This window comes from Methylobacterium sp. FW306-05-D (assembly GCF_058782155.1).
In genome coordinates this window covers 1-57388 of record NZ_JBYSXL010000016.1, presented here as the reverse complement: position 1 = coordinate 57388, position 57388 = coordinate 1, and the positions used below count along the sequence as shown (strand labels likewise).

Genomic DNA, 57388 nt, shown 5'->3' with positions numbered 1-57388 from the left:
AGTGCCCGCGCTGCTGCTCCTCTCGGTCGCCTCCGCCGCGGCGCAGGAGGCTCCGAGCGTGGCCGAACGCCACGCATCGTGGCGCGCCTGCCTCAACCGCAACTTCGCGCTCCAGGCCGCCCTGTCCAGCCGCGTCGTCGCGGCCGACGCGGCCCTGCGCACCTGCCGGCCGAGCGAGCAGGCCTACCTCACCGCCCTCTCGGCCTCGCCCCTCGTCGATGGCGACGACGTCGCCCGGGTCCGTCCGGCCCTGCTCCTGCGTGCCAGGGGATGGCTCCTCGAGGGCGGGCGCCAGCGGCCGCTCTGACGCGCCTCGTCTGAAGGGCCTCGTCCGTCCGGGATGTCCCTCGTTCGGCCCCGCGGGGCGGGCATCTCAGGCGAAGGATTTCCGCGGGTCGAAGGCGTCGCGCACGGCCTCGCCGGCGAAGACCAGCAGGCTCAGCATCACCGCCACCACGAAGAACCCGGTCAGCCCGAGCCAGGGGGCCTGGATGTTGTCCTTGCCCTGCGCCAGGAGTTCGCCCAGGGAGGCCGAGCCGGGCGGAAGCCCGAAGCCCAGGAAGTCCAGGGAGGTCAGCGTCCCGATCGACCCGTTGAGGATGAAGGGCAGGAAGGTCAGCGTCGCCACCATGGCGTTGGGCAGCAGGTGCCGGCTCATGATGCGGATGTTCGAGAGCCCCAGCGCCCGGGCGGCGCGCACGTATTCGAAGTTGCGGGCCCGCAGGAACTCCGCCCGCACGACCCCGACCAGGGACACCCACGAGAACAGCAGCAGGATGCCCAGCAGGACGAAGAAGCCCGGCTCGATGAAGGCCGAGATGATGATGATGAGGTAGAGGGTCGGGATGCCGCTCCAGACCTCGATGAAGCGCTGCAGGGCGAGATCGACCCAGCCGCCGAAATAGCCTTGCACGGCCCCCGCGATCACGCCGATCACCGAGGAGATCAGGGCGAGGATCAGCCCGAACAGCACCGAGATGCGAAAGCCGTAGATGATGCGCGCCAGCACGTCGCGGGTGGTGTTGTCGGTCCCGAGCCAGTGCGTCTCCAGCTCGGCGCAGGGCTTGCCCACGTTCTGGCACTGCGCCTCCGTCAGCAGCCAGGTCGGGGGCGAGGGGGAGGGCGTCGGCAGGCCGTCGATGATGGTGTCGTAGGAATAGGGGATCGGCGGCCAGATCGCCCAGCCGTTGTCGGCGATCTCCTTGCGCGTCTCCGCCGAGCGGTAGTTCGGCCGGGCGTAGAAGCCGCCGAACTTCTCGTCCGGGTAGTCGATGACCACCGGGAACAGGATCTCGCCCTTGTAGGAGACAACAAGGGGCCGGTCGTTGGCGATGAACTCGGCGAACAGGCTCGTGACGAACAGACCCGTGAAGATCAGGAACGACCAGTAGCCGAGCCGGTTGCGCCGGAAGTTGGCGAGCCGCCGCCGGTTGAGCGGCGACAGGCCGCGGTGCGGCGGGGGCAGGGCGACCACCTCGGCGGCGTCGGGACGCGCGACCTCGTTCATCGGGCGCCGCCCCCCGGTCCGCCGGATGTCAGCCGTCGATGCGCGTCGCCGTGCCCTCGATCTCGTTGGGGCGCAGGCCGCCGTGGCGCTCGAGATGGCGCCGCAGCAGACGGACGTTGCGGCGGTTGGCCTTGAAGGCCGCATCGAACAGGTCGCCCGCGAGGGGCACGGCACCGAGCGCCCCGTCGGCCGCGATGTTCAGGGCCATCCGGGCGATGAGCCAGCGCGGCGCCCCGAGTCGGCGCGCCTCCACCACGATGTAGGAGGCCAGCAGCATGCCGGCGACGTCGCCCACCACCGGCACGAGGCCGACCAGGGCGTCGAGACCCACCCGGCGGTTGATACCGGGGATCACGAAGGCCGAGTCCATCAGGTGCGCGAACGCCTCCAGGCGCAGCAGCGTCGCCTCGCGGTCGTCCGCCTTCGGCCGGAAGCGGGTCGTGGCACCGGCGGTCTGGGTGAAGTCCATGGTCGGGCTCCGGGTGATGCGCGGCGTGGTCATGCGCCAGGATGTGGCCCCGGCCCTGCGCCCCCACAAGCGCCGTCCGCGCGAACCCGCCCATCAGGCCGCCTGCCGGGCGACGGTGGAAAGCCGGTCGAGGGCCTGGTCGAGGACGTCGTCCGCCTTGGCGAAGCACAGCCGCACCAGATGGCGCACCGAGGCGTCGGGATAGAACGCGCTGATCGGGATCGCGGCCACGCCGTGCCGGCGCACTAGATCGTCGCAGAACGCGACATCGTCGTCGCAGCCGAGCGGCGCGAGATCGACGTTGAGGAAGTAGGTGCCGTAGGAGGGCAGCACCCGGAAGCCGCGATCCGCGAGGCCCGTCGCGAGGCGGTCGCGGGAGGCCGCGAAGCGTGCGCGCATGCCGGTGAAGTAGGCGTCCTCCTTGGCCAGGCCGTAGGCCACCGCCTCCTGCAGGGCGGGGGGCGTCGTGAAGGTGAGGAACTGGTGGGCATTGGCCACCACGCGCAGCAGGGCCGGCGCCGCCATCACGAAGCCGACCTTCCAGCCGGTGAGACCGAAGATCTTGCCGGCCGAGCCGATCTTCACGGTCCGGTCACGCATGCCGGGCAGCGCCATCAGCGGGCAGTGCCGGGCGCCGTCGAAGACGATGTGCTCCCAGACCTCGTCGCAGACCGCCACGACGTCGTGGCGCGTGCAGAACGAGGCCAGCAACGCCAGGTCCTCGCGCCCGAAGATCGTGGCGCTCGGATTGAGCGGATTGTTGAGGACGACGAGCTTCGTCCGGTCCGAGAAGGCTTCCGCGAGGGCGTCCGCGTCGAGGCGGAAATGCGGCGGCTGGAGCGGCACGATGCGGGCGACGCCGCCGGCCCGGCGCACCAGCGGCAGGTAGGCGTCGTAGAGGGGGGCGAACAGCACGACCTCGTCGCCCGGCGCGATCAGGGCGAACAAGGCGGCGGCGATGGCCTCGGTGGCACCCGAGGTCACCATCACCTCGCTCATCGGGTCGAGGTCCAGCCCCTGATGATGCGTGTAATGCGCCGCGATCGCCCGGCGCAGGTCGGGTAGGCCCATCATCGGCGGGTACTGGTTGTCGCCATGAAGCACGGCCTCGGCGGCCTTGCGCCGGACATCCTCCGGACCCGGATCGTCCGGGAAGCCCTGGCCGAGGTTGATCGCGCCGAGTTCGCGGGCGAGGCCCGACATCACCGTGAAGATGGTCGTCGGCAGATCGGCGAGAACGGGATTCATGCAGCAGGATTCTTGGAGCGGGAGTCACAAGGAACGGGGTTTCGCGGAAACGTCCGCGGGACCGGAAGAATGGCTTGCCGTGGCGTAGCACGCCGCTTCGTCCCGGTGAAATGTGCGTCCTCGCACGCGGCTTCGACACCTCTGTTTGCCATTGCCTGACGATTGTTGACTTTCATCATCCATCACGTAACTCTCCGCTCACGGCTGGAGCGGTGATTGCCAGCGCGGGACTTCGCCCCCTCGTTCCGTACACGTGTCGTCGCCGCTCCGGTCCGTCTCGAGAAAAGGTCGTCGCTCCCCCCAGCGACGGCCTTTTTCGTTTTGCCGCCTCGGACGAATTGGGCGGAATCCGCGTTCTGAACAGCGGCGTCCGGCATTCGGCATTGCAGCAATACGTCGGAAACGCGAAGGCCCCACTGGAGTCGCATTGGTTCCCTAGGACGTCTCGCATGCCGTGCCGCGACTGCCTTCGAGACCTGGGACAGGCCAGGGCCGCGACCCGATCCCGAGCCGCGCGATCCAGGGGGATCGGGCGTCGGTCAGGCGCTACCGGCGAGGCGGACGGGGTGCGACGTCGTTCGATCCTGTCCCGACGGGCCCGGGGAGCCTATCTCTCCTTGGTCGGCAGCCCGCGCCGGTCCGGTTCGGCGCAGACCCGGCGCGCGGCCCGGGATTGCGGCGCGTCCGGGACCGTTGGTCACGGGAAGGCTTTGCGGTTCGTCGCCTCGCATCGCCGACCGCAACACGCCATGATCGTCAGGCCATGAACGAAACCTCGCCCATCCGCACCGAGACAGCGCGTGAATATCCCGGAGCGCTCCCGGGCGAGGCATTGCCGCGCGAGACCCGGAGCGCGCCGCCCGTCCGCCGCCGCAGCCGGGCCCGGCTCTGGTTCGTCCTGCTCCTGATCCTCGCGGGTGCCGGCTATGCCGGATACCGTTTCTACCTCGCGCCGAAATCGGAGACCCAGGTCGCGGCCACGCCCGGACGCGGCAAGGGCGCGGGCGGACGCGGCGGCCATGGTGAGCCGCCTCAGGCGGTCGGCATCGCCACGGTGGCACCGGGCGACGTACCGATCGTGCTCGCCGGCCTCGGCACCGTGACGCCCCTCGCCACCGTGACGGTGCGCTCGCAGATCAGCGGCTACCTCACCGAGATCGGGTTCCGCGAGGGCCAGACGGTGAAGAAGGGCGATTTCCTCGCCCAGATCGATTCCCGGCCCTACGAGGCCCAGCTCGCCCAGTATCAGGGCCAGCTCATGCGCGACCAGGCGCTGCTGCAGAACTCGAAGCTCGACCTTGCCCGCTTCCAGCGGCTCTCCCAGCAGGATTCGATCTCGAAGCAGAACGTCGACACCCAGGGCGCCCTCGTGAAGCAGAACGAGGGCACGGTGGCGGCCGACCAGGCCCTCGTCGACCAGCAGAAGCTGAATATCACCTACACCCGCATCGTCTCACCGGTGGAGGGCCGCGTCGGCCTGCGCCAGATCGACCAGGGCAACTACATCACCGCCGCCTCCACCAGCATCGTGGTGGTCACGCAGCTGCATCCGATCTCGGTGGTCTTCACCCTGCCGGAGGACGACGTCGCGCGGGTGATGCGGCGCGTGCGCGCGGGCGCCAAACTCGCGGTGACGGCCTACGACCGGGGCGACACCAACGTCATCGCCACGGGCGTCCTCGACACCGTGGACAACCAGATCGACACCACCACCGGCACCGTGAAGCTGCGGGCGATCTTCGAGAACCAGGACGACGCCCTGTTCCCGAACCAGTTCGTCAACGCCAAGCTGACCGTCGACACCGTGCGCGACGCGCCCATCGTCCCGACGGCCGCGATCCTGCGGGGCACGCCGGGGACCTACGTCTACCTGATGCAGGGCGACGACAAGGTGGTGGTCCGGCCGGTCAAGCTCGGCGAGGCGGACGGCCCGCGGACGGTGGTCACCGAGGGGCTGACCAACGGTGACCGCGTGGTCGTGGACGGCACCGACCGCCTGCGCGACGGCGCGCCGGTGCGCGTCACCGAGGAGGGCGGCAAGCCCCGGAACGCCCCGCACCGGGACCATACGGGCAACGCCCAGGACAAGCCGTCCGGTGGTCCAGGCGCACCCGCGGATGCTCCGAGCACCCCGGCCGCCGCCCCTGTGACCGAGGGGGCCAAGCCCGACGCCGCCAAGGCCGATGCGGTCGCTCCCGAGGGCCAGAAGCGCGAGCGGCGCCGGCAGCGCCCGGCCGAGGCGCAATGACCCGATGAATCCGTCCCGCCTCTTCATCCTGCGGCCGGTCGCCACCACGCTGTTCATGCTGGCGATCCTCCTGGTCGGCATGGTGTCGTACCTGAACCTGCCGGTCTCGGCCCTGCCGTCGGTGGATTACCCGACGATCCAGATCCAGACCTTCTATCCGGGCGCCAGCCCCGAGGTGATGACCTCGGCGGTGACGGCACCGCTTGAGCGGCAGTTCGGACAGCTGGCCAACCTCAACCAGATGACCTCGCAGAGCTCGGCGGGAGCCTCCGTCATCACCCTGCAGTTCAGCCTGGATCTGCCCCTCGACATCGCCGAACAGCAGGTCCAGGCGGCGATCAACGCGGCCGGTAACCTCCTGCCCTCCGACCTGCCGGCACCGCCGATCTACGCGAAGGTCAACCCGGCCGACGCGCCGATCCTGACGCTGGCGCTGACCTCGAAGACCCTGCCGCTCACCGAGGTGCGCGATCTCGCCGAGACGCGGCTGGCGCAGAAGATCTCCCAGGTGGCCGGCGTCGGCCTCGTCAGCACCGGCGGCGGCCAGCGCCCCGCCGTGCGCATCCGCTTCAACGCCCGGGCGCTCGCGGCCTACGGCCTCAACATCGACGACCTTCGCACCACGGTCACCAACCTCAACGTCAACACGCCCAAGGGCACCATCGACGGCCCGACCCAGTCCTACGCCATCAACGCCAACGACCAGATCCGCGACCCGAAGGCCTATGACGACGCGATCATCGCCTACAAGAACGGCGCGCCGGTCCGGCTCTCGGACGTGGCCGACGTGGTCAACGGGCCCGAGAACACCAAGCTCGGCGCCTGGATGGACGAGACGCCCGCCGTCATCCTGAACATACAGCGCCAGCCGGGCGCCAACGTCATCGCCACCGTCGACAAGATCAAGGCGCTGCTGCCCCAGCTCCAGGCGACCCTGCCGGCCGCCATCGGCGTCACCGTGCTCACCGACCGCACCACCACCATCCGCGCCTCGGTGCACGACGTTCAGGTGGAGCTGGCGCTGGCCATCGGCCTCGTGGTCTTGGTGATCTTCCTGTTCCTGCGCAGCGTCTCCGCAACCCTGATCCCGAGCCTGTCGGTGCCCCTGTCGCTCATCGGCTCCTTGGCGATCATGGACCTCTATGGCTTCTCCCTCGACAACCTTTCGCTGATGGCGCTGACCATCGCGACGGGCTTCGTGGTCGACGACGCCATCGTGGTGATCGAGAACATCGCCCGCCACGTGGAGGAGGGCGACTCGCCCCTGGAAGCCGCGCTGAAGGGCAGCCGCGAGATCGGCTTCACCATCATCTCGCTCACGGTCTCGCTGATCGCGGTGCTGATCCCGCTCCTCTTCATGGGCGACGTGGTCGGGCGCCTCTTCCACGAATTCGCGATCACGCTGGCGGCCACCATCATCATCTCGGCGGTGGTCTCGCTCACCCTCGTGCCGATGCTGTGCGCCCGCCTGCTCAAGGCCCACGTGCCCGGGAAGGCTGAGGCTCGCGAGGGCTTCATCGCCCGCACCGCACGCCGCGGCATGGACGGCATCATCGCGGGCTACGGCCGCATGCTGCGGGTGGTGCTGCGCCACCAGACGCTGACCCTGGTCGTGACCCTCGGCACCATCGCGCTCACCGCATACCTGTTCGTTGTGATCCCGAAGGGGTTCTTTCCGGTGCAGGACACAGGTGTCATCCAGGGCGTGACCCAGGCCGACCAGACCGTTTCCTACGCCGCCATGGCGGAGCGCCAGCAGAAGCTCGCCGCTATCGTGCTGAAGGACCCGGACGTGCGGAGCCTGTCCTCCTTCATCGGGGTCGACGGCCAGAACGTCACCCTGAATTCCGGCCGCTTCCTCATCAACCTGAAGCCGCAGGACGAGCGCACGGCGCGCGCGCCCGCGATCATCGAGCGGCTGAAAGCGGCCACCACCGACGTGGCAGGCATCCGCCTCTACCTGCAATCGGTGCAGGACCTCACCATCGACACGGCGGTGGGCGCGACCCAGTACCAGGTCATCCTGGAGAACCCGAACCTCACGGAGTTCGAGACCTGGGTGCCGCGCTTCGTGCGGGCCCTGCAGGCCTCGCCGCTCCTGATGGATGTCGCGAGCGACCTGCAGGCGAGCGGGCTGGCCGCCTACATCACCATCGACCGGCCCACCGCCGGGCGCTACGGCATCACGCCGGCCACCGTCGACAACGCCCTCTACGACGCCTTCGGCCAGCGCATCATCTCGACGATCTTCACCCAGTCGAACCAGTACCGGGTCATCCTCGAGGCCGATCCCGACCTGCACAAGACCATCGAGAGCCTCGATCACATCTACCTGCCGTCCTCCACCGTCGCCTCGGGCCAGGTCCCGCTCTCGGCGGTGGCCCAGGTCAGCGAGCGGCGGGCGCCCCTGCTCATCAGCCATCTCGGGCAGTTCCCCGCCACCACCGTGTCGTTCAACCTCGCCCCCGGCGCGGCTCTGGGCGACGCCGTCTCGGCGGTGGAGGCGGCGCGCCGGTCGATCGACCTGCCGCCGAGCTTCCGCGTCGTGCCCCAGGGCTCGGTCTTCGCCTTCCAGTCGGCGCTCTCGAACCAGCTCTTCCTGGTGCTCGCCGCCATCGTCACGGTCTACATCGTGCTCGGCGTGCTCTACGAGAGCTTCATCCACCCGATCACCATCCTGTCGACCCTGCCCTCGGCCGGCATCGGGGCGCTGATCGGGCTGATGCTGTTCGGGCTCTCCCTCGACATCATCGCGATCATCGGCATCGTGCTTCTCATCGGCATCGTGAAGAAGAACGCGATCATGATGATCGACTTCGCGCTCCAGGCCGAGCGCGAGGAGGGGATGAGCCCCCGCGACGCGATCTACGAGGCCTGCATCCTGCGCTTCCGGCCGATCCTGATGACGACGCTGGCGGCCCTGTTCGCGGCGGTGCCGCTCATCGTCGGCACCGGCGTCGGCTCCGAGCTGCGCCAGCCGCTGGGCATCGTCATCGCCGGCGGCCTCATCGTCAGCCAAGTGCTGACGCTCTTCACCACCCCGGTGATCTATCTCGCCTTCGACCGCCTGGAACGCCGCCTCTCGGGCCGCCGCGAAGGCGGCGCCGGCAGCGTCGAGGCGCTGCCGTGAATGTCTCCGAGCCGTTCATCCGGCGGCCCGTCGCCACCACGCTGCTCACCATCGGCGTGCTTCTCGCCGGCATCTTCGCCTTCCTGAAGCTGCCGGTGGCCCCGCTGCCGCAGGTGGATTTTCCCGTCATCCTGGTCCAGGCGCAGATGGCCGGCGCCTCGCCGGAGACCATGGCGACCACCGTGGCAGCGCCCCTGGAGCGCCGCCTCGGCTCCATCGCCGACGTCACCGAGATGACCTCGACGAGTTCGCTCGGCTCGGTGCGCCTCGTGCTGATGTTCGGGCTCAACCGCGACATCGACGGCGCGGCCCGCGACGTCCAGGCGGCGATCAACGCGGCGCGGGCCGACCTGCCCACGGCTTTGCGCTCGAACCCGACCTACCGGAAGTTCAACCCGGCCGACGCGCCGATCCTGATCCTGGGCCTCACCTCCAACACCCTGTCTCCGGGTCAGCTCTACGATTCCGCCGCCACGGTGGTGCAGCAGAAGATGTCCCAGCTCCCCGGAGTGGGGAACGTCGACATCGGCGGCTCGTCGCTCCCGGCGGTGCGGGTGGAACTCGATCCGACCGCCCTGTTCAACTACGGCATCGGGCTCGAGGGGATCCGCGCGGCCCTGGCCTCGGCCAACGCCAATTCGCCGAAAGGCGCGATTGAGACCGACACGCGCCATTACCAGCTCTACGCCAACGACCAGGGCCGGGTGGCCGCCGACTATCGCGACCTCGTCGTCGCCTACCGGAACGGCGCCGCCGTGCGCCTCACGGATGTCGGCAAGATCGAGGATTCCGTCGAGGACCGGCGCAACCTCGGCCTCGTCAACGGCAAGCCGGGCGTGATCCTGTTCATCTACAAGCAGCCGGGCTCCAACGTCGTCGAGACGATCAAGGGGCTGAAGGCCGCGATCCCGCAGGTGACGGCGGCGCTTCCCGGCGACATCGACCTCACCGTCACGGGCGACCGCAGCGCCACCATCCGCGCCTCGCTGGCCGAGACCGAGGAGACGCTGATCATCGCGGTCGCCCTCGTGATCTTCGTGGTGTTCCTGTTCCTGCGCTCGGGCCGCGCCACGCTGATCCCCGCGGTCGCCGTTCCGATCTCCATCGTCGGCACCTTCTCGGCGATGTACCTGCTCGACTACAGCCTCGACATCCTGTCCCTGATGGCGCTGATCATCGCCACCGGCTTCGTCGTCGACGACGCGATCGTCGTTCTGGAGAACATCCAGCGCCACATCGAGCAGGGCAAGCCGCGGGTCGAGGCGGCGCTGCTCGGCTCCCGCGAGGTCGGCTTCACCGTCATCTCCATGAGCCTGTCCCTGGTGGCGGTGTTCCTGCCGATCCTGCTGATGGGCGGCATCGTCGGGCGGCTGTTCCAGGAATTCGCCGTCACCCTGTCGCTGGCGATCCTCATCTCCCTGGTGCTGTCGCTCACCACTACGCCGATGATGTGCGCGCTCTTCCTGCGGCCCGAGGCGGCGCACGGCGCTGTCCGCCCCAACGGGTTCGTGCGCGCCCTGGAGACCGGGTTCGATCGCATGTTGGCGGGCTACGAGCGGACCCTGCGGGTCGCCATGCGGCACCGGCGGCTCGTGGCCCTCTCGCTGCTGGCGACCGTGGGGCTCAACGTCTACCTCTACGTCATCGTCCCGAAAGGCTTCTTCCCCGAGCAGGATACGGGGCAGATGATGGGCGGCATCCAGGCCGACCAGCGCATCTCGTTCCAGTCGATGAAGCAGAAGCTGGAGCAGGCCACCGCCATCGTGCAGGCCGATCCGGCCGTCGACAGCGTCGTCGGCTTCACCGGCGGGCGCGGCACCAACTCGGCCAACGTCTTCGTCGGCCTGAAACCCCGGGGCGAGCGCGATTCGATCACCGCCGTGATGGCACGCCTGCGGCCGAAGCTGTCCCGCGTCGCCGGTGCCCGGCTCTACCTGTTCCCACGCCAGGACCTGCGCATGGGCGGCCGCCAGAGCTTCGCCCAGTACCAGTACACGCTCCAGGGCGACACGGCCGAGGAACTCTACCAGGCCGCGCCGAAGCTGGTGCAGGCCCTGCAGAAGAACCCGATCTTCGCCGACGTCACCTCGGACCAGCAGGAGGGCGGGCTCGAGAGCCGCCTCGTCATCGACCGCGCCAGCGCCTTCCGCTACGGCCTGACCCCGGACAAGATCGACAACACGCTCTACGACGCCTTCGGCCAGCGCCAGGTCTCGACGATCTACAACCCGCTGAACCAGTACCACGTCGTGATGGAGATCGCCCCGCGCTACCTCCAGAGCCCCGACACCCTGAAGATGCTCTACGTCTCGACCTCGGGCGGCAAGGCGCGGGGCTCGGCCACCACCAACGCGGTGGCCGGCACGGTGGCGGGGGCTCCGGCCGCAGCGGCCACCATCGGCGCCGTGGGCTCGACGGCGACGGCCGACGCCAGCGCCGCCTCCATCGCCACCGATTCGGCCCGCAACGCCGCCGCCAACGCCATCGCGGGCGGCAAGGGAGGCGCCTCCTCCAGCGCGCCGGTGTCGAGCGCGAAGGAGACGATGATCCCGCTCTCGGCCTTCGCCCGCCTGGAGACCGGCAACGCGCCCGTCCAGGTGAGCCACCAGGGCCTGTTCGTCGCCACCACGATCTCGTTCAACCTCGTGCCGGGCAAGAGCCTGTCGGACGCCACCGCCGCCATCGACGCGGCGATCACGGATCTGCGCCTGCCGGCCACCATCCACGGCGAATTCGCGGGCTCCGCCAAGAGCTTCCAGGAATCCTCCTCGCGCCAGCCGCTGCTGATCCTGGCCGCACTCCTGGCCGTCTACACGATTCTCGGTATTCTCTACGAAAGCTTCGTCCACCCCGTCACGATCCTGTCGACCCTGCCCTCGGCCGGCATCGGCGCCCTGCTGGCGCTCCTCGTCTCGGGCACCGAGTTCACGGTGATCGCGCTGATCGCGGTGTTCCTGCTCATCGGCATCGTGAAGAAGAACGCGATCATGATGATCGACTTCGCCCTCGATGCCGAGCGTACGCGGGGCGCGTCTCCGCAGGAGGCGATCTTCGAGGCCTGCCTCTTGCGCTTCCGCCCGATCATGATGACAACGCTCGCCGCGATGCTCGGCGCCCTGCCCCTCATCCTCGCCGGCGGGGAGGGCTCCGAGTTGCGCCGGCCCCTCGGCATCGCCATCGTCGGCGGCCTCATCGTGAGCCAGATCCTGACCCTCTACACCACCCCCGTCGTCTACCTGTACCTCGACCGGCTGCGCCGCCGCGCGCCGGCGGCCGGCGCCGCCCTGAGCCCCGCCGAATGAGGCTGCACCCCGGACTTTTCGCGATGGTGGGCCTGCCCGGGCTCGTCTCGGGCTGCATGGTCGGCCCCGACTATTCCCGCCCCTCGGTGGAGACGCCCCTGGCGTTCAAGCAGGGGGGGACGCGCGAGGACAGCGCCGCCTACGTGGCCAGCCGCAAGGGCTGGCGCCCGGCCGCGCCCAATGACGGCGCCGAGCGCGGCGATTGGTGGCGGGTGTTCCGCGATCCCACCCTCGATCGGCTGGTCCGCCTCGTCGACGTGGACAACCAGACCCTGCGGGTCCAGGTCGCTGCCTACGAGCAGGCGCGCGGCTTCGTCGCCCAGGCCCGCGCCGCCTTGTTCCCCACCGTCACGGGCGCCCCCAGCATCTCGCGGTCCCGCTCCCTCGGGATCGAGCGGACGAACGTCTCCCTGCAGGGTCAGGCGAGCTGGGAGCTCGACCTCTTCGGACGCATCCGCCGCAACATCGAGAGCGAGGTCGTCACCGCCCAGGCCAGCGCCGCGGAGCTCGCCCTGGTGCGCCTGACCATCCAGTCCGAGGTGGCAACCAACTACCTGACGCTGCGCTACCAGGATTCGCTCCAGCGCGTGCTCAACGAGAACATCGAGGGCTACAAGAAGAGCCTCGCGATCACCGAGAACCAGTACAATGCCGGCGTCGCCGCGCGCTCGGACGTGATCACGGCCCAGACCCAGCTCCAGACCACCCAGGCCCAGGCCATCGCCGTCGGCCTGCAGCGCGCCACCTTCGAGCACGCCATCGCGCTCCTGGTCGGCCGGCCGCCCTCCGAGCTGAGCCTGCCGGTGGCGCCCCTCGCCGCCCGTCCGCCCGCGGTCCCGGTCGGCATTCCCTCCTCCCTCCTCGAGCGGCGCCCCGACGTCGCGCAGGCCGAGCGCAACGTCCAGGCCCAGAGCGAGCAGATCGGCGTCGCCGTGGCGGCGTTCTATCCCACCGTGACCCTCTCGGCCTCCGGCGGCATCTCGGGCAGCCCGGCCAACGGCCTGTTCTCGGCCGTCAACCAGGTCTGGTCCGTGGCCGCCGCCGGTTCGGAGGTGTTCTACGATGGTGGCGCCCGCGCGGCGGCCCTGCGCATCACCCGCGCGGCCTACGACGCCAGCGTCGCCAACTACCGCCAGACCGTGCTCACCGCCTTCTCCGAAGTCGAGAACGGGCTGGCCGGCGTGCGCATCCTCGCCAGGCAGCAGGTGGCCCAGGACGAGGCGGTGGCTTCGGCGCGCCGCGCCGTGGAGATCACCTTGAACGAGTACCGGGCCGGCACCCAGAACTACACCACCGTGGTCACGGCGCAGGCCCTCGCCCTCAACAACGAGGTCATTGCCCTGCAGATCCGCCTCAACCGCTTCACCACCGCGGTCTCGCTGATCCGGGCCCTCGGCGGCGGCTGGGACGTGCGCAGCCTGCCGAGCGGGGACGAGTTGAAGGAAGCCCGGCTGCCGGTGGATTCCGGTCAGGCCGTCCGCACCGACGAATAGAAGCTCGCCCCACGTACCGATCGGGTCGGCCCGTGCGCTCCGGCACGACCTTGGCCGGAACGTCGCCGGACGCCGCCGGTTGACGAGCGGATTTTGCCGGCGCGCCGCGCCGCAGCCGTGAGTGGAGGCCGTGGGCCATGGACCAGACACCCCCCGCCAAGGCACCCGACCCGACACCCGATCAGGGAGCGGTTCCGGCGGCGCCCCCCTGCACCCTCGTGATCTTCGGGGCCGGCGGCGACCTCACCAAGCGGCTCCTGATGCCGGCCCTCTACAACCTCGCAGCCGGCGGCCTCCTCGATCCGGGCTTCCGCATCGTCGGCGTCGATCACAACGCCAACACCGACGAGGGCTGGCGCGACGACCTCTCGGAGACGATGCAGTCCTTCACCACGGACCGCACCTCGGAATTCCATCCCGATCACATCGATTCCAACGCCTGGGGCTTCGTCCGCGAGCGCCTGCAATTCCGGCAAGGCGATTTCACCGCCGCCGAGACCTTCTCGGGCCTCGCCCAGGCGCTGTCCGGCAACGTGATCTTCTACCTCGCGGTCTCGGCCCGTTTCTTCGGGCCGATCGTCGACGCCCTGGGTCAGGCGGGCCTGCTGAAGGAAGGGACGGACGCCTTCCGCCGGGTGGTCATCGAGAAGCCGTTCGGCAGCGACCTCGCCTCGGCGCGGGCGCTCAACGCGCGCATCCTCAAGCAGGGCACCGAGAGCCAGTTCTTCCGCATCGACCATTTCCTCGGCAAGGAGACGGTGCAGAGCATCCTGGCGATCCGCTTCGCCAACGGCCTGCTCGGCCCGGTCTGGCACCGCGACCACATCGACCATGTGGAGATCACCGCGGCGGAGACCATCGGCGTGGAGGCGCGCGGCGCCTTCTACGAGCCCACTGGAGCGCTGCGCGACATGGTGCCGAATCACCTGTTCCAGCTGCTCTGCATGGTGGCGATGGAGCCGCCCAGGACCCTCGACGCCGAGGATGTCCGCGACGCGAAGGCCCGCCTGATCCAGGCGGTTCGGCCGGTTCAGCCTGCCCAGGCGGTGCGCGGCCAGTACGGCGTCGGCCAGGAGCACGGGCATGCGGTGCCGGCCTATCGCGACGAGCCGAACGTCTCGAAGGAGTCCCGCACCGAGACCTACGTCGCCCTGAAGCTAGCCATCGACAATCCGCGCTGGAAGGACGTGCCGTTCTACCTGCGCACCGGCAAGCGGATGACCGACCGCGTCACCGAGATCGCGCTCCATTTCCGGCCGCCGGCGTCATCGCCCTTCGCGACCCCCGACGCGCCCGTGACGCCCGATGTCCTGCGGTTCCGCATCGATCCCGAGCAGGGCATGGACATCGTCATGAATGCCAAGCGACCCGGGCCGCGCCTGGATCTCGGCCGGGTCACCGCGGCCTTCGACTACGGCGACTTCTTCCGCGAGACGCCGAGCGTCGGCTACGAGACGCTGCTCTACGATTGCCTCACCGGCGACGCGACCCTGTTCCAGCGCGCCGACAGCATCGAGGCGGCCTGGGCGGTCGTCGATCCGCTGATCGAGGCCTGGGGCGACGCCCCCGTGGAGCCCTATGCCGCCGGCAGCGACGGGCCGGAGGGCGCCACCGCTCTGCTGGCCGCGCAGGGACATCGCTGGCTACCGCTCGGCAAGGGATGAGCGCGGCGGACGGGTCGGGCGCCGCCGGCCGCCCGTCGGGGGGGCGGCCGGCGGCCGCGGCTGCAACGCCGCCAGGGCGTCGTGATGCAGCAGCAGGACGCCGGTCGCGGCGGCGAGTTTGCGCGCCGCGGGCGTGAATCCCGCATTGGAGACCACCGCGGCCATGTCGCCCGACCAGTAGCGCATCGCCGCGGCGATCTCCTGGACGGCGCCGTTGCCCACCGGCCGGGCGTAGCGCTTGCACTGGACCACGAGGCGCGTCCCGGCCCGCTCGGCTACGATGTCGGCGCCCTGGTCGCCGCTGGCCTGGGTCGCGCGGGCGTTCCAGCCCGCCTCCCGCAGGCGCTCCGCGCAGTATCGCTCGTAGGCGATGCCCTCCTCGGGCGCCTCGCTCTCATCCGGAAGGCGCACGGCATCGGCCACCCGCTCGATGATGGCGAGGATGTCGTCCCAGGCCCCGTCGATCGCCTCGCCGTGACCGTGCGCCTCGAGTTGAGGCACCACGGTACGCTCGGCGAAATAGGCGCGCTCACGCTCCCAGCCGTCGTCGATCAGGTTGCCGTAGGCGTCGACGAAGCATTCCTGGCGTCGCCGCAGGGCCAGGGTCGCCGCATGCGGCCGCGCGATCCTGCGGATCAGGCGACGCAGGCGCCGGGGCCGGTCGAGATGGCGCAGGACGAGGCCGGCGAGCGCGAGGCCGGCGCCGATGGCGCCGGGTTGCCCGAACCACAGGGCGCAGCCGCCTCCGATCACGGAAGTCCAGAACAGGCGCGCCACGAGGCGCGATCGGCCCGACATACGGTGGTCCCAACCCGAGGGGTGCCGCGATCGTCCGACCGCCGGCACCGTCGGGCGCCACCGTGGCAGCGGCGGGTTGCGCGATCTCTAACGCGGGACGGCTTCGGGGCGGCCGCCGCCCGTCCCCCGGCCCGATCTTGCTGGGATCGAACGGGGCGGAACCTGGACGATCGGGGGGCTGTCGCTGCGAATACCGACCTAGTCTGCGGGCGCCACAGCATTCGTCGGAGGACGGACGGTCTGTGCAGGAGCCGTCGACAGCCTGTGGATAAGGCGGCTGAAAGGGCCCGGGCGCTCGGCCCCGGCCCAGTCAGTGATCCGACCGCGAACCGGTCCGGGCCTCAGGCCTGGGCGGCGGCGCGGGGGCGGCGTCCGCGCGGGGCCGATGCGGCCTTGGCCTCGGTCTCGGCGGTGGGGGCGGTCTCCTGCTTCCGGCGCTGCTGGCCGAGACCCATGTTCTTGGCCAGTTCCGAGCGGGCCGCAGCGTAGTTCGGGGCGACCATCGGATAGTCGCTCGGGAGGCTCCACTTGGTGCGGTACTGCTCGGGCGTCATCTCGTAGCGCGTGCGCAGGTGGCGCTTCAGCGACTTGAACTTTTTCCCGTCTTCCAAGCAGACGATGTAATCCGGCGTGATCGAGCGCTTGACGGATACGGCGGGGGTCAGCGGTTCCGCCTTCTCCTCGGTGCCGACCTGATTCAGCTTGCCGAGGGTGGCGTGAACCGATGCGATCAGCGCCGGCAGTTCTGCGATCGGAACCGAATTGTTGCTCACAAACGCGGATACGATGTCTGCCGCGAGTTCGATGTAGTCCGGCAGGATTCCGTTCTCAGCGCTCATCTCTCGACTCTCTCTTTGGGTTCTGGATACCGCCAACCCCGAGGCGACCCGCCGTTTGGGAGGTTTGGAAGGTGACGTCACTGTTATGACTTGCTGGTAGCTATGATGAAGACAAGAAAAACGCAAGAGTGCAAGCAGGTCTCGTATAGATCGCGTTCGGCTGATAGCTGTTGGACTGGAATAGACCAGCAGCGACTGCCATTCCGGAAATCCGGCCCGAATTTGCGAGATTTTCTCAATTCCTGCACAGTCGCGCAGTGCCGGTGGCGCTAAAGCCTGGCGGATCACGCGGGCCAATTGGAAAAATAATTTTACGCTCTCTATAAAATGATCTCACAGAGATCATTCGCTCGAAAACCCTAGAGCTGAAGAAGGTCTATTGAGAGGATATCCAGCAAGATTGCGCCAAGAGCTAAAATAGACCTTGAATACAAAATTCGTTCTGATTTATGCGCGCACAGACTGTGGATGCGACGTGTTCCCGCTCACATTCCCGCCCCGCTCCCGCGAAAATTTTTACGTAGATCGATCTCGAGTGGTCTCAAACGGCTGATCTCGGCACGGGCTCAAGTCGCTGGCGGCCAAATCTACCCATCCGTCCGATTGCGCGGACCGTAAGACTTGAATCGCTCCACCGTTCGCCAGATCTCCTCGTCCGGCAGCACGGCAGGCGTCCCGACCTGAAGCGCCACGGCGTATTGTCGGCACAGGGCTTCGACCTCGACCGCCAGCCAGAGAGCCTTCGGCAGGTCCGGTCCGATGGCGATCATCCCGTGATTCGCCAGGAGGCAGGCCGTTCGCCCGTCCAGGGCCGCGACGGCCGCTTCCGACAGGGCTTCGGTGCCGTAAGGGGCGTAGGGCGCGCAGCGCACGGTCGGTCCGCCGGCCGCCGCGATCATGTAATGCACCGCTGGGATGTCCTTCCCGCACATCGCGAAGGCCGTGCAGTGGGTCGGGTGCGCGTGGACGATTGCGTTGATCTCCGGTCGCGCCGCGAGGATGTCCCGGTGGAAGCGCCACTCGGAGGACGGGGCGAGGGGATGGGCGTGGCGGCCGTCGAATCCCATCGCCACGATGTCCGCCGGTTCCAGGGTCTCGGCCGGGATGCCCGACGGCGTGACGAGGAAGCCGTCGCCCGCCCGCACGGACACGTTGCCGGAGGTGCCCTGGCTCAGGCCGAGGGCGATGAGGTCGCGCATCGTGGCGACGATGCTGGCGCGCGCCGCCGCATCCGCGGATCCGGGAGGGGAGGGGGGCTTCGCCATGCGGGGTCTCCTGGGAGCGAACGCCCTACCGGTCGGGCGCAGGCGGTCTATAACACCGCTTGCCGGGCGCGCTCGCCGTCCGGACCGGTCTGCCGTGCCGTGGTCCCAGGCGCACGGACCGGTCGAGGGGCGGCTGCCCCGTCACCCGAGCAGAGGCGTTCGGCCGATGAGTACGTACCGCTTCGAGGCGCTGGTCGCCCCGCGCGTGATCGCCCTGGCCGGCCTCGGGTCGGGGCCGGACGGGCTGGCCGAGGCTGTCCTGGCCAATCTGCACCGCGGCGGCTTTTCCGGGCCGATCCACCGGCTCGGTCCGGACACGGCGGCCGGAATGCTCCCGGGCTTCGCCGATCTGCCGGAGGCGCCGGACCTCGTCGTCCTGGCGACACCCGCCGCGGAGATTCCCGACGGGATCGCGCAAGCCGGTGCGCGCGGCGCGGCCAGCGCCGTCATCCTGACGCCGGACGTCAGCGACGCCGTCTGCGAGGCGGCCCGGGCGGAGGCCCGCCGCCACGGCCTGCGCCTCCTCGGGCCCGGAAGCATCGGCCTGTCCGTTCCGGGCGCCCAGCTCGACGCGAGCCTCCTCGCCCGGGCGCCGAAGGCCGGTGACCTGGCCCTGGTCTCGCAATCGGGCACGGTCGCCGCCGGGATCGTCGAATGGGCGGCGCGCCGGGACGTCGGCTTCTCGGCGGTGCTCTCCCTCGGCATCGCCTGCGATATCGACGTGGCGGACTGCCTCGACCATTTCGCCGCCGATCTCCGGACCCGGGCGATCCTGCTCTCCCTCGACGCGGTGGTGGATGCGCGCAAGTTCATGTCGGCGGCGCGGGCCGCCGCGCGCGCCAAGCCGGTGGTGGTCCTGCGGGCGGGGCGGCACCGAGCGCCGACCCGGCACGCCGCGACCCATACGGGCGCGCTCGCCCGACCCGATACGGTCTACGAGGCCGCCTTCCGGCGCGCCGGCCTGCTCTCGGTCGAGAGCCTGGACGCGATGTTCTCCGCCGTGGAGACCCTCGGGCGCCAGCGTCCCTTCCCGGGGCATCGCCTCGCGATCCTCGGCAACGGGCGCGGCATCGGCGCCCTGGCGGCCGACCGGCTCGCCGATCGCGGCGGCACCCTGGCGGCGGCCGGCACGCTCGGAAACCCCGTGGATCTCGGGGTCGCCGCCGGACCGACGCACTATGCCGAGGCCCTCGCCCCACTGCTGGCGGACCCCGGCAACGACGCGGTCCTGGCCGTGCACGTGCCGACGGCGCGCTCGGACGGCACCGAGGTCGCCGCCGCGATCGCCGACACCGTCGCCCGGGTCCGCCGCACCGGCGCACGCAAGAAGCCGGTCTTCGCCGTCACGATCGGCGAGGAGGCCGAGGCCGTCGGCCGCCTGGCCGCCGCCGGCATCCCGCGCTTCTCCACCGACGACGCCGCCGTCGAGGGCTTCCTGCACCTCGTGCGCTACCGCGAGGCGCAGGACGACCTGATGCGCACGCCGGATTCGCTGCCGCGCGACTTCTCGCCGGATGTCGCGGCGGCCCGTGCCGTGGTCGCGCGGGCGGTGGCCGAGGGCCAGACCTGGCTCGACCCGGTGGCGGTGGCCGACCTCCTCGCCGCCTACCGCATCGACAGCGTACCCCTGACGCTCGCCCCCGACATCGATGCCGCCGCGACGGCCGCCTGGCCCGTCATCGCCCAGGGCGGTGCCGTGGCCCTCAAGGTCGTCTCGCCGGACATCGTGCACAAGTCGGATATCGGCGGCGTGCGCCTCGACCTCACCAGCGAGGCCGACGTGCGGGCCGCCGCCGCCGACATCCTGGCCCGCGCTCGCCGGCTGGCGCCGGAGGCGCGGATCACCGGCTTCGCGGTCCAGCCCATGATCCGGCGCGGCAAGCAGCGCGAGCTGATCGCGGGGCTCGCCGAGGACCCGACCTTCGGGCCCGTGGTGGTGTTCGGGCGCGGCGGCACCGCGGTGGAGGTCATCGACGACCGGGCCCTCGGCCTGCCGCCCCTCGACCTGCGCCTCGCCTCCGAGCTGATCGACCGCACCCGTGTCGCCCGGCGCCTCGCGGCCTACCGCGACGTTCCGGCGGTGAACCGGCACGCGGTCGCCCTGGTCCTCGTGAAGCTGGCGCAGCTGGCGGCCGACTGCCCCGAGGTGCGCGAGCTCGACATCAACCCGCTCCTCGCGGACGAGACCGGCGCGCTCGCCCTCGATGCCCGCGTGATGGTGGCGCCCGAAGCGGCGACCGGCCGGCGGGCCCGGGGCACCTACCATCCGCGCTTCGCGATCCGGCCCTATCCGGTGGAGTGGGAACGCACTCTCCATCTGCGGGGCGAGACCATCACGGTGCGCCCGGTGCGGCCGGAGGACGAGGCCCTGTTCCTCACCTTCTTCCAATCGGTCAGCGCCGAGGACCTGCGCCTGCGCTTCTTCGCACCGGTGCGGGACTTCAACCACGCCTTCCTCGCCAAGCTCACCCAGCTCGACTACGCCCGCGCCATCGCCTTCGTGGCCATCGATGCCGCCACCGGGACGATGCTCGGCGCCGTGCGGCTCCACGCCGATGCCAATCACGAGAGCGGCGAATACGCGATCCTGATCCACGGCGACCGCAAGGGCACCGGCCTCGGCCATGCCCTGATGAGTCTGATGATCGACTGGGCCCGCATCGAGGGCCTCTCCCGGGTGGAGGGGACGGTGCTGCGGGAGAACCGGCCCATGCTCGCGGTCTGCCGCCAGCTCGGCTTCACCGCCCGGCCGGACAAGGAGGATGGCGGCGTGATCAAGGTCTCGCTCGCCCTTTAGCGCCCCGGCTCGCCTCCGGCCTGCTCGGCGATCCGCCGGACTCCGCCGGGATCGGCGCTGGCGCTGAACTGCGAGGGAGTCATCCCGTAATGCTGCCGGAACAGGCGGCTGAGCTGGGCCGCGCTCCGGAACCCGAGGTCCTCGGCCAGCACCGCGATCGGGTGCGGCTGGGCCGGTGCGCTCAGGGCCGCTCGGATCCGCTCGAGCCGGACCGAGCGGATGAAGGACTCGACCCCGCCCACCGTCTGGAACATCGCGAACAGCTTCGAGCGCGAGGCGCCGATGCTGCGTGCCACCTCGGCCGCGCTCAGGTTCGGATTGCGGAGATTCGCCTCGATGTAGAGGCAGGCCTTCTGAAACAGCCGGGCCGGATCGCTGAGCGAGGTGCCGTGCCCGAGGGCGGTGGTGACGGCCTGGGCCATCAGCGTCGCGGTCTGGGCCACGGTCTCGGCATCGAGAGCGGACAGGTGCGGCAGGCGCTCGCGCATCCGCAGCAGGTGCGTCGTGTAGGAGACGGCGACGTCGGGTGGGATGACGAGGCCGTGGATGCGATCCAGCGGACCCAACCAGCGCCGGGCGAAGGCGCGCGGCATGCCGACGAAGTTCCGCCGCTGGCGCGGAATGCCCTGGGCGTCGCGGATGATCGTCGGGCGGGAGAAGTCGATGACGTAGACCGAGCCGGGTCCGGTCCGTACCTCCCGGCCGTCGAAATTGCCGATGATGTCGCCGGTCTCGACATGCTGCAGGACGATGCCGTCGAGGCCGTCGTAACCGAGCTTCTGCGCCGGCCGATGAAAGACGAACGGAACGCCGTCCATGAAATGAAACCGCAGGTGCTCGGACCAGAAGCTGGAGATCTCCACATGGAACGGCTCCACCAGGGGCGTCACCAGGGCCGAGCTGGCGAACATCAGCTGGTAGACCTGCGCAGCGTCTTCCTCGGGGTAGTCGCGACTGGAGAAATGCACCTGCCGCAGGGGGAACGTCCCGGCCGCAGGCTGTTGATCCGAGAGCGATGCGTGCAAGGCCGGGTTCACGACGATGGGGCGTGGGGTGGACATCATTAAGGAGATCGGCGTCGTCCGGTTCCACCGCGATCACGGGATCGATGCGCGAGGCACCGGCGCGGCCGCGGGCCGTGCGGCCGACGCTGCCCCGTCGGCGCGGCGGAAGATCGGGGGCGGGGCGCTGATGTCGCTCGCCTTTCAAGCATGATCACAGGCGGACATAACGATTCCGAACCCGTCGCCACAGCTGTTTTTTCCGTCAGACGTCGGAAATTACGGCGCCTGATTTGACTTTCGATTTGCTAATCGGCCCCTGAGCGCGTACAGATGAAATATCAACTCAACGGCAGAACCTCGGTGGCGCGGTTTCGTTATGAAATCGAGTGCCAGATTCTTACGTTTCGTGTTGATGACGGAGACGGCCGCGCATGATCGCGTGGACCTCCGGTAGATGAAGCCCGCAAGGGCAAAGGAATACGATGGCTGTCGGTACTGTTAAGTGGTTCAACGAGACTAAGGGTTTCGGTTTCATCCAGCCGGATAACGGCGGAAGCGACGTGTTCGTGCACATCTCGGCCGTCGAGCGCGCCGGCATGCGCGGCCTCGCGGAAGGCCAGAAGGTCTCCTACGAGATGGAAACCGACAAGCGCAGCGGCAAGCAGTCCGCCGGCAGCCTTCAGACCGTCTGATCATGGCGGGCTCCCCCGCGGGGCCCGACCTGTTTCGAGAGCCGCTTCCCGGATGGGAGGCGGCTCGCTTGTGTTCTGAGACCCGATTCCAGGGGAGCGCGCCGATGGCGGCCTCCCGCATGACAGGATCCTGTGTGAGCCAATTCAACCCGAACTCGATGACCGACCGCCTCAAGGCCGCGACCGAAGCCCGCGCCGCGGCGCTGGCCCGCTTCCGCGACCGCCCGGCGGCGGATGATCCGGCCGTGGTCGCCCGCAAGGCGGAGCGGGCCCAGATCGCCCGGGAGCGCGAGATCCGCGTGGCGGCCCGCGAGCAGGCCCGGCTCGAGGCCGAGGCCCAGCGTGCCGCCGAGGCCGAGGCCGATCGCGAGCGTCAGGCTGCCGAGGAAATCCGCGCCGCCGAGGAGAGGGTGGCCCAGGCCGCTGCCGCCCGCCTGGAGCAGAAAGCCCAGCGCGACGCCCGCTACGCCGCTCGCAAGGCCAAGGCCCGCCGCTGAGCGCCGCGCGCCCCTGACCGTGTCCGTCGCCGGCAGGCCGCGACGCCGCGGCGGGTCCGGTGCGCATCCGCGCGACGGCGCGTCCCACGGGACGGGCCCGCATCATCGGAACCGCCGTCACCGGCGGAACCAGCCTCGGCGCGACGTCCGTCCGCCGGACCTCCACCGAGGAGACAACCGCCATGTCCCACAAGTTCAAGATCGGCCAGCGCGTGCGCCGCGCCCAGATCGGCTACACCGCCCCGAAATCCGACATCACGGACGTGTTCGAGATCGTCCGCCTCGTTCCCGAGGACCAGACCGGCGAGCCGTTCTACCGCATCAAGTCCGGCAGCAGCGAGCGCGCCGTGCGTGAGGGCGAGATCACCGAGGCCTGAGCGGCGGCGCCTCCGCGCCCCCGGCGCGGCGCACACGCTCCACTGCCATTGGAAGGCCGCGGCCTCCCCCCTCGGGCAAGATGGGAGGAGGCCGTTCGCGTCAGCCCAGCACCACCACGCGGGACCCGATCTCGACGCGGCCGTAGAGGTCGATGACGTCTTGGTTGATCATCCGGATGCAGCCCGAGGAGACGCTCTTGCCGATCGACTCCGGCTCCAGCGTGCCGTGGATGCGGTAGAGGGTGTCCTTGTTGCCCTGCCACAGGTAATGCGCCCGCGCACCCAGGGGATTGTGCGCGCCGCCGGGCACGCCGAGGCCGCTCTGGAGCTGCGAGACGGAGCGCGCCAGCTTCGGCGTGCGCGCGATCATCTCCTTGGGTGGGTACCAGTCCGGCCACATCTGCTTCGAGTTCACCGTCGAGGCGCCGGACCACGAGAAGCCCTGCTTGCCGACGCCGACACCGTAACGCCGCGCCCGGCCGTTCGGCTGGACCAGGAACAGGTGGTGGGCGCGCGGGTCGATCACGATCGTGCCTGGGGTCTCCGAGCCCGTATAGGCGACCTCCTGGCGAAGGAAGGACGGGTTCGCCTTGCGCCAGTTGAAGGCATAGACCGGGAAGGGCTCGTCGGTGATCGCCGCGTAGGCGCGGTTGAAGTCGATGGGGCCGTTGTCGACGGGCTTGGCCGGAGCGGCCTGCTGGGCGGAGGCCGGCGGGACCTGCCGCGGAGCGTAGAGATCCGCATCCGGATCGTCCGCCACGGCGGCGCGGCCGCGCTGGCTCCGGACCGGGTCGAGATCACGCTCGGAGCCACGCTCGGAATAGGGCACGTACTGGCCGCCCCGGCGCCGGTAGAGCCGCCCGTTCTCGTCGCGATAGAGGCGCTCGTCGTCGTAGGGACCGTCGCCGTCGATGGCGCCCCCGAAGAGGCCGCGCCCCTGCGCGAGGGCGGACCCGACGGGGGTGAGGAGCGCGAGGCTCGTCGTCGCCCCGGAAAGAAGCGTGCGGCGGGTCGTCTGGGACATGGGACGGTGCTCGAGAAGTCGTCGGAGAAGGGTCGTTCGAGCCCGGGCCTAGCAAGTCGAAGCAGGTCCGTCACGCCATGTGGACGTAGGGCAGCCCTGCAGCGGTGCTAAAGTTGGCGGGCGATGCAGTCCGGGCACAATCACAGGCCCCAGAAACCATTCGGAAATGCTTCCGGAGGCGAACGCGAATACCGCGGCAGCGCGCTTTCACCATGTCGGCGAAAAAACGGCGGCCGGTGCCGCGATCCGGTTGCGGGCCCGTTGCAAAACGCCGGGCCGTGCCGACATAGGTTGGCACTCATAAAGCCCTCCACTCGAAATCATGGAACGCGACCCGTGCCGGTCCCTCCGCGTCCCCGTAACCGCGCGCCCCACCGGGCGCTCGCGGCGTTGCTGCTCGTCGCCCTGATGCCGACGGAGGGGCAGGCCGCCCGCAGCCGGACGGCACGCCCGTCCGAGCCCGCCGCTCCGGTGACGAGCTGGACGTCCACAGAGCCCGAGAACCCCGCCTGCCAGCGCACCCGGCGCAAGCTCTGGCAGGGCGACGAGGGCTGGGTCGTGCGCAGCGTCACGGTCTGCCGGTGAGGGCGCGGCCCGATTCAGGTCGCGCAAAACCGGATTGCGCGAAATTGATGATCGATCCGCGGTTGAACGTAGGACAATCGCGGGCGCAGGGGTAAAGCTGGTCGGGCCACACGGAGGTTCGTGGGTTGGGTTCATGGATCGGGTTCGTGATCGACGGCCTCGGCCGTCGGCGGGAGCGTGGCCGGAGGAACGATTGAGTAGGACCGGCGAAGCGCCCGAGACGGGACCGGAAGCCCTCGCGCGCTACGAGATCCTGGACACCGCGCCCGAGGACGCGTTCGAGGACATCGTCGCGCTGGCCTCCCGGCTGCTGGAGATGCCGGTCTGCCTGGTCTCGCTGGTGGATGCCGAGCGCCAGTGGTTCAAGGCCCGGATCGGGTTTCCGCGCTCCGAGACCACCCTCACGGAATCGATCTGTGCCCACGCGGTGGGGCAGGACGGGCTCTTCGTCATTCCCGACACCACCCGCGACCCGCGCACGGCCGCGAATCCCCTCGTCACCGGCGCGCCGCACGTGCGCTTCTACGCCGGTATGCCCCTGCGCACGCCGGAGGGGGTGGCCCTCGGAACCCTGTGCGTCCTCGACGTCAGACCGCGCGAACTGACCGAGGCGCAGGCCTTCATCCTGCGCACCCTGGCCGCGCGGGTGATGACCGAACTCGAGCTGCGCCGCGCCCTGAAGGAGCGCCGCGCCGCCGACCGGCACAACGCGGCGATCATTGGCAGCGCCATCGACTACGGCATCGTCGCCGTGGATCTCGCCGGCGTGGTGACGCGCTGGAACGGGGGGGCCGAATGCGTCCTCGGCTGGAGCGAGGCCGAGATGCTGGGCCGGTCCGCGGACGTCATCTTCACGGCCGAGGACCGGACCCGCGGCGTGCCCGAGCACGAGATGCGCCTCGCCCGCGAGCTCGGCCGGGCCAACGACGAGCGCTGGCACGTCCGCAAGGACGGTTCACGGTTCTGGGGCATGGGCGAGATGATGCCGCTGCGGGACGACGCGGACCGCCACATCGGCTACCTCAAGATCCTGCGCGACCGCACCGCCCAGCGCCAGGCCGACGAGGCCCTGCGCAAGCAGACGGCCCTGCTCCAGACCGTCACCGACCATCTCAGCGAGGCGGTGGTCCGCCTGACCGAGGACGACGTCGTCACCTTCGCCAACCCCGCCGCCGAGGCGATGCTGGGCTGGCCGCGCGGCAGCCTGATCGGCCGCAACCTCCACGACACGGCCCATCACCACCATCCCGACGGCCGGCCGTTCCCGCGCGAGGATTGCGAGGTCGTGCGCTCCCTGCGCAGCGGTGTCGCCCTGCGCGACCGCGAGGCGACGTTCTTCCGCCAGGACGGCTCGCGCATCGAGGTCATCACCAACAACGCGCCCATCGTGGAGGACGGCGTGGTGCAGGGCTCCGTTCTGACCCTCACCGACGTCACCGAGCGCAAGGCCGCCAACACCCGCCTGCGCCGGAGCGAGGAGCGCCTGAGTCTGGCGCTGAACGCCTCCGGCATGATCGGCACCTGGGACTGGGACCTGCGCGCGGACGTAGTCTACGCCGATCCGAACTTCGCGCGGATCTACACCGTCGATCCCGAGCGCGCCGCCCTCGGGGCGCCCCTGGCCGACTACATCCGCAACTTCCATCCCGACGACATGCCGCGGTTCCAGGAGGAGCTCGACCGCCTCTTCGCCGGCGCCAAGGAATTCGCCTGCGAGTACCGCATCCTCCAGCCGGACGGCTCCCATCGCTGGGTGATCGCCCGCGGCAGCCTGGTGCGTGGCGCCGACGGAACGCCCCTGCGCTTCCCGGGCGCCTCGGTGGACATCACCGAGCGCAAGCGCGCCGAGGAGCGCCAGGCGGCCCTGGTGGAACTCGGGGAGCGCCTGCGGGAGTTGCAGGACCCCGGCGAGATCGCCTTCGTGGCGGCCGAGATCGCGGGCCGCACCCTCGGGCTGACCCGCGCCGCCTACGGCGTCCTCGACGATACGGGGATCTATCTGGACATCGTCCGCGACTGGACCGTGGCCGGCGCGGCGACCCTCGTCGGCCGCCACCACTACGCGGATTATGGCTCCTACCTGCCGGAACTTCGGCAGGGACATGACGTCGTCATCGCGGACGTGGAGACCGACCCGCGCACCGCCGACCGGTCCGGGGCCTTCCGCGCCCTCGACGTCCGCACCGTGATCAATCTGCCGCTGATGGAGCGCGGGCAACTCGTCGCGGTGTTCTGCCTGCACGATTCGAAGCGGCGCGACTGGAGCCCGGACATCCTCGACTTCGTGCGCAACGTCGTCGACCGCACCCGCGCCGCCGTGGCCCGCCTCCGTGCCGAGGAGCAGCAGGAGCTGGTCAACCGCGAACTCAGCCACCGCATGAAGAACCTGCTGGCCATGGTGCAGTCGATCGCGACCCAGACCATGCGCACGGCCGTCGACGTCGACACCGCGAAGGAGGTGCTCGCCGGCCGCCTCATCGCCCTGGGCCAGGCCCATGACCTCCTGATGGGGGGCGCCCTCGGCAGCACCCTGATCGGTCCGGTGGTGCGCGGGGCCCTCAAGCTGCACGAGGACCGCGACGGCCGCTTTCGCCTCGACGGGCCCGAACTCGAGATCGGCGCCAAGCCGGCCCTCTCGCTGGCGCTGATGCTCCACGAACTCGCCACCAACGCCGCCAAGTACGGGGCGCTCTCCGACGATGACGGCCACGTGTCGATCCGCTGGGAGGTTCGCGACGAGACCGGCGAGCCCAGCCTCGCCTTCTCCTGGGCCGAGATCGGCGGGCCGCCGGTGACGCGGCCGGCGCGCAAGGGGTTCGGGTCGCGCTTCATCGAGCGCGGCCTCGCCGGACAGGTCGGCGGCACCATCGCCCTCGATTTCCCCGTCGACGGCGTCACCTGCGTCATCGCCGCCCCCCTGGCGGCCTTCCAGGCGGATGGCTGAGGGCCGGCGCCGGACCCGCGTCTTCAGCATCGTTTCTAGGCAGTGCCGCCTCGCGCGGCAGCCGGATGCCGTCGCCTTCGGCAGGCGGAGGCCTGCCTATCGGGTGGGCACGGCCGGGGCGCCGCGTTCCGAATCTCTGGCACGTTCGGTGCTTGGTCCGGTCCGTCGCCGGTCGGCGACACGCGGAGCAAAGGCGCCCCGCATGCGGACGGCGTGAGTCCGGATCCCTTGGCACGAACGGCCGCCCTACGGCCGTGAACCTCGAGACGCACTCCATGGCCAGCTTCAAGACCGTGATGAAATCCGGTCATCCCCCGACCCTGTTCGCCGCCTTCCTCTACTTCGACTTCTGCTTCGCGATCTGGGTGCTCAACGGCGCCATGGGCCCGTTCATCACCGAGACCTACAAGCTGACTCCCGCCCAGACCGGGTTCATGATCTCGCTGCCGATCCTGGCGGGCGCGATCATGCGCTTCCCGCTCGGCGTGCTGGCCCAGTATATCGGCCGGAAGAACGCCGCCATCACCGAGATGACGGTGATCATGCTCGCCATGGCCTTCGGCTTCTTCTACGTGAACACCTACGACGAGGTGCTCGCCATGGGCGTGCTCCTGGGCATCGCCGGCGCCTCCTTCGGCGTTGCCCTGTCTCTCGGCTCGGGCTGGTTCCCCAAGGAGCACAAGGGCCTCGCCATGGGCATCGCGGGCGCCGGCAATTCCGGCACCGTGCTCGCCGTGCTGTTCGCGCCGCCCCTGGCCCAGGCCTATGGCTGGCAGACCGTCTACGGCTTCGCCGGCTGCGTCATGGCGATTCCGTTGATCGTGATGATCGTCTTCGCCAAGGAGCCGCCGGACGCCGAGCACCAGTCCTTCCGGGAGCACGTCTCCTGCCTGTTCCAGAAGGACGGCTGGGCCTTCAACCTGATCTACATCATCACCTTCGGCGGCTTCATCGGCCTGTCGAACTTCCTGCCGACCTTCTTCTACGAGCAGTTCGCCGTGACCAAGGTCGAGGCCGGCCGTCTGACCATGCTGGCGGCCCTGATGGGCTCCGGCATCCGCGTCGTCGGCGGCTATTTCGCCGACCGGCTCGGCGGCATCCTGGTGCTGTCGGTGGTGCTCCTCGCCGCCGTGGGCTCGTTCCTGCTCCTCACGGCCTCGCCCTCGCTGGCGCTGACCACCGCCCTGTTCATGCTGTGCTTCGCCGCCCTCGGGGCCGGCAACGGCGCCCTGTTCCAGCTCGTGCCCCTGCGCTGGCCCGCCAACACGGCGGTGGCCGGCTCGATGATCGGCGAGGTGGGGGCCCTCGGCGGCGCGATCCTGCCCAACGTGATGGGCCTGTCGAAGCAGTATACCGGCTCCTTCGCCCTCGGCTTCGTCGGCTACGCCGTCTTCGCCGCCCTGGTGCTGGTCTGCCTGCTGGTGTGGCAGCGCAGATGGGTCGGCACCTGGGTCGGTCCGCGCGGCAAGGTGCTGACACCGGCCACGCCCGAACGTCCCGAGACGGGCCGCCTCGATCCCCTGACCGCCTGAGCCCAGGTCGCTCAGCCGATCTCCTCGGCCACCAGCGCGAAGGTCAGGACATCCACGGACGCCGCGCCGCCGCGCAGGAGCACCCGCGCGGCGGCGTTGGCCGTCGCGCCGGTGGTCATCACGTCGTCGATGAGGAGGAGGCGGCGGCCCTGCAGCCGGGGCCGCATCGCCTCCGGCACCCGGAAAGCGCCCTGGAGGTTCGTGGCCCGGGCGACCCGGCTCAGTCCGACCTGCGGGCGCGTCGCCTTCACGCGGGCGAGGTAGCCCGGCTCGGTGGGCCGCCCCGTGAGGCGGCCGACCCGCCGCGCCAGGAGCGCCGCCTGGTTGAAGCGGCGCCGCCACAACCGCCAGCGGTGCAGCGGCACCGGCACGAGGCAATCCGCCCGGGACAGGAGCTCCGCACCGGCGCCCGCCATCATGCCGGCGAGGACGTGTGCGAGGTCCAGGCGATCCTCGTATTTCAGGCGGTGAACGAGGTCGCGGGCGACGCCCTCGTAGAGCGCCACCGCCCGCGCCTGTCCGAAGACCGGCGGGTCCGCGATGGCCCGCGGGGAGAGCAGCGCGCCGGTGCCGTGGTCGACCGCGAAGGGCGTGCCGAACCGGGCGCAGCAGGGCTCCTCGATCAGGCGCAGGCTCGACCAGCAGCGGGCGCAGAGAGCGTGCGGATCGGCGATGGCGCCGCCGCAGCCCGGGCAGGTCGGCGGGTAGACCAGCGCGACGGCGCCGCGGAGCGCGGCACGGAGTCCGAGGGTGACGACGCGGGCGGCGGGGACCATGACAGCCACCTTACCACCCGCATCGCGGCAATACGATCTGAGATTGTGATCAGCGGGCCGGCTGCTGCGGCTGGGCCTGCTCGCGGTCGCGCTTGTTGGCCTGATGGCGGCCGACGGCGCAGCCCGCCGCGGCGCCCAACACGCCATGGCCCGCCACGTGGCCGGCGAGGCCGCCGACGAGAGCGCCCTTGATGCAACCCTTGGCCTCGGCCCCGGTGGTGGCAAGGCTGATCCCCGCGAGGGTGAGGGCCGCGCCGAACAGGATGGACTTCATGGCGTCTGATCTCCTCGATTCGTCGTCGAATCGCCGGGTCTCAACTGCGAGGGCCGGAATCACGTTCCGTCGCCGGTGCCGCTGGCGCGCGCGCTCGCGGCGCGCCATCTAAATTGTGATGACCGCGCCACCTTTGTTCGATACGGGCCTCGCCCGCCGCCGCCTCGCCCGTGCCCACCGGGCCGGCTATGCCGACTTTCTGCTGCGCCGGGTCGTCGACGATCTCGACGATCGCCTCGGGGCGGTGCTGCGGACGTTCTCCGAGGCCGTCGACCTCGGCACCCCGTCGCCCCTCGCGGCGCAGCGCCTGCGCGCTTCCGGCCGGGTCGGGCACCTCACCCGCCTCGCGCCCCGGGCGGAGGCCGGCACGGTGCTGGCCGACCCCGAGGCCCTGCCGCTGGCGCCGGGCCGGTTCGACCTCGCCGTCTCGCTCCTCGCCTTGCAGCACGTCAACGACCTGCCCGGCGCCCTCGCGCAGCTGCGCCGGACCCTGCGGCCCGACGGGCTGTTCATCGGCTGCCTCCTCGGCGGCCGGACCCTGACCGAACTGCGCCAGGTCTTCGGGCAGGCGGAGAGCGAGGTCGAGGGCGGCGTCAGCCCGCGGGTCGCCCCCTTCGCCGAGGTCCGCGAGATGGGCAGCCTGCTCCAGCGGGCCGGCTTCGCCCTGCCGGTCACCGATGTCGAGACCGTCACGGTGCGCTACCGCGACCCGTTCGCGCTGATGCACGACCTGCGCGCGATGGGGCTCACCAACGTCCTCGTCGACCGCCGCCGAACGCCCCTGCGCCGCGCCACGCTCCTGCGGGCCGCCGCCCTCTATGCCGAGCGCTTCGCCGATCCCGACGGGCGCCTGCGCGCCAGTTTCGAGATCCTGTGGCTCTCCGGCTGGGCCCCGCACGAGAGCCAGCAGAAGCCCTTGAAGCCCGGCAGCGCCCAGGCCAGCCTCGCCGAGGCCCTGGGCACCACCGAACGCAAGCCCGAAGGACAGGATTCATGAGACAGCCCGGCCCCGACCATCCGATCACCATCGTCCCCCATCCGGGCCGCCTGCGCGTCCGCCTCGCCGGCATGCTCCTGGCCGAGACCGAAGCCGCCCTCGTGCTCACCGAGGCGAACTACCCGCCGGTGTTCTACATCCCGCGGGCCGACGCCCGCTGGGCGCATTTCACCCCGAGCACCCGCCGCAGCCACTGCCCCTACAAGGGCGATGCCAGCTACTTCACCCTGACGACGCCGGAGGCGACCCGGCCGGACGCGGTCTGGAGCTACGAGACGCCCTATCCGGCGGTGGCCGCCATCGCCGGACACCTCGCCTTCTATCCGGACAAGATCGACCCGATCGAGCAGGGCTGAGGGCGCCCGTCCGTCAGTCCCGCACCTGGGACCAGAACGCGGCCTTGCGCCCGTGCAGCCGGCGCAGCGACGCGCGGTAGGCCTCCGGATCTTCCGTCAGGCCGTCGAGGGCGGACAGGTAGCGGGCGGCATGGCCGTAGGCGCCGCTGCGCCCGTGCTCCAGGATGGAATCGATGAGCAGGCGGTAGAGTTCGGCCGCGGCCTCGGGCTGCGTCCGCTCCAGGGCCTCGGCGGCGGGCGCCAGGACCTCGTAGCGGCTTCCGTCCCAGCTGCCGCCATGGGATGCCACCAGGCGGGCCGCACGGGCCGGGTTCGGCCAGTGAATCAGGAAGGCGAGCGCCCGGTAGCGGTCCGGATGCGCCTGCGCACGGTCGAAGGCGCGCTCCAGGGCGTCGTCGTCCTCGAAGTCGGGCAATTTGGCGAGGTAGGCCCGCAGCATCGCCGGATCGAGGCTGCGCCCGAAGGCCTCCCAGCGCAGGGCCTGCGCGGCCTCCGTCTGGCCGAGGCTGTCGAGGATGCGGATCTCGACGGCCTGGCGCGCCCGCTCCGGCGCGTCGGGATCGAACTGCCCGGTGAGCAGGGCCTCCCGGGTGACCACCGCCGGACCACGCTTCTGCGGCCGGCGAATCCAGGTCAGGGCCTCCGGTGCCCGGCCCGCCGCCAGCAGGCGCTCGGCGATCCGGACCCGATCCGGCTGCTCCGGCGACACCGACTGCTCGAAGGCGATGAAGGCGTCGACGTCGCCGACCCGGTCGGCCAGGGCCTGGCGCATCCGGACGAGGCGGCCGCGGGCGAGCTGCTCCGCCCAGGCCTTCTGGCCGCCGGTGCGGCCTTCGGACATCGGGGGCGTGGCGTCCGCGAGGGCCGCGTCGAGGGGCGCCAGCGCCGCCTCGGGCAGCCGCGGAATGAGATCGTGCAGCAGGGTTTCGACGAAGCCGTACCCATCGGCGCCGAGGCGGGTCACCAGACCCGTCGCGACTCCGGCCGCCTCCTCCACGGGCAGGTCGACGATCAGCGCGGCGGCCGCATCCGCCGCCCGTTCGAAGACGCCGTGGATGCGTCCGCTCGAATCGTCGGCGCGCGCCAGGACGTCGCCGGCGCCCCCGAGGAAGCGAATCAGCCGGTCGAGGGCTGCTCTCGGGTCCAGGGCGGCGAGCTCGGTCACCACCGTGGTGAGCATGGCGTCGAGGTCGGCCGCGAAGGCGCGCTGCTTCTGCCAGTCGATGTAGCCCTGGGCCCGCTCCAGGGCGGTGAGGCGCCGGTCGATCAGCGCCGCGATGGCGTCCGGCCCCTGCAGGCTCGCCACCGCCGCGGTTACCAGCTTCTTGAAGGTCGGGTTGCGCGCCGTCTCGGACAGGACGAGGCCGATCAGGCGCTCCAGCCCGAGTTCGGTCAGGGTCTCGGGGCTCGGCGTCGTTCTTCGCGATGGGCGCTTCGGCTTGGCTGCGACGGGTTTGCCGGCTCCGGATTTGCTGGCCTCGGAACTGCCAGCTCCGGACTTGCCAGCTCCGGACTTGCCGGTTCCGGACTCGCCACCGCCGGACGGCGGAACGGCGCTTGCCCGCGTCGCTGGTTTCGCCGCTGCCCTGCGTGCCATGCACCGCCCTCCCTCTCCCGACGGGGCGGGTCGCGCCGGACGGGACCCGCCTCTCGAACCAACGCCGATGGCCGACGCCGATGGACCCCTTCCCAACTCCGATGCATCCATCCGGACTGGCGGATAGGGGCTTCGCGCGAGCGCCGCGCGGGCTTGGCCGATACAGGCGCCGCTTCGATCCAGCCGGTGCCCGTATCAGAACTGGATCAGGGGCCGAGCAGATCCAGCAGGAAAGGGATCAGCGGCGCGTCGGCCGGCGGCATCGGCTGGTCCTTGAGGTCGCGCGGGCGCACCCATTTCAGGGCCTGGCCCTCCATGGAGCGCGGCAGGCCTTCCCAGCGCCGGCAGATGTAGAGCGGCATCAGGAGGTGGAAGTCCGGATAGGCGTGGCTCGCGAAGGTCAGGGGCGCGAGACAGGCCTCCTGCACGGTGATGCCGAGCTCCTCGGCGAGCTCGCGGATCAGGGTCTCCTCCGGACGCTCGCCCGGGTCGACCTTGCCGCCCGGGAACTCCCAGAGGCCGGCGAGCTGCTTGCCCGGCGGGCGCTGCGCGAGCAGCACGCGCCCGTCGGCATCGACCAGCGCGACCGCGACCACGAGGAGGATGCGCAGGGGCGCGGGCGTCGCGGCGCTCACGGGGCGATCGCGAAGGTCGCGGCGACGTCGGCGGCGGTCTCGATGGTGCCGGCGACCAGGGGTACCGGTGTCCCCCCGCGCTTGACCCGCATCGGGGCGGGCGCCGCGAAGGCGACCGGCGGCGCCCCTGCCGTGGCCGGGGACTGGATCGACACCACCCGCCCGAGAGTGACGCCGGCCGCCTCCGCCAGGCGCTCGGCCTGGGCCCGCGCGTCCTTCATCGCGGCGCTGCGCATGGCGCTCTCGGCCGCTTCGGGATCGCGCAGGCCGAAGCCGACGCCGTCGATGCGGTTCGCGCCGCCGTCGAGGGCCCGGCGCATCAGGTCGCCGAGGCGTCCCATGTCGGACAGGCGCACCCGCACCGTGTTGCTGGCCCGATAGCCGTCGGGCTTCTCGGTGAAGGTCCCGTCGGCCTGGCGGACCGAGCGGGTGACCGGCTGCAGGGTCACGGCGGAGGTGCCGAGATCCGCCTCGGGCACCTGGAACTCGGCGGCCAGCACCAGGATCGCCTTGGCGGCGGTGCTGGCGCCGTCGAGGGCGACGGCCGGGGTCGCGCCCTTGGCCTCGACGCCGATCTCGACCGAGGCGAAGTCCGGCGCCACCTCAGAGCGGGCACGTCCGACGACGCTGATCCGGCCCTCGGCCGGCCCCATCCTGTCCTCGGCCCGGGCCTCGGCACCGGCGCCGAGCAGCGCCAGGGCGAGGAGGACGGCGGTACCGGCGCGCCTCACGAGCGGTAATCCCCGTTGATCTCGATGTAGAGCTTGGTCAGGTCACAGGTCCAGACGCGGGCGGTGCCCGCGCCGAGGCCGAGATCGACCCGCACGGTGATGTCCGATTCGCGCATCACCGCGCTCGCCGCCGCCTCGCTGTAATCCGGATCGCGGGCGCCCTCGCGGGCGACGCGCACGTCGCCGAACCAGATCGAGAGGCGGTCGCGGTCGGCCGGCTCGCCGGCCTTGCCCACTGCCATCACCACGCGGCCCCAGTTGGCGTCCTCGCCCGCGATGGCGGTCTTCACCAGGGGGGAGTTGGCGATCGACATGGCGATGCGGTGGGCCGAGGCGTCGGAGGTCGCCCCCGTGACCCGCACGGTGACGAACTTGCGGGCCCCCTCGCCGTCCCGGGCGACGAGCTGGGCCAGTTCCACCAGCAGGTCGTCGAGGGCGGCGCGGAACGCGGAGAGACGCGGATCGTCGGCGCTCGCGATCGCGGCGTTGCCGGCCGCGCCCGTCGCGAACAGCATCAGGGTGTCGGAGGTGGAGGTGTCGCTGTCGACCGTTACGCAGTTGAAGCTCGTGGCCGTGCCGGCGCCGAGCAGGCCCTGGAGCACGTCCTGGGGCAGGGCGGCGTCGGTGAAGACGAAGCTCAGCATCGTCGCCATGTCGGGCGCGATCATGCCGGCGCCCTTGGCGATGCCGTTGAGCGTGACGGTGACGCCGTCGATCGTGGCCCGGCGGGTGGCGAGCTTGGGGAAGGTGTCGGTGGTCATGATGGCCCGGGCGGCGGCTGCCCAGGCCTCCGCACCGTCCTGCGTCCGGCCGGCGCAGTCGGCGAGCACGCCCTCGAACTTGCTGGCGTCCAGGGGCTCGCCGATGACGCCCGTCGAGGCGATGAAGACCTCCTCCGGCCGGCACTGGGCGGCCTCGGCGGCGATCCGGGCCGTCAGCGCCACGGCCTCGCGCCCGCGCAGGCCCGTGAAGGCGTTGGCGTTGCCGGAATTGACCACGAGGGCACGGGCCCCCGCGCTGCCCAGCGCCTCGCGGCACCAGTCCACCGGGGCGGAGGGGCATTTCGAGCGGGTGAATACGCCGGCAGCCTGCGTGCCCGCGGCGAGGGCCACGTAGAGCACGTCCGTGCGGCCCGAATACCGGATGCCGGCCTGGGCGGTCGCGAGCCCGACGCCGCGAATCGCCGGCAGCTGCGGTTGCGTCCGGGGCGCCAGCGGCGAGACGGGGGGGCTCTTGGCAGACGACATCGACAGGGTCTCCGGATCTCTGCGGGCCGTCTCGGGCGCGCGGCGAGGCCGGTGTTGCCCCGCCCGCGCGGTCTCCGTCAACCGCGACGACCGTCATCCGTCCGTCGCATCGGGGTCGGGGGTGCTGAACCCTTGCGCATCAGGCACTTGCCGCACCCGACGCCGCTCCGCTGCAGCGCGGCATCGCGGCGTTCGGGTCGGCGGACCGGACGGGCGCGCGGCGAGGCCACGCGAAAATCCACCGCCGTTCCGGGTCGAGAGCCGGATCACGGCCGGTCAAGAGGGCTTGTCTGCGCGAGCGAACGTGACATAGCATGCTGCGACGCACAGTTTCCGAGGTGATCGGCACGCATGTCCAGGCGCCAGGGGGGAGTCTCGACGATGGAAAGACCGACTTCGCCATATGGCGCCTACGGCGTCCAGGTCCTGATCGCCGGCCGCCAGAAGCATTGGCGCGACGAAGTCTCCTCTCAGATCCGGCGGGCGGGCTTCGCCGCCACCACGGTGGATTGCGGCGTCGATGCCATGACGGTCCTGGCCCTGGGCCTGCCCGTCGATGTCCTCGTCACCGACGTCAGCCTGCAGGGCAAGCTCTGCTGCCAGAGACTGGCCCTGGAAGCGCGCGCGCTCCGCCCCGACCTGCGCATCGTCTTCGCCAGCGATCTCGAATCGCTCGCGAGCGAGGAAGATCCGACGCAATGGCTCGAGGAGCTGTTCGACACGCAGTTCCCGGACGACCGCGACGGCCTGGTCGCGGTTCGGCGCATCGACAACGTCGCCAGCACGGTCTGGGACGCGCTGCGCAGCCCGGCCTGACCCGAACCGCCAGCGCGACGCCCGGTCTCCGACATCCACCTCCACCCCCGGGATCGACCGGCGATGTCGTCCGGCTCCGCTCGGCGCTCCGGATAGCGCACCGACGTGACGGTTGTCTGACGATCCGGCGCAGATGCCTTGCATGCGGGTCCGAAACGCGAAAGCCTTCGCATCTCAGCGAAGGCCTTCGTCGGCCGGATCACCGAGCCCCGATGATCGAGGCTCGGTCAATGCGGTTCGGTCACTGTGCCTTGGGGGCGTCGGCGGGCTTCGTCTCGGTGCTCGCCTTGCCGTCCGCATTCAGCTTGGCCTTGCCGAGATAGACGTATTCGGGCGCGGCGCGGAGCTGGTCCTTGTTGGTGTCGATCGTCGCCTTCAGGGTGGCGTCGTCGACGCGCACGAGCTTCAGGGCGCTCGGATCGATCGCGACGTACTTCGTGCCGATGCCGAGGAAGCCGCCGACGCCGACCACCCAGGACTTCACGGTGTTCTTCTCGTCGAGCACCACGTCGGCGATCTCGCCGATGGTCTCGTTGGCGCCGTTCTGGATGGTGAGGCCGACGAGCTTCGAGGTGACCATGTCGCTCTTGTTCTGCACCACGAAGGTGGGGCGCAGGTCGTTGGCGAGGGTCGCGGGCGCGGCCTGGACCGGTGCCGACGACGAGCCGGCGGGCGCGGCGGCATCCGGCGACTGAGCGAGGGCGAGGGTGGCGCTGGCAGCGAGGAGAAGCGTGCCGAGCAACAGGCTGCGCATGGGCGAAGTCTTTCGAAAGGTCGAGCCGAAGGTCGAGCGATGGGGCGCCGTGATGGCACACGCTCAAGTTCAGGCCTCCGCGAAAGGTTCCCGCGATACGGCATGGTGAATGGACGAACGCCGCGCCGGCCTTAGGTTCCTGGGGACAGGGGCGGCGGAACCGGTCCGCGCGCCCGTCAGGGGTGCCGCCGCATGTCGAACGTCCTGTCGAACCGTTTGCCGCCCGAGACCGGGCTCTCGCTGCCCCGCCGCCACGCCCTGGCAGTCCTCGGTGGGGCGCTGGCCTGGGGCGTCCGCCCGGCCCTCGCCGATCCCGTGAAGGCGGGTGCCTTCGCCTTCGAGAAGCCGGAGGGCGGCACCCTGCCGCTCTCGGCCTATGCCGGACGGCCCATCCTGGTGGTCAACACCGCCACGGCCTGCGGCTATGCGGGCCAGTTCTCCGGACTGCAGGGATTGTGGACCCGCTTCGGCGACCGGGGCCTCACCGTCATCGCGGTGCCGTCGCCGGATTTCGGCAATCAGGAGCCCCTGGACGGCGTCGCCATCGCGGAGGCCGCCCGCAGGAACCACGGCGTCACCTTCCCGGTCACCGCCAAGACCCATGTCCGGGGCCCGGCCGCGCATCCGTTCTACCGCTGGGCCGCCGCCGAGAAGCCCGGCAGCACGCCGGGCTGGAACTTCCACAAGTACCTCGTCGACCGCGACGGCAGCCTGATCGGCGCCTTCCCGTCCTCGGTCGAGCCCAACGATCCGCGCATCGTCACCGCCATCGCCAACGCGCTGCCCGCCGCCTGAGGCGTCAGCGCGAGAGGTCCCGCGGCGGGCGCAGCGCCTCCAGCTTCTGCGGCGCGCGCCGGAGGCGCCGCGGCCGCTCACCCGCGCCGCGCACCGGCGGCGAGGCGTAGTTCGAGGCGAAGGGGTTGGCCGGGGTCCGCTCGGCGCTGCCGAACAGGCTGAACTCGGCCCGGGCGCCGCCCGCGGACAGCGTCGTCGTCAGGAGGGCGAGGAGAAGGGCGCGCATGCGGTTCCAGGCGTTCGGCTTCAGTCGGCGGTCTCTCTTGCTCCGATATCGCAAGCCCCCACATCCGGCGAGGGCCGATCGCGGATCGTCGGGACATCCGGGCTGCCAGGGACGGGATCGAGGGACGGAAATGATGAAGCCGCACCGGTTCGAGCAGGCGGGGACCGTCTTCGAGATCGCCTTCGAGCGGGCGCCTGAGGGCTGGGTCGCCCATATCCGCCGCGAGGACAGCGAGACCACCCATGCGATCGGCTTTCCCGACGGGCCGGGCTACGACCCGACGGACGTGCGCGGGTCGCTGATCGCAGGCTGCGAGGCGGCCCTTCCCAACCTGTCCTGGGCCAGCCCGACGCGGCATTGAGGGGAACCTCCGGAACCGCCCCGTGTTCGCCCTCCCACATGCGCTTCGCACCTGCGCTCGCGCGCGAAACGGGAAGGAACAGCCGATGTCCGAGGTCACCTATCGCATCGTCGAGCACGACGGCGGCTTCGCCTACAAGGTCGGCGACGTGTTCTCCGAGACCTATCCGAGCCACGACGAGGCTCTCCAGGCGGCCCAGGCCGCCGCGGCCGAGCAGCAGGTTCCCGGCTCGACGGAGGGCATCCGCTACCAGGACGGCAAGGGCGAGTGGCACGACGAGACCGCCCGGGGCAACGACCGCCCCACCGCCCGCGTGGTCGACTGACGGCCGGCTCCGTCCCGGCGGCGTTCAGGCCGAGCGCCGCCGGGGCGGATCGCCGGCGACCGGCCAGGCGGCCAGGGCCGGCTCGGCTCCGGAGCCAGGCGCCGCCTCCGGGCGGTTCCGGGTGCCCTCGCAGCCGGCGCGGTTGCGCCCGGCCGATTTCGCCCGGTAGAGCGCCGCGTCGGCGGCCTCGACCAGGGCGTCCGGCGTCTCGGCACCGTCCGGGCTCGCGGCCACGCCGATGCTGACGGTGACGTGGCCCAGGCCGTCGCCGCGCCCGGCATGGGGCAGGGCGCGGGCGTTCAGCGCCAGGCGGATACGCTCGGCCAGGGCCAGGGCGGCCCTGCCGTCGAGGCCCGGGAGGAGCAGCGCGAATTCCTCGCCCCCATAGCGCGACACCAGGTCGGCGCTGCCGCCGGCCCGGGCGGTCAGCAGGCACGAAATCTCGCACAGGCAGGCATCGCCGGCCCCGTGCCCGTAATGGTCGTTGAAGCGCTTGAAGTGGTCGACATCCACCAGCATCAGCGCGAAGGAATCGCCGTCACGCGAGGCCTGCCACAGGGCGTCGAGGCGCTGGGCGAAGGCGCGCCGGTTGGCGAGGCCCGTCAGCGGATCGGTGGTCGAGAGGCGGGTGAGGCGCGCATTGGCCACTCTCAGCTGCTGGGCCCGAAGCGATTCCCTGAGGGTATAGAGGTAGTTGCGCCGGTTGGCGCTCTCGATCTTGTGCGCGGCCCCCAGGCTGAAAGCGATGCCGATCAGCATGTCGAGCCGGACCAGGCTCGCCAGATCGCGGGGGATCTCCGGATGGGCCGCGATCGCGAGGCCGCCGGCGAGGGCGGTCGTGGCCGAGACGATGCAGGCCCAGGAGAAACGCAGCGCCAGGGAGACGTTGGCGAAGATGACCGTCAGCCAGATCGCCGTGATCGCGTGGGCGGCGTTCGGTCCGTGCCCGAGCCGGAGGATGACGGCCGGGATCATCGCCGCGGCCAGGACGCCGAGGCCGCACAGGGTCTCCCGGGTCCGGGGGGGCACCCAACTCAGGGCCACGTAGATTCCGATGGCCAGCGGCGTCATCACGCCGATGCGCAGGACGAGGTTGAGGGTCGCGACGTCCGGCGTCGTGACATAGGCCGCCCAGGCATAGAGGTAGTAGACCGAGAGGCCGATCAGGGTGGCCCGGCGAAGCTGCCGGACCCTCCGGCGGCCGGTCTCGGCCTCGAACCGGGCCTCGAGTTCGGCCGGAAAGGCGAGGCGCCAGCGGGCCGCCTGCAGGGTCCGTTCGATGAGCGCCAGGAGGCGGTCGCTGACGTGAAACGACAGGGAGCCCGGATCGTCGAACGATCGGGCAGCAGGTGGAGCGGTCACGCGCGGGGAGATCCATGGCTGGGCGGGCGACGACGGCCCCTGGACAAAGAGTGCCCCCAACACATGTGGGCATGCTTTCCCCGGTCGTTAAAATGCGATCGATCCGACCCGTAAGGCCCTCACCACGCCGGGGATGTGCCCGCGCGGCGGCGAGGGGACCGAATGAACAATTGCCACCCCGGCCCCACCTCGTGCATGCCTCGCGGCCATCGGGGCCGGCCACGCCGATCCTTGACCGTCCTCCCGGACCTTTGCCGACTGGAGCCTGCCCGTGACCGCCTCGAACCCGCGCCAGCCCGACCACGCCATCGACCCGCTCTTCATCGAGCGCTGGTCGCCCCGCGCCTTCACCGGCGAGGCGGTGCCGGAATCCGAGCTGCTGCGGATGGTCGAGGCCGCGCGCTGGGCCCCGTCCTCCTACAACTCGCAGCCCTGGCGCTTCGTCTACGCCCTGCGCGGCACCCCCGAATGGGAGACCTTCCTCGACCTCCTGGTGCCGGGAAACCGCAAGTGGGCGGAGGGTGCCGGCGCCCTGGTCATCCTGGTCTCGAGCAAGCTGATGAAGACCGGCGACGGTCTGAAGCCCTCGGCCAGCCATTCCCTCGACGCCGGAGCCGCCTCGGCGAACTTCCAGCTCCAGGCGATCCGCCAGGGCTGGCACGTGCACGGCATGGGCGGCTTCGACAAGGAGCGCTCCGTGACCGTGCTCAACGTGCCGCCGGACCATCAGGTCGAGGCCGCCTACGCGGTCGGGCGGGCGGCCGACCCGGCCGACCTCACCGAGGAGCAGCGCGCCAAGGAGGTGCCGAACGGTCGGCGTCCGATCACCGACTTCGCCTTCGCCGGTGCCTTCAAGGCCCGCGAAGCCTGAGCCGTCCGCCGTGCTGAGACCCGCCCCCGACTATGCCGGGCTCGTCGCCGGTTTCGCCTGGGACATCCCGGAGCGCTTCAACATCGGCGTCGACGTCTGCGACCGCTGGGCCGCGCGCGAGCCCGGCCGGGTCGCGATCCAGGAGGTCGTCGGGTCGCGGGTCTCGGAGATCACCTTCGGCGACCTGCGGGACCGCTCCGACCGCCTGGCGGCCGGGTTGCGGGCCCGGGGCGTCGGGCCCGGCGAGCGGATCGGCGTCCTGCTGCCGCAATCGGCCGCCGTGGTGATCGCCCATGCGGCCGCCTACAAGCTCGGGGCGATCGCTCTGCCGCTCGCCGGCCTGTTCGGACCGGACGCCCTGCGCTACCGCCTGACCGATGCGGGCGCCCGCGTCCTGATCACCGATGCGGCCGGCCTCGCCAAGATCGACGCCCTCCGCTCCGACCTGCCGGACCTCGCGCTCGTCGTCTGCGTCGACGGAGCCCGGGGGGAGGCCCTCGGTTACGAGGCCCTGCTCGCCGAGGCGCCGGAGGGGTTCGTCCCGGTCGAGACCCGGGCCGACGATCCCGCTCTGATGATCTACACCTCCGGCACCACCGGACTGGCCAAGGGCGCGCTGCACGCTCACCGGGTGCTCTTGGGGCACCTGCCGGGCTTCTGCATGATGCACGATTTCCCGCCGAGATCCGGCGACCGGATGTGGACGCCCTCGGATTGGGCCTGGGCCGGCGGCCTCCTGAACGCGACGCTGCCGAGCCTGCATTTCGGGCTGCCGGTGGTGGCCTGCCCGAGCTTCCGCTTCGAGCCGGAGGCGGCGTTCCGGCTGATCGCCGAGCGAGCCGTCACCCTGGCGTTCCTGCCGCCGACTGCCCTGCGCATGCTGCGCGGCGTCGCCGACCCGCGCGGGCGCTTCGACCTGACGCGCCTGCGCAACATCGCCTCCGCCGGCGAGGCCCTGGGCCCCGAGACCTTCGACTGGGCGCGCCGCGAACTCGGGCTCACCATCGGCGAGGCCTATGGCCAGACCGAGTGCAACCTCGTGCTCGCGGCCTGCCGGTCGGCCGGGGTGGCGCGGTCCGGCTCCACCGGGCGCCCGGTGCCGGGGCACCGGGTCGCGATCCTGCGGCCCGACGGGTCCGAGGCCACCGCCGACGAGCCCGGCGAGATCGCCATCGCCCGGCCCGATCCGGTGATGTTCCTGCGCTACTGGAACCAGCCCGAGGCGACGGCGAAGAAGTTCTCCGGCGACTGGATGCTGACCGGCGACACCGCCCGGCGCGACGCGGACGGCTACGTCCACTTCGTCGGACGCGAGGACGACCTCATCACCTCGGCGGCCTACCGGATCGGCCCCACCGAGATCGAGGATTGCCTCGGCGCGCACCCCGCGGTGGCGCTGGCCGCCGCGGTGGGCAAGCCCGATCCCCTGCGCACCGAGATCGTGAAGGCCTTCGTCGTCCTGCGCCCGGGCTACGTCGCCTCGGACGCGCTCGCCGCCGAGATCCAGGCCTTCGTGCGCACGCGTCTCTCCGCCCACGAATACCCGCGCGAGATCGCGTTTCGCGATCATCTGCCGATGACCACCACCGGCAAGATCATCCGGCGGCAGTTGCGCGACGCGGGATAGGCCTATCGCACCGAGACGTGGAACCGGGCGCGGCCGACCTGCCCTTGCGGACCGACGATCTCGATCGCGAAATCGTCCTCGCCCACGTAGCCGGGTGCGGGGGTGTAGGACACGATGGTCGCGGGCAACCGGCGGGTGTTGCAGCGGGAGCGCGTGTTCAACGTGGAGAAATTCGGAAAATCGGTTCCCTGGGTCACTTCCACCCGTCCGTCATGCGGCGCGTCGGTGAGGCTGATCGCGAAGGGGCCGAGGGAGCGGCAGGTCTGGTCGATGGCGGACATCGACGTGACCTTCAGCGTGTGCCCCGCCGACACCACCCGCTCGAAGGTCGGGACCTGACCGGGGAAGGCTGCCGCCCCCGACGTGGCGGCGAGGCCGATCGAGGCGGCCAGGACAAAGTTTCGCATCATCGACGTCTTCGAACCGAACCGTGACCGGCGAGCGGGAATCTGCTCGATTCACGACCGAACGGCACCTACAACCGACATATGGTAATGCACGTTCCGCGAGAATTGTCATCGGAGCACAGCGTCGGATCACCATGCCTTAGAATCCTTCGCATAAAGACATCTTTATATCTTGATTGCCTCCGGTCCGGTGCCCTGCTATAGGCCTCGCCGACACGCAACGAGAGACGGAGCGAACCCCCATGGCCCAGACTTCCCCGGCCCAGGATTACATCGTCAAGGACATCGGTCTGGCCGAGTACGGCCGCAAGGAGATCTCGATCGCCGAGACCGAGATGCCGGGCCTGATGGCCACCCGCCAGGAGTTCGGCCCGTCGCAGCCGCTCAAGGGCGCCAAGATCGCCGGCTCTCTGCACATGACGATCCAGACGGCCGTGCTGATCGAGACCCTGAAGGCGCTCGGCGCCGACATCCGCTGGGTCTCCTGCAACATCTACTCGACCCAGGACCACGCCGCCGCCGCGATCGCCGCCTCCGGCATCCCGGTCTTCGCCATCAAGGGCGAGACCCTCGAGGAGTACTGGGACTACACGTCGAAGCTGTTCGACTGGCATGACGGCGGCATGCCGAACATGATCCTCGACGACGGCGGCGACGCCACCATGTTCGTGCACCTGGGCCTGCGCGCCGAGAACGGCGACACCGCCTTCCTCGACAAGCCGGAATCCGAGGAGGAGGAGATCTTCTTCGCGCTCCTCAAGAAGAAGCTCGCCGAGAAGCCGAAGGGCTGGTTCGCGGGTCTCGCCGACTCGATCAAGGGCGTCTCGGAAGAGACCACCACGGGCGTGCACCGCCTCTACAACCTCGCCAAGGAGGGCAAGCTGCTCTTCCCGGCGATCAACGTGAACGACGCCGTCACCAAGTCGAAGTTCGACAACCTCTACGGCTGCAAGGAGTCGCTGGTCGACGGCATCCGCCGCGGCACCGACGTGATGATGGCCGGCAAGGTCGCCATGGTCGCGGGCTTCGGCGATGTCGGCAAGGGCTCGGCCGCCTCGCTGCGCAACGCCGGCTGCCGCGTTCTGATCTCCGAGATCGACCCGATCTGCGCCCTCCAGGCCGCCATGGAAGGCTACGAGGTCGTGACGATGGAGGACGCCGCCCCGCGCGCCGACATCTTCGTCACCGCCACGGGCAACAAGGACATCATCACCATCGAGCACATGCGGGCGATGAAGGACCGCGCCATCGTGTGCAACATCGGCCACTTCGACAACGAGATTCAGGTCGCCGGCCTGAAGAACCTCACCTGGTCGAACATCAAGCCGCAGGTGGACGAGATCACCTTCCCCGACGGCCACCGCATCATCCTCCTGTCGGAGGGGCGCCTGGTGAACCTCGGCAACGCCACGGGCCACCCGTCCTTCGTGATGTCGGCCTCGTTCACCAACCAGACGCTGGCCCAGATCGAGCTCTGGACCAACCCGGGCAAGTACGAGCGCCAGGTCTACACCCTGCCCAAGGCCCTGGACGAGAAGGTGGCGCTCCTCCACCTCGAGAAGATCGGCGTGAAGCTCTCCAAGCTGCGCCCCGACCAGGCGGCCTATATCGGCGTCTCCGAGAGCGGCCCGTTCAAGCCCGACCACTACCGCTACTGAAGACCGCTCCGGCGCCCCGCGCGGGGCGCCGCGCCCCCGCCCCGCCCCCCAAGACCCGGCCCGGCCACCCTTGCCCCGACGACCCTTGCGAAGCCCGGCCCCGTGCCGGGCTTCTGCGCGTCCGCAACCTGCCGAGCGCGCCTACGCGGTGTGGCTTTTCTGCGCCCTTGCCCGGCCATCGTCTCCGAAGCCTCTAAAGTTAAGCTTAACCCTCTTCCGGGACGATTCCGCCTCGCGCTAGTGTGGGCGGATTCCTCAGATGGAGTGGCTCGCAGCCGGCCTCCGGCCGGCTGCGGGATGGGCGCCGTTCGGCGTCTCATCGAAGATTCGTGGAGGCGGGACGGATCATGAGGGTCGAACGAACGGCGCGCGCCCTGCTGTGCGCCGGCTGTCTCGTCGTCGCTGCGGCCGGCCGCCCGGCCTGGGCGGCCGGGATGGGGATGGATGCCAACGCTGCCGTCTCGGGGTTCGGGCAACACACGCACAACGCGGCCGGTCTCGCGATCCTGATCGGGCTGACGGTGTTCTCCACCATCGTGGCCCTGCTGCACATGCGCGAGCGCGGCCGCTGGACCCGGCGCGAGCGCGACCTCGTCACGGAACTGTCGGCCCTGCGCGAATCGCACGACCGCGCCGAGATGCTCCTGAACGCCGAGCGCCAGCTCCTCGTCACCTGGTCGGGCCGCGGCGTCCCGAGCATCGAGGGCGATATCGGCCTCATCGAGGGACGCCACGCCCCCGGCGACGCCGATCCCGGCCTGCCCGCCTTCGAGACCTGGCTGCATGCGGTCGACGCCGATGCCCTCAGCACGGCCGTGGAGGCGCTGCGCGCCCGCGGCGCCGGCTTCCGCCTGAGCCTGCGCAGCCAGTCCGGCCGCTTCATCGACGCGCATGGGCAGGCGCTCTCCGGCCGCGCGATCCTGCGCCTGCGGGAGACCACGGACGAGAAGCGCGAACTCATCGACCTGCGCCTCACCCTCTACGAGGCCAAGCGCGGCCTCTCGGCGCTCGGCAGCCTGCTCGACGCGATCCCGCAGCCGGTCTGGCGCCGCAACCGCGACGGCGCGCTCGCCTGGGTCAACCTCGCCTACGTGGCGGCGGTGGAGGCGGGCACCCGCGAGCATGCCCTGGAGGGCGGCGTCGAACTCCTCGACCGGCAGGCCCGCGAGCTCATCGCCCGGGACGAGACCACGCGCGCGACGAGCGGCGGCCGCGCCCCGCACCGCCTCTGCGCCGTCGTCGCGGGCGGACGCCGCACCCTCGACGTCACCGAGAGCGCCATCGAGACGGGCCGCGTCGGCATCGCCGTCGACGTCTCGGAGCTGGAGAGCGTGCGGGCCGACCTGCAGCGCCAGATGGACGCCAACGTCCGCACCCTCGACCAGCTGCCCACCGCCGTGGCGATGTTCGACGCCCGCCAGCGCCTGATCTTCCACAACGCCGCCTACCGCCAGCTCTGGGGCCTCGACCCGGCCTTCCTCGACGGCCGCCCCCTGGACGGCGAGATCCTCGACCGGCTCCGCGCCGCCCGGAAACTTCCCGAACAGGCCGATTTCAAGTCCTGGAAGGCCGACGTGCTCGCCGCCTACCGCGCCGTGGAGGCCAACGAGGCCTGGTGGTACCTGCCCGACGGGCGCTCCCTGCGCGTGGTCGCCGATCCCAACCCGCAGGGCGGCCTGACCTACCTGTTCGACGACGTCTCCGAGAACATGAAGCTCGAGTCCCGCTACAACGCCCTGATGCGGGTGCAGGCCGAGACCCTCGACACCCTCAAGGAGCCCGTGGCGGTGTTCGGCGCCGACGGACGCCTCACCTTCGCCAACCGCGCCTTCGCCACCCTCTGGCGCCTCGACCCCGAGACCCTGCGCGAGCGCCCCCGCGTCGATGCCGTCATCGCCGCCTGCCAGACCCTCTCGCCCGACGAGGACCCGTGGATCGACATCCGCGGCGCCATCACGGGCCTGGAAAGCCGCGCCGGCCTGACCTGTCGCCTGGAGATCGTCGACGGCACCGTGCTCGACTGCGCCGCCCAACCCCTGCCCGAGGGCGCGACCCTGCTCACCCTCATCGACGTCACCGCCAGCGTGAACGTGGAGCGCGCGCTCACCGACAAGAACGACGCCCTGGAGCGCACGTCGCAGCTGCGCGACACCTTCGTGAACCACGTCTCCTACGAGCTGCGCTCGCCGCTCACCAACATCATCGGTTTCACCCAGCTCCTCGGCGACGAGACGGTGGGCGCCCTCAACGAGCGCCAGCGCGAGTATTCCGGGCACATCATGCGCTCGTCCGGCGCGCTGCTCGTGATGATCAACGACATCCTCGACCTCGCCTCCATCGATGCGGGCTCCCTCGAGCTCACCCGCGAGGTGGTCGACGTCCGCGCCACCGTCGATGCCGCCGTGCGGGGCCTCGAGGACCGGCTCGCCGATTCCGCGATCGCCCTCGACCTCGACGTGCCCGACGACGTCGGCAGCTTCGTCGCCGACGGCAAGCGCGTCCGCCAGATCCTGTTCAACCTCCTGTCGAACGCCGTCGGCTTCTCGGCGCCGGGCCAGCAGGTCCGCGTCGAAGTCCGCCGCAATGCCTCCGAACTCACCCTGGCGGTGGTCGACCAGGGCCAGGGCATGCCGCCCGACGTGGCCGCCCGGGTCTTCGACCGGTTCGAGAGCCACACCCTCGGCACCCGCCATCGCGGCGTCGGCCTCGGCCTCTCGATCGTGCGCTCCTTCGTGGAGCTGCATGGCGGGCGCGTCGGCCTGGAATCGGCCCCCGGGGCCGGCACCCGCGTCACCTGCACCTTCCCCATCACGGAGCCGACCGCGCGGCGGGATGCCGCCGAGTAGGACGGGCCCACCGACCCCGTGCCGCGGGAGCCTTGGGCCGGCCCGCGATTTGGTTAAGGATGCTCCGCTATGACAGCGGGGCTCCGCGCGATCCGGATCCGGCCGCGGCGGCACACGGCCAGGGAGGAATTGGGCGTTGAACGAGGATGGTGCCGACACGCCCCAGCGTGAGGTGAAATCGGCCTGGGAGATCATGCTCCCGGAGGAGAGCGCCACCGAGGATCTCGGCCGCTTCCTCGCGGGGCTCCTCGTGCCGGGGGACATCGTCGCCCTGTCCGGCGGCCTCGGCGGCGGCAAGACCACCCTCGCGCGCGCGCTGATCCGCGAGCTCGTCGGCGACCCCGACCTCGACGTGCCGAGCCCGACCTTCACGCTGATCCAGCCCTACGAGGCGGCCGACGGGCGGGCCATCGTGCATGCCGACCTCTACCGCCTGCGCAGCCCCGACGAACTCGTGGAGCTCGGCTTCGACGAGATGGCCGAGACCGCCATCACCCTGGTGGAATGGCCCGAGCGGCTCAGACCCCGCGACGCCCCGATGCTCACCGTCGACCTCTCCCTGCGGGCCGAGTTCGGCGACGGCGCCCGCTTCGCCCGCATCGACGGCAGCGGCGGCATGGCCGCCCGCCTGAAGCGGGCCCGCGCCCTGCGCATCCTCCTCGTGCGCAGCGGCTGGGACGAGGCCACGCGCGTCACCATGCAGGGCGACGCCTCCTCGCGCGCCTACGAGCGGCTGGTGAAGCCGGACGGCAGGAGCGCGGTGCTGATGATCTCGCCGCCCCGCGCCGACGGGCCGCCGGTGCGCAACGGCCGCCCCTACAGCGCCATCGTCAAGCTTGCCGAGAGCGTCCACGCCTTCGTCGGCATGGATCGCGGCCTGCGCGCCCTCGGCTTCTCGGCGCCCCGCATCTACGGCGAGGACCTCGCCGAGGGCCTGCTGATCCTGGAAGACCTCGGGTCCGAGCCGGTGGTCGACGCCAACGGGCCCCGGCCCGAGCGCTACGCCGAGGCGGTGCGTCTCCTCGCCAAGCTCCACGCCACCGAACTGCCGGGCGTCCTGCCCGTGGCCGACGGCATCGACCACGTGCTGCCGCCCTACGACCTCGAAGCCCTGGTGTTCGAGACCGAGTTGCTGCCCGACTGGTACTGCCCGGCGATCCGCGGGGCCGAACTGCCCCACGCGGCCCGATCCGAGTTCGTGGCCCTGTGGGCGGAGGTGCTCGACAGCATCAAGCCCGACCGCCCGACCTGGACCCTGCGCGACTACCACTCGCCGAACCTGATCTGGCTGCCCGAGCGCGAGGGGCTGGAGCGCATCGGCGTCATCGACTTCCAAGACGCGGTCCTCGGCCATCCGGCCTACGACGTCGCCTCGCTCCTCCAGGATGCGCGGGTGGACGCGAGCGCCGAGTTCGAGCTGCGCCTGCTCGGCCTCTACGTGCGCGAGCGCCGGGCCCGCGAGCCCGATTTCGACATGCACGCCTTCGCCCGCGCCTACGCGGTGCTGGCGGCCCAGCGCGCCACCAAGATCCTCGGCATCTTCGCCCGCCTCGACCGGCGCGACGGCAAGCCGGCCTACCTCGCGCACCTGCCGCGCATCGAGGGCTACCTCGCGCGCAACCTCAACCACCCGGCCCTGACTCACCTGCGGATCTGGCACGAGGCGCACCTGCCGCACCTCGTGCCGAAGGCCGCCGCCGAGCCGGGCGAGGGCGCCTGACGGACCCGCGAGACCCGGGCGCGGCCGCCGGACGGTAGTCCGCGCCCGCCCGAGATCGTCCAACAAGACCTCCCCGACGAGACGAAGCCGCCATGTCCGACACAGCCCCCATCACCCGCGCCTTCGTCCTCGCGGCGGGTCTCGGCAAGCGCATGCGCCCGATCACCGCCACGGTGCCCAAGCCCCTGGTGGAGGTGGCGGGTCGCGCGCTCCTCGACCACGCCCTCGACCGGGCGGCCGAGGGCGGCATCACCGAGGCGGTGGTGAACGTCCACTACCTCGCCGACCTGATCGAGGGGCATGTCGGCAAGCGCCGTTCCGCCCCGAGGATCGTGCTCTCGGACGAGCGCGAGGCCCTGCTCGAGACCGGGGGCGGCGTGAAGAAGGCCCTGCCGCTTCTCGGCGACGATCCGTTCGTGGTCTTCAACGCCGATTCGTTCTGGCTGGAGGGCCCGGAGTCGAATCTCGGCCGCCTGATCGCCGCCTGGGACCCGGCGGCGATGGACATCCTCCTCCTCGTCGCGCCCACCGCGACCAGCCTCGGCTACGAGGGCAACGGCGACTTCGTGATGGATTCCTCCGGGGCCCTGGAACGCCGCGGCGAGCGCGAGGTGGCGCCCTTCATCTATGCCGGCGTCGCCATCCTGAAGCCCGGCCTGTTCGCCGACACGCCCGAGGGCGCCTTCTCCCTCAACCTCCTGTTCGACCGCGCCATCGCGGCCGGCCGCCTGCACGGCCTGCGCCTCGACGGGCAATGGCTGCACGTGGGCACGCCGGAGGCGATCACGGCGGCCGAGGCCCGGGTGAAGTCCACGGCTCCGACGCCCTGAGGACCGATCGGCGATTCGGCGGGGCGTCGCATTCCCGGGCCGGGGATTTGGTGGCATGGAGGGTGGGATGCCGACCTCAGACGTCCCGACCGCCCACGTCTTCTCGATCCCGCCCGGCGCGCCCTTCCTGCCGACCCTCGCCGATGCCCTGATCTCGGGGCGCCTCGTGGGCGCGATCGGCGACGATCCCTTCGCGCTGGCCTCCGTCACCCTCTACCTGCCGACCCAGCGGGCGGTGCGGGCGCTGGCCGCGATCCTGGCCGCGCGCCTCGGCCACGCGGCCCTGCTGCCCCGGATGGTTCCCCTCGGCGAGGCCGACGAGGCGGAGCTGGATCTGGCCGCCAACCCGCTCCTCGAGAACGGCCCGGACCTGCTCGCCCCGGCGATGCCGCCCCTGGAGCGCCGGCTCATCCTCGCCCGCCTCGTCCAGGGCTGGGCCGAGGCGGTGGACCGCACGCTGCTGCCGATCGACGACGACGTGCCCTTCCTGGTGCCGTCCTCCCCCGCCGACGCGATCGGCCTCGCCGCCGACCTCGAACGGCTCATGGACGCGCTCACCGTCGAGGGCCTGCCCTGGGCCGAGATCGGCGGCGCCGTCGAGGCCGAGTATTCGCGCTATTTCGGCCTGACCCTGGATTTCGTGAAGATCGCCGCCGAGGCCTGGCCCAAGATCCTCGCCGAGCGCGGGATGAGCGACCCGGTCTCGCGCTCGCGCCGCCTCGTCCTGGCCGAGGCCGACCGGCTGATCCGCGACCGCCCCGCCGACCCGGTGATCGTGGCCGGCTCAACCGGCTCAGTGCCGGCCACCGCGAAGCTGATCGCCGCGGTGGCCGGGCTGCCCCGCGGCGCCGTGGTCCTGCCGGGCCTCGACGCCGACCTCGACGCCGCCGGCTGGGACGCCATCGAGACCGGCGAGGGCGCCTCCCGCGAGATCGCGCACGGCCATCCGCAGGCGATCCTGCACCGCCTCCTCGGGCCCGCTGGCCTGAACCGCGACCGGGCGCAGGTGGCGACCCTCGGCGACCCGTCCGACACCGCCCGCGCCCGCTTCGGGCTGCTGTCGCAGGCCCTGCGCCCGGCCGAGACCACGGAGGCCTGGGCCGCCCTCGACCTCGCCGAGCGCGCCCGGCTGGCGGAGGAGGGCCTGCAGGGGCTGGCCGTGGTCGAGGCCAGCGACGAGCGCGAGGAGGCGCTGATCATCGCCGTCGCCCTGCGCGAGACCCTGGAGAGCCCCGGCGCGACGGCGGCCCTGGTGACGCCCGACCGTGCTTTGGCGCTGCGCGTCGCGGCCGAACTCGCCCGCTGGGGCGTCGTCGCGGAGGATTCCGGCGGCGAGGCCCTGTCGCGCAGCCGGGCCGGGCGCCTGGCGCGCCTCGCCGCCGAGGTCGCGGCCGATCTCCAGCCGGCCCGGCTGATCACGCTCCTGTCCCATCCCTATGTCCGCCTCGGCCTGCCGCGCAGCGACGTGGTCCGGGCCGCCGCCGCCCTGGAGATCGGGACCTTGCGCGGGCCCGCGCCGGCGCCGGGCTTCGCCGGGCTCCAGCAGGCGCTCGTCGACCAGCGCGCCGCCACCGGGCGTCGGCCCCGGGCCAAGCGCCGCCTCACCGAGCGTGACTGGGATCTGGCCGCCGGCCTCCTCGATCGGCTCGAACTGGCCTTTGGCGGCTTCCTCGACACGGACCACAGCGGGGTCGGCAATCTGGTCGCCTACGCCGCCGCCCATCGCGCCACCTTCGACAGGCTGATCGACGCGGCGGAGGGCGAGGCCGTCGACGACGCCTCCCTCGGCGTGCTCGACACCCTGTTCGACGACCTGGAGATGGCCGAGCCCGGGCTCCTGCCCGGCCGCTTCGGCGACTACCCCGCCTTCTTCACGGCGCTCGCCCGCGAGCGGCTGGTGGCCTGCAGCGACGGGCGACCGCATCCGCGCCTGCGCATCCTGGGCCTCCTGGAGGCACGGCTGATGAGCGTCGATCGGGTCGTGCTCGGCGGCCTCGACGAGGGCGTCTGGCCGATGCAGACGACCACCGACGCCTTCCTCAACCGGCCCATGCGCGAGCGCATCGGCCTCAACCCGCCCGAGCGCCGCATCGGCCAGAGCGCCCACGACTTCGTCCAGGCGCTGGGCCACCACGACGCCCTCATCACCCGGGCGGCCAAGCGCGAGGGCGCGCCGACCGTGCCGTCGCGCTTCCTGCAGCGCCTGCGCGCCTTCACGGGCGATGCCGGCTGGAACCGGGCGCTGGCCGCCGGGCGCCGCTTCTCGGCCTATGCCGCCGCCCTCGACCAGGGCACCGGCCCGGCGCAGGCCCGCCTGAAGCAGCCGCGGCCGAAGCCCGATCCGGCCCTGTTTCCGCGCTCCCTGAGCGTCACCGAGGTCGAGACCCTGGTGCGCGACCCCTACGTGATCTTCGCCCGGCACGTCCTCGGCCTCGATCCGCTCGACCCGGTGGCGGCCGAGCCGGGGGCCGCCGACCGGGGCACGCTGATCCACGAGATCCTGGGCCGGTTCGCCCAGGACCATCCCGAGGCGCTGCCCGAGACGGCGGTGGAGCGGCTGCTCGACCTCGCCCTCAACGCCTTCCAGCCGATCTCCGACACCTACCCCGAGCTCTACGCCGAGTGGTGGCCACGCTACGAGCGGCTGGCCTCGCACTTTCTGGCCTGGGAGGTCGAGCGCCGGGCGCAGCTGGCGCGGGTGCATCCGGAGATCTCCGGCACGTGGGTGATCCCGATGGGGGCCGAGAGCTTCACCCTGCGGGCGCGGGCGGACCGGATCGAGCGGCGCCGCGACGGCGGGGCCTGCATCGTCGATTTCAAGACCGGCCTGCCGCCGAGCAACAAGGAGGTCTTCGCCGGCTTCTCGCCCCAGCTCACCCTGGAGGCGGCGATGCTGATGGCCGGCGCCTTCGACGGCGTCCCCGCCACCACGCGGACGCCCGACCTCCTCTACGTCCACGCCTCGGGCGGCCGCAAACCGTTCGAGCCCCTCGCGGTGAAGCCGCCGCGCGGGGACGAGCGCGAGGTCGCCGCCATCGTGGAGGAGCACGTCGCGCGCTTCCGCGGCCTCGTCGCCCGCTTCCTCACCGGCGAGGCGGCCTACACCTCGCGGCCCTACCCGAAATACGCCAAGTCCTACGGCGACTACGACCACCTCGCCCGCGTGCTGGAATGGTCGCTCGGCGGCGAAGGGGAGGGCTGAAACGCCGCGCGGGACAACGCGGATTTTGATCTTGACCAATATCGCCCGTGATATCATTATGGGAGCATGATCGTCGTCGATGCCAATGTCGTGCTCGGCGCGCTACGATCACGCAACGGAGCCTCCCACGTGGTGCTGCGTGGTCTGCTCACCCGTCGGTTCTCGTTCTCGTTCTCGTTCGCGCTCTCGCCCGCGATGGTTCTCGAGTACGAGGATGTCCTCAAGCGGCCGGGACTGCTGGGGCCGGCGCCCTGGATCGACGAGGCCGGGATCGACGCGATCCTCGACGCCCTGTACGCGACCGCCGTCCTGACCCTGCCCTGGTTCCGCTTCAGGCCGTTCCTGGACGACCCGAAGGATGATCTCGACGTCGAATGCGCCCTGGCCGCCGGAGCCGAACTGATCCTGACCCACGACCGCCACTTCCGGAAGCCGGTCCTGTCGGCCTTCGGCCTTCAGGCGATGACACCGCAAGCCTACCTGACCCGCTGATAGACACGAGGATGGGCCATGCCGAACTTCGCACTCCGCCTGCCCGACCACGTCATGTCCCAGGCCAAGACGGCCGCTGACGAGGACAACGTCTCCATCAACCAGTTGCTCGTCGCCTTCATCGCCGAGGGCCTCGGGCACCGCCGCGGCCTGAAGGCGCTCCAGGCGCGGGCCGAGCGCGCCGATGTGGACGCCGCCCTGGCCCTGCTCGACGGAGCGCCCGACGTCCCGCCCGAGCCGAAGGAGCGGATGAGGTCGGATCGATGAGCGGCCTGACCGTCCGCGAAGCCTTCGTCGTCGACGATCTCACCAAGGCGGCGCAGCGCCGGGCGGCCGATCCGCGCGCCTCGGCCTGGGTCTCGGCCAATGCGGGCGCGGGCAAGACCAAGGTGCTCACTGACCGGGTGGTGCGCCTGCTCCTCGACGGGGCGCCGCCCGCCCGCATCCTCTGCCTCACCTTCACCAAGGCGGCGGCGGCCAACATGTCGATCCGGGTGTTCCGGATGCTCGGCCGCTGGGTGACGCTGGACGATGCCGCCCTCACGGCCGAACTCACGGAACTCACCGGGGAGCGCCCATCGCGAAACACCCTGCGGGTGGCCCGGCGGCTGTTCGCCCGGGCGGTGGAGACCCCGGGGGGATTGAAGATCGAGACCCTGCACGCCCTGTGCGAGCGGCTCCTGCACATGTTCCCCTTCGAGGCGAACGTGCCGGCCCGCTTCGTGGTTCTGGACGAGACCCAGGCCGCCGACGCCTTCCGGATCGAGACCGGGAACGTGCTGGCCGACGCCATCGGCGGCCGGCATCCGCATCTCGGCGAGGCCCTGGCCGTCGTCGGCCCCGAGGCGACGGGGGATGCCCTGAGGAAGGCGATCCGCAGCGCCATGCGGGCGCGGGACGTGCTCGACAGCCGCTTCGGCCTCGACGGCCCCTTCGCCGCGCTGGCCGATACCCTCGGCGTCCGGCCCGGCGACAACGCGAAGGCGATCGAGGCGCGGATGCTGGACGGCGTCCTGGGCGACCTCGCAGAACTCGCCGGGCGGCTGCGCACCGGCAAGGCCACCGACGACGGCATCGCCGACAAGCTCCTGGCGGTGGCGGCGACGGACTCGCCCGCCGAGGCCCTGGAGACCTATCTCTCCATCTTCTTCACCAAGGAGGGCGCGCCGAAGGCCGACAAGAGCCTCGGCACCAAGGCGGTCCCCGAGGACGCCAAGCAGGCCCTGCGCGACGAGCGCGACCGCCTGGAGCCGCTGCAGGACACCCTGCGCGGCGTGCGCGCCCTGGAGCGCACGCGCGCGCTCTTCACGCTGGCGGGCGAGATCCACCGCCGGGTCGAGGCCCAGAAGGCCCGCCTCGGCGCCCTCGACTTCGACGACCTGATCCACAAGACCCTGGACCTCCTCGGCCGGGTCGATTCCACCTGGGTGCTGTACAAGCTCGACCGCGGCGTCGACCACGTGCTCATCGACGAGGCGCAGGACACCAACCCGCACCAGTGGGAGATCCTGCGCCGCATCACCGCCGAATTCGCCTCGGGCGAGGGCGCCCGCGAGGTCGCCCGGACCCGCTTCGCCGTGGGCGATCCCAAACAGTCGATCTACAGCTTCCAGGGCGCCGAGCCCCGCGAGTTCGAGACCACCCGGCGCGCCTGGCAGCGGGCGGCCGCGGGCGCTGGCCTCGCCTTCGCGGACGTGCGGCTCGAGCTCTCGTTCCGCTCGGCCGGAGGCGTCCTGCGCGCGGTCGACGCCACCTTCGGGATCGCGGAGCATTACGAGGGCCTGTCCTTCGACGACAGGGCGGTCGGCACCACCCACAGCACCGCCCGGGTCACGGCGCCGGGCACGGTGGAGCTCTGGCCCATCGAGGAGCCGGCCGACGAGCCCGAGCCCGACGCCTGGGCCGCGCCCGTCGACGCGCCGGAAACCAACGCGCCGGCCATCGTCACCGCCCGCCGGGTCGCCCGCGCGGCGCTCGCCTGGATCACCGCGGGCGACGAGACCGGCCGGGTCTGGCGCCCGGGCGACATCCTGATCCTGGTGCGCAAGCGCTCGGCGGCCTTCGAGGAGGTCATCCGCGCCATGAAGGCCCTCGGCGTGCCCGTCGCGGGCCAGGACCGCCTCGACATCGCCGCCCACATCGCCGTCAACGACCTCGTGGCGGTGGGCCGCGCCGGGCTGCTGCCGGCCGACGACCTGACCCTGGCCGGTGCCCTGAAGACGCCCCTCGTCGGCTTCGACGACGACGACCTCGTGCGCATCGCGGCCCGTCGCGACCTGCACGAGACCCTGGAGGATGCGCTGGCCCGGCACGCCGCCGCCGGCGACCCGGCCGCGATCCGCGGACACGCGGCCCTGACCTCCTGGATCGCGCTGGCGGCCTGCGAGGGGCCGTTCGGATTCTACGCCGCGCTGCTCGGCGCGCGCGGCGGCCGGCGCGCCCTGGTCTCCCGCCTCGGCGGCGAGGCCGGCGACGCCATCGACGTCTTCCTGATGACGGCGGCCCAGGCCGAGCAGGCGCCGGACGCCCCCTCCCTCGGCGGGTTCCTCGCCCGCTACGACACCGTTCCGGGGCGCGGGGAGGGCGGCCACACGGTCAAGCGCGACCTCGATTCCGGCCGCGACGAGGTCCGGGTGATGACCGTCCACGGCGCCAAGGGGCTGGAGGCCCCGGTGGTGGTGGTCATCGACGGCTGCGAGGCCCTGGGGCGCAACGACCCGCCGCTGCTGCCGCTCCTTCCGGGGGCGCAGCGCTTCGCCCAGGGCGACGCGCCGCTGCCGCCGATCTGGGCCGGGGCCAAGGCCGGCGACTGCGAGGCCGTGACCCAGGCCCGCGCCACCCTGCAATCCCGGGGCCGCGAGGAGCACAACCGCCTGCTCTACGTGGCGATGACCCGTGCCGCCGACCGCCTCGTGGTCGCGCCCTATCGCGGGCACGAAGCCCCGGGCGAGGCGGCCTGGTGCGAGATGATCCGCACCGGGCTGGAGCAGGCCTTCGGCCCCGGGGAGGGGCTGGAGACCCCCTACGGCCCCGCCACCCTGTGGCGCGACGGCGGCGCGGCGGAAGCG

General features: G+C 71.2%; 47 protein-coding genes (1 of these 47 cut by a window edge). 29 read left to right on the top strand and 18 right to left on the bottom strand.

The genetic code is table 11. The annotated features are described in order from the left end of the window. On the top strand, positions 1–307 hold the 3' portion of the coding sequence (locus AC3WLN_RS08465; protein WP_492480577.1) for a hypothetical protein. It extends 32 nt beyond the left edge of the window; the window shows 307 of its 339 coding nt (coding positions 33–339); the start codon falls outside the window, past its left edge; it ends in the stop codon at positions 305–307. A gap of 66 nt (positions 308–373) precedes the next feature. On the opposite strand, the gene AC3WLN_RS08460 is transcribed toward AC3WLN_RS08465, so the two are convergent. The 3 genes from AC3WLN_RS08460 to AC3WLN_RS08450 form a co-directional block, all read right to left on the bottom strand. Then, complete coding sequence (locus AC3WLN_RS08460; RefSeq protein ID WP_492480576.1) at positions 374–1507, bottom strand: ABC transporter permease; 1134 nt, start codon at positions 1505–1507, stop codon at positions 374–376. Positions 1508–1535: 28 nt separating this feature from the next. Further along, positions 1536–1976 carry a DUF4112 domain-containing protein gene (locus AC3WLN_RS08455; protein WP_108035376.1) on the bottom strand — a complete coding sequence of 147 codons (441 nt, stop codon included), beginning with the start codon at positions 1974–1976 and terminating at the stop codon, positions 1536–1538. A gap of 93 nt (positions 1977–2069) precedes the next feature. Next, positions 2070–3224, bottom strand: coding sequence for an aminotransferase (locus AC3WLN_RS08450; RefSeq protein WP_492480575.1), 1155 nt, complete (start codon positions 3222–3224; stop codon positions 2070–2072). A gap of 763 nt (positions 3225–3987) precedes the next feature. Here AC3WLN_RS08450 and AC3WLN_RS08445 point away from each other — a divergent pair. The 5 genes from AC3WLN_RS08445 to zwf all read left to right on the top strand — a co-directional run bounded on the left by AC3WLN_RS08445 (position 3988) and on the right by zwf (position 15061). Then, positions 3988–5472: an MdtA/MuxA family multidrug efflux RND transporter periplasmic adaptor subunit gene (locus AC3WLN_RS08445; protein ID WP_492480574.1), complete on the top strand. Its 1485-nt coding sequence runs from the start codon at positions 3988–3990 to the stop codon at positions 5470–5472. A 4-nt stretch (positions 5473–5476) separates the two neighbouring features. Beyond that, a complete protein-coding gene (locus AC3WLN_RS08440) occupies positions 5477–8602 on the top strand; it encodes an MdtB/MuxB family multidrug efflux RND transporter permease subunit (protein ID WP_492480573.1) in 3126 nt (1041 codons plus the stop codon). Further along, entirely contained in the window at positions 8599–11904 is a 3306-nt protein-coding gene (locus tag AC3WLN_RS08435) for an efflux RND transporter permease subunit (RefSeq protein WP_492480572.1), read from the top strand. Before AC3WLN_RS08440 ends, AC3WLN_RS08435 begins: the two co-directional genes overlap by 4 nt. Before the next feature lie 23 nt (positions 11905–11927). Then, positions 11928–13397 (top strand): efflux transporter outer membrane subunit, encoded by a 1470-nt coding sequence (locus tag AC3WLN_RS08430; protein ID WP_492480571.1) that lies wholly within the window; start codon positions 11928–11930, stop codon positions 13395–13397. Positions 13398–13534: 137 nt separating this feature from the next. After that, the gene (gene zwf, locus AC3WLN_RS08425) at positions 13535–15061 is read left to right on the top strand and encodes a glucose-6-phosphate dehydrogenase (RefSeq protein ID WP_492480570.1); all 1527 of its coding nucleotides are present in this window, start codon (positions 13535–13537) and stop codon (positions 15059–15061) included. On the opposite strand, the gene AC3WLN_RS08420 is transcribed toward zwf, so the two are convergent. The 3 genes from AC3WLN_RS08420 to AC3WLN_RS08410 form a co-directional block, all read right to left on the bottom strand. Further along, positions 15041–15859 (bottom strand): restriction endonuclease, encoded by an 819-nt coding sequence (locus AC3WLN_RS08420; protein WP_492480569.1) that lies wholly within the window; start codon positions 15857–15859, stop codon positions 15041–15043. The genes zwf and AC3WLN_RS08420 overlap by 21 nt on opposite strands. Positions 15860–16200: 341 nt before the next feature. Next, positions 16201–16698, bottom strand: coding sequence for a Ros/MucR family transcriptional regulator (locus tag AC3WLN_RS08415; RefSeq protein WP_492480568.1), 498 nt, complete (start codon positions 16696–16698; stop codon positions 16201–16203). 587 nt (positions 16699–17285) lie between these two features. Continuing rightward, entirely contained in the window at positions 17286–17963 is a 678-nt protein-coding gene (locus AC3WLN_RS08410; RefSeq protein ID WP_492480567.1) for a class II aldolase/adducin family protein, read from the bottom strand. Between the two features lie 166 nt (positions 17964–18129). Here AC3WLN_RS08410 and AC3WLN_RS08405 point away from each other — a divergent pair, with 166 nt between their 5' ends. Next, positions 18130–20760, top strand: coding sequence for a bifunctional acetate--CoA ligase family protein/GNAT family N-acetyltransferase (locus AC3WLN_RS08405; RefSeq protein ID WP_492480566.1), 2631 nt, complete (start codon positions 18130–18132; stop codon positions 20758–20760). Here AC3WLN_RS08405 and AC3WLN_RS08400 read toward each other — a convergent pair. Beyond that, positions 20757–21824 (bottom strand): helix-turn-helix domain-containing protein, encoded by a 1068-nt coding sequence (locus AC3WLN_RS08400; RefSeq protein WP_492480565.1) that lies wholly within the window; start codon positions 21822–21824, stop codon positions 20757–20759. The genes AC3WLN_RS08405 and AC3WLN_RS08400 overlap by 4 nt on opposite strands. 422 nt (positions 21825–22246) lie before the next feature. Here AC3WLN_RS08400 and AC3WLN_RS08395 point away from each other — a divergent pair, with 422 nt between their 5' ends. From AC3WLN_RS08395 to AC3WLN_RS08385, 3 genes are all read left to right on the top strand, one after another. Next, positions 22247–22456: a cold-shock protein gene (locus tag AC3WLN_RS08395; protein ID WP_055947623.1), complete on the top strand. Its 210-nt coding sequence runs from the start codon at positions 22247–22249 to the stop codon at positions 22454–22456. A 134-nt stretch (positions 22457–22590) separates the two neighbouring features. Beyond that, on the top strand, positions 22591–22953 hold the full coding sequence (locus tag AC3WLN_RS08390; RefSeq protein ID WP_492480564.1) for a DUF6481 family protein: 363 nt from the start codon (positions 22591–22593) through the stop codon (positions 22951–22953). A gap of 182 nt (positions 22954–23135) precedes the next feature. Continuing rightward, the gene (locus AC3WLN_RS08385) at positions 23136–23330 is read left to right on the top strand and encodes a hypothetical protein (protein ID WP_463771095.1); all 195 of its coding nucleotides are present in this window, start codon (positions 23136–23138) and stop codon (positions 23328–23330) included. Between the two features lie 100 nt (positions 23331–23430). Here AC3WLN_RS08385 and AC3WLN_RS08380 read toward each other — a convergent pair whose 3' ends face one another. Continuing rightward, positions 23431–24354 (bottom strand): L,D-transpeptidase, encoded by a 924-nt coding sequence (locus AC3WLN_RS08380; RefSeq protein ID WP_492480563.1) that lies wholly within the window; start codon positions 24352–24354, stop codon positions 23431–23433. Between the two features lie 336 nt (positions 24355–24690). On the opposite strand from AC3WLN_RS08380, the gene AC3WLN_RS08375 reads away from it, so the two are divergent. The 3 genes from AC3WLN_RS08375 (at position 24691) to AC3WLN_RS08365 (ending at position 29415) form a co-directional block, all read left to right on the top strand. Continuing rightward, complete coding sequence (locus tag AC3WLN_RS08375) at positions 24691–24939, top strand: hypothetical protein (RefSeq protein WP_492480562.1); 249 nt, start codon at positions 24691–24693, stop codon at positions 24937–24939. Positions 24940–25132: 193 nt separating this feature from the next. Beyond that, entirely contained in the window at positions 25133–27883 is a 2751-nt protein-coding gene (locus AC3WLN_RS08370; RefSeq protein ID WP_492480561.1) for a PAS domain S-box protein, read from the top strand. Positions 27884–28158: 275 nt separating this feature from the next. Beyond that, positions 28159–29415 (top strand): MFS transporter, encoded by a 1257-nt coding sequence (locus tag AC3WLN_RS08365; RefSeq protein WP_492480560.1) that lies wholly within the window; start codon positions 28159–28161, stop codon positions 29413–29415. Between the two features lie 11 nt (positions 29416–29426). On the opposite strand, the gene AC3WLN_RS08360 is transcribed toward AC3WLN_RS08365, so the two are convergent. Together AC3WLN_RS08360 and AC3WLN_RS08355 are read right to left on the bottom strand one after the other, a co-directional pair. Then, positions 29427–30191 carry a ComF family protein gene (locus AC3WLN_RS08360; RefSeq protein ID WP_492480559.1) on the bottom strand — a complete coding sequence of 255 codons (765 nt, stop codon included), beginning with the start codon at positions 30189–30191 and terminating at the stop codon, positions 29427–29429. Positions 30192–30240: 49 nt separating this feature from the next. Continuing rightward, positions 30241–30465 (bottom strand): hypothetical protein, encoded by a 225-nt coding sequence (locus AC3WLN_RS08355; protein ID WP_463771079.1) that lies wholly within the window; start codon positions 30463–30465, stop codon positions 30241–30243. Positions 30466–30583: 118 nt separating this feature from the next. On the opposite strand from AC3WLN_RS08355, the gene AC3WLN_RS08350 reads away from it, so the two are divergent. Beyond that, positions 30584–31462: a methyltransferase domain-containing protein gene (locus AC3WLN_RS08350; RefSeq protein ID WP_492480558.1), complete on the top strand. Its 879-nt coding sequence runs from the start codon at positions 30584–30586 to the stop codon at positions 31460–31462. After that, positions 31459–31818, top strand: coding sequence for a DUF427 domain-containing protein (locus AC3WLN_RS08345; protein WP_492480557.1), 360 nt, complete (start codon positions 31459–31461; stop codon positions 31816–31818). The genes AC3WLN_RS08350 and AC3WLN_RS08345 overlap by 4 nt, the downstream gene beginning before the upstream one ends. A 13-nt stretch (positions 31819–31831) precedes the next feature. Here AC3WLN_RS08345 and AC3WLN_RS08340 read toward each other — a convergent pair whose 3' ends face one another. From AC3WLN_RS08340 to argJ, 4 genes are all read right to left on the bottom strand, one after another. After that, positions 31832–33415 (bottom strand): DUF6880 family protein, encoded by a 1584-nt coding sequence (locus AC3WLN_RS08340; RefSeq protein ID WP_492480556.1) that lies wholly within the window; start codon positions 33413–33415, stop codon positions 31832–31834. A 206-nt stretch (positions 33416–33621) separates the two neighbouring features. Then, positions 33622–34050: an 8-oxo-dGTP diphosphatase MutT gene (gene mutT / locus AC3WLN_RS08335; protein ID WP_492480555.1), complete on the bottom strand. Its 429-nt coding sequence runs from the start codon at positions 34048–34050 to the stop codon at positions 33622–33624. Then, the gene (locus AC3WLN_RS08330) at positions 34047–34781 is read right to left on the bottom strand and encodes an SIMPL domain-containing protein (protein ID WP_492480554.1); all 735 of its coding nucleotides are present in this window, start codon (positions 34779–34781) and stop codon (positions 34047–34049) included. The genes mutT and AC3WLN_RS08330 overlap by 4 nt, the downstream gene beginning before the upstream one ends. Continuing rightward, the gene (gene argJ / locus AC3WLN_RS08325; protein WP_492480553.1) at positions 34778–36028 is read right to left on the bottom strand and encodes a bifunctional glutamate N-acetyltransferase/amino-acid acetyltransferase ArgJ; all 1251 of its coding nucleotides are present in this window, start codon (positions 36026–36028) and stop codon (positions 34778–34780) included. Before argJ ends, AC3WLN_RS08330 begins: the two co-directional genes overlap by 4 nt. 381 nt (positions 36029–36409) lie before the next feature. On the opposite strand from argJ, the gene AC3WLN_RS08320 reads away from it, so the two are divergent. Beyond that, on the top strand, positions 36410–36844 hold the full coding sequence (locus AC3WLN_RS08320) for a response regulator (RefSeq protein ID WP_492480552.1): 435 nt from the start codon (positions 36410–36412) through the stop codon (positions 36842–36844). Positions 36845–37085: 241 nt separating this feature from the next. On the opposite strand, the gene AC3WLN_RS08315 is transcribed toward AC3WLN_RS08320, so the two are convergent. After that, positions 37086–37598, bottom strand: a complete 513-nt coding sequence (locus AC3WLN_RS08315) for a PRC-barrel domain-containing protein (protein WP_492480551.1) — start codon at positions 37596–37598, stop codon at positions 37086–37088. 192 nt (positions 37599–37790) lie between these two features. Here AC3WLN_RS08315 and AC3WLN_RS08310 point away from each other — a divergent pair, with 192 nt between their 5' ends. After that, a complete protein-coding gene (locus tag AC3WLN_RS08310) occupies positions 37791–38393 on the top strand; it encodes a glutathione peroxidase (protein WP_492480550.1) in 603 nt (200 codons plus the stop codon). 4 nt (positions 38394–38397) lie between these two features. On the opposite strand, the gene AC3WLN_RS08305 is transcribed toward AC3WLN_RS08310, so the two are convergent. Continuing rightward, on the bottom strand, positions 38398–38619 hold the full coding sequence (locus AC3WLN_RS08305) for a hypothetical protein (RefSeq protein WP_492480549.1): 222 nt from the start codon (positions 38617–38619) through the stop codon (positions 38398–38400). A 130-nt stretch (positions 38620–38749) separates the two neighbouring features. Here AC3WLN_RS08305 and AC3WLN_RS08300 point away from each other — a divergent pair, with 130 nt between their 5' ends. After that, positions 38750–38980 carry a hypothetical protein gene (locus tag AC3WLN_RS08300; protein WP_492480548.1) on the top strand — a complete coding sequence of 77 codons (231 nt, stop codon included), beginning with the start codon at positions 38750–38752 and terminating at the stop codon, positions 38978–38980. Positions 38981–39065: 85 nt separating this feature from the next. Then, on the top strand, positions 39066–39305 hold the full coding sequence (locus AC3WLN_RS08295) for a hypothetical protein (RefSeq protein ID WP_492480547.1): 240 nt from the start codon (positions 39066–39068) through the stop codon (positions 39303–39305). A gap of 24 nt (positions 39306–39329) precedes the next feature. On the opposite strand, the gene AC3WLN_RS08290 is transcribed toward AC3WLN_RS08295, so the two are convergent. Further along, a complete protein-coding gene (locus AC3WLN_RS08290; RefSeq protein ID WP_492480546.1) occupies positions 39330–40667 on the bottom strand; it encodes a GGDEF domain-containing protein in 1338 nt (445 codons plus the stop codon). Positions 40668–40938: 271 nt separating this feature from the next. Here AC3WLN_RS08290 and AC3WLN_RS08285 point away from each other — a divergent pair, with 271 nt between their 5' ends. Together AC3WLN_RS08285 and AC3WLN_RS08280 are read left to right on the top strand one after the other, a co-directional pair. Next, the gene (locus tag AC3WLN_RS08285) at positions 40939–41538 is read left to right on the top strand and encodes a nitroreductase family protein (protein WP_492480545.1); all 600 of its coding nucleotides are present in this window, start codon (positions 40939–40941) and stop codon (positions 41536–41538) included. Between the two features lie 10 nt (positions 41539–41548). Next, positions 41549–43165 carry an AMP-binding protein gene (locus AC3WLN_RS08280; RefSeq protein WP_492480544.1) on the top strand — a complete coding sequence of 539 codons (1617 nt, stop codon included), beginning with the start codon at positions 41549–41551 and terminating at the stop codon, positions 43163–43165. A gap of 2 nt (positions 43166–43167) precedes the next feature. Here AC3WLN_RS08280 and AC3WLN_RS08275 read toward each other — a convergent pair whose 3' ends face one another. Continuing rightward, complete coding sequence (locus AC3WLN_RS08275; RefSeq protein WP_492480543.1) at positions 43168–43575, bottom strand: hypothetical protein; 408 nt, start codon at positions 43573–43575, stop codon at positions 43168–43170. Between the two features lie 239 nt (positions 43576–43814). On the opposite strand from AC3WLN_RS08275, the gene ahcY reads away from it, so the two are divergent. The 8 genes from ahcY to addA form a co-directional block, all read left to right on the top strand. Further along, on the top strand, positions 43815–45230 hold the full coding sequence (ahcY, locus tag AC3WLN_RS08270; protein WP_492480542.1) for an adenosylhomocysteinase: 1416 nt from the start codon (positions 43815–43817) through the stop codon (positions 45228–45230). A gap of 347 nt (positions 45231–45577) precedes the next feature. Beyond that, positions 45578–48076, top strand: coding sequence for a sensor histidine kinase (locus AC3WLN_RS08265; RefSeq protein ID WP_492480541.1), 2499 nt, complete (start codon positions 45578–45580; stop codon positions 48074–48076). 193 nt (positions 48077–48269) lie between these two features. After that, positions 48270–49796, top strand: coding sequence for a tRNA (adenosine(37)-N6)-threonylcarbamoyltransferase complex ATPase subunit type 1 TsaE (gene tsaE, locus AC3WLN_RS08260; RefSeq protein ID WP_492480595.1), 1527 nt, complete (start codon positions 48270–48272; stop codon positions 49794–49796). A gap of 92 nt (positions 49797–49888) precedes the next feature. Next, a complete protein-coding gene (locus tag AC3WLN_RS08255; RefSeq protein WP_492480540.1) occupies positions 49889–50626 on the top strand; it encodes a nucleotidyltransferase family protein in 738 nt (245 codons plus the stop codon). Positions 50627–50693: 67 nt separating this feature from the next. Then, positions 50694–53828, top strand: coding sequence for a double-strand break repair protein AddB (gene addB / locus AC3WLN_RS08250; RefSeq protein ID WP_492480539.1), 3135 nt, complete (start codon positions 50694–50696; stop codon positions 53826–53828). 66 nt (positions 53829–53894) lie between these two features. After that, positions 53895–54320 (top strand): PIN domain-containing protein, encoded by a 426-nt coding sequence (locus AC3WLN_RS08245; RefSeq protein ID WP_492480538.1) that lies wholly within the window; start codon positions 53895–53897, stop codon positions 54318–54320. 18 nt (positions 54321–54338) lie between these two features. Beyond that, complete coding sequence (locus tag AC3WLN_RS08240; protein ID WP_492480537.1) at positions 54339–54587, top strand: hypothetical protein; 249 nt, start codon at positions 54339–54341, stop codon at positions 54585–54587. Beyond that, positions 54584–57388: double-strand break repair helicase AddA (gene addA / locus AC3WLN_RS08235; protein ID WP_492480536.1), on the top strand; the 2805-nt coding region annotated here is incomplete at its 3' end. The genes AC3WLN_RS08240 and addA, both read left to right, overlap by 4 nt.

Bases quoted from the DNA above. Each gene is read 5' to 3' on its own strand.
- AC3WLN_RS08460 (WP_492480576.1), bottom strand. From the start codon at position 1,507: ATGAACGAGGTCGCGCGTCCCGACGCCGCCGAGGTGGTCGCCCTGCCC.
- AC3WLN_RS08455 (WP_108035376.1), bottom strand. From the start codon at position 1,976: ATGGACTTCACCCAGACCGCCGGTGCCACGACCCGCTTCCGGCCGAAG.
- AC3WLN_RS08450 (WP_492480575.1), bottom strand. From the start codon at position 3,224: ATGAATCCCGTTCTCGCCGATCTGCCGACGACCATCTTCACGGTGATG.
- AC3WLN_RS08445 (WP_492480574.1), top strand. From the start codon at position 3,988: ATGAACGAAACCTCGCCCATCCGCACCGAGACAGCGCGTGAATATCCC.
- AC3WLN_RS08440 (WP_492480573.1), top strand. From the start codon at position 5,477: ATGAATCCGTCCCGCCTCTTCATCCTGCGGCCGGTCGCCACCACGCTG.
- AC3WLN_RS08430 (WP_492480571.1), top strand. From the start codon at position 11,928: ATGGTGGGCCTGCCCGGGCTCGTCTCGGGCTGCATGGTCGGCCCCGAC.
- zwf (WP_492480570.1), top strand. From the start codon at position 13,535: ATGGACCAGACACCCCCCGCCAAGGCACCCGACCCGACACCCGATCAG.
- AC3WLN_RS08420 (WP_492480569.1), bottom strand. From the start codon at position 15,859: ATGTCGGGCCGATCGCGCCTCGTGGCGCGCCTGTTCTGGACTTCCGTG.
- AC3WLN_RS08415 (WP_492480568.1), bottom strand. From the start codon at position 16,698: ATGAGCGCTGAGAACGGAATCCTGCCGGACTACATCGAACTCGCGGCA.
- AC3WLN_RS08410 (WP_492480567.1), bottom strand. From the start codon at position 17,963: ATGGCGAAGCCCCCCTCCCCTCCCGGATCCGCGGATGCGGCGGCGCGC.
- AC3WLN_RS08405 (WP_492480566.1), top strand. From the start codon at position 18,130: ATGAGTACGTACCGCTTCGAGGCGCTGGTCGCCCCGCGCGTGATCGCC.
- AC3WLN_RS08400 (WP_492480565.1), bottom strand. From the start codon at position 21,824: ATGATGTCCACCCCACGCCCCATCGTCGTGAACCCGGCCTTGCACGCA.
- AC3WLN_RS08395 (WP_055947623.1), top strand. From the start codon at position 22,247: ATGGCTGTCGGTACTGTTAAGTGGTTCAACGAGACTAAGGGTTTCGGT.
- AC3WLN_RS08385 (WP_463771095.1), top strand. From the start codon at position 23,136: ATGTCCCACAAGTTCAAGATCGGCCAGCGCGTGCGCCGCGCCCAGATC.
- AC3WLN_RS08380 (WP_492480563.1), bottom strand. From the start codon at position 24,354: ATGTCCCAGACGACCCGCCGCACGCTTCTTTCCGGGGCGACGACGAGC.
- AC3WLN_RS08365 (WP_492480560.1), top strand. From the start codon at position 28,159: ATGGCCAGCTTCAAGACCGTGATGAAATCCGGTCATCCCCCGACCCTG.
- AC3WLN_RS08360 (WP_492480559.1), bottom strand. From the start codon at position 30,191: ATGGTCCCCGCCGCCCGCGTCGTCACCCTCGGACTCCGTGCCGCGCTC.
- AC3WLN_RS08355 (WP_463771079.1), bottom strand. From the start codon at position 30,465: ATGAAGTCCATCCTGTTCGGCGCGGCCCTCACCCTCGCGGGGATCAGC.
- AC3WLN_RS08350 (WP_492480558.1), top strand. From the start codon at position 30,584: ATGACCGCGCCACCTTTGTTCGATACGGGCCTCGCCCGCCGCCGCCTC.
- AC3WLN_RS08345 (WP_492480557.1), top strand. From the start codon at position 31,459: ATGAGACAGCCCGGCCCCGACCATCCGATCACCATCGTCCCCCATCCG.
- AC3WLN_RS08340 (WP_492480556.1), bottom strand. From the start codon at position 33,415: ATGGCACGCAGGGCAGCGGCGAAACCAGCGACGCGGGCAAGCGCCGTT.
- argJ (WP_492480553.1), bottom strand. From the start codon at position 36,028: ATGTCGTCTGCCAAGAGCCCCCCCGTCTCGCCGCTGGCGCCCCGGACG.
- AC3WLN_RS08320 (WP_492480552.1), top strand. From the start codon at position 36,410: ATGGAAAGACCGACTTCGCCATATGGCGCCTACGGCGTCCAGGTCCTG.
- AC3WLN_RS08315 (WP_492480551.1), bottom strand. From the start codon at position 37,598: ATGCGCAGCCTGTTGCTCGGCACGCTTCTCCTCGCTGCCAGCGCCACC.
- AC3WLN_RS08310 (WP_492480550.1), top strand. From the start codon at position 37,791: ATGTCGAACGTCCTGTCGAACCGTTTGCCGCCCGAGACCGGGCTCTCG.
- AC3WLN_RS08305 (WP_492480549.1), bottom strand. From the start codon at position 38,619: ATGCGCGCCCTTCTCCTCGCCCTCCTGACGACGACGCTGTCCGCGGGC.
- AC3WLN_RS08300 (WP_492480548.1), top strand. From the start codon at position 38,750: ATGATGAAGCCGCACCGGTTCGAGCAGGCGGGGACCGTCTTCGAGATC.
- AC3WLN_RS08295 (WP_492480547.1), top strand. From the start codon at position 39,066: ATGTCCGAGGTCACCTATCGCATCGTCGAGCACGACGGCGGCTTCGCC.
- AC3WLN_RS08275 (WP_492480543.1), bottom strand. From the start codon at position 43,575: ATGATGCGAAACTTTGTCCTGGCCGCCTCGATCGGCCTCGCCGCCACG.
- ahcY (WP_492480542.1), top strand. From the start codon at position 43,815: ATGGCCCAGACTTCCCCGGCCCAGGATTACATCGTCAAGGACATCGGT.
- AC3WLN_RS08265 (WP_492480541.1), top strand. From the start codon at position 45,578: ATGAGGGTCGAACGAACGGCGCGCGCCCTGCTGTGCGCCGGCTGTCTC.
- tsaE (WP_492480595.1), top strand. From the start codon at position 48,270: ATGCTCCCGGAGGAGAGCGCCACCGAGGATCTCGGCCGCTTCCTCGCG.
- AC3WLN_RS08255 (WP_492480540.1), top strand. From the start codon at position 49,889: ATGTCCGACACAGCCCCCATCACCCGCGCCTTCGTCCTCGCGGCGGGT.
- addB (WP_492480539.1), top strand. From the start codon at position 50,694: ATGCCGACCTCAGACGTCCCGACCGCCCACGTCTTCTCGATCCCGCCC.
- AC3WLN_RS08245 (WP_492480538.1), top strand. From the start codon at position 53,895: ATGATCGTCGTCGATGCCAATGTCGTGCTCGGCGCGCTACGATCACGC.
- AC3WLN_RS08240 (WP_492480537.1), top strand. From the start codon at position 54,339: ATGCCGAACTTCGCACTCCGCCTGCCCGACCACGTCATGTCCCAGGCC.